Raw genomic sequence first — 57,671 nt, 5'->3', positions numbered from 1 at the left:
TCAGCGCCGCCCGCCGCCACCCGTCCGAGATCCACAGGACCGGCACCGGCGGGCGGAGCGCATCAGCGCTCCGCCCTTTCTCTTCGTTCCGAGCAGGGAGAAGGACCGATCGTGTACGTCGTGAACAGGCAGGCCGAGCTGGGGGTGCTCCGGATCGTCCTGGAGGAGCAGTACGAGCGGCACAGCATCCAGTTGGCGCTGCTGGACCGGCAGGCCCGACGGATCCGCTCCGCCGGCGCCGATCTCGAGGCGGCCGCCGCGTTGACCGCCGCCACGCGACGGGCCCTGGGTGACATCGCCCGCGCACTGCACTACCTGGAACAGGGCCGCTACGGCACCTGTGGAGGGTGCGACCGCGACATCCCGATCGAGGAGCTGGCGCACCGCCCGTCGACCCGGCTCTGCGCCACCTGCAAGCCGGAGCCCCGTCGGGGTGCGGACAGCGGCCGCAGCGGTTGCGACTGTCGCCGGTAGGGCCGCCACCTGTCGTCGGCGCTCCGTCGAGGGACACGGAAGGCGCGGCGGGTTCCGGCGCCTCGGCGGACAGGACGGCGCCGGCCCGCCGCGAGGGTGGGCCGGCGCCGTGGGACGGGCAGGTCAGCGGATGCGTCGGCGACCGTAGGCGCCGGCGGCGATGGCGACGCCGATCGCGGCGAAGACGACCTGGAGGGCCAGCTCGATCCAGTCGATCCCCCGGGTGTCGTCGACGCCGAGGGCCCCGGCGACGAGAGTGCCGAGGATCGCCGCCACCACACCGATGAGCAGTGTGAGCCAGATCGGGATGTTCTGTTTGCCCGGCACGACCAGGCGGCCCAACGCCCCGATGATCAGGCCGATGATGATGGCAGTGAAGAAACCGGTGACTTCCACGTGGAGCCGTCCTTCCGGAGAGTTGTCGTCGCGCTGGGTGTTGCCCCCGCCGGAAGGGCGGCGAAACCAGTCACGGGCACTTCCACAGCTTCTTCATACAACTGTCATGGAGCCGGGTACGAAACGTCATGGGCGTCATCCGACGTACGCCGCGCCGGCCCGCTCCTCGACCCCGGGCGGACGCCCGTCAGCGCAGCGGGTCGAACGGGCGCAGCTCGACGGGCTGCCCACCGCCGGTGATCTGCTCGGCGAGCAGCTCGCCGGTGAGCGGGCCGAGGGTGATGCCCCACATGCCGTGGCCGCCGGCGGCGAAGACGCGCGGCGACCTGGTCCGGCCGATCAGGGGAAGGCCGTCCGGAGTGCAGGGCCGCGAGCCGACCCACTCGTCGGTGCGGGTGTCCAGGTCGGCGCCCCGCAGCAGCGGTCGGGCGGCCTCGGCGATGGCCGAGACGCGGCGCCGGTCCAGCGGCGCCTCGGCGCTGCGGAACTCCATCATGCCGGCGACGCGCAGCCGGTCGCCCAGCGGCGTGCAGGCCACGCGCTGCGCGGGGAAGTAGACCGGGCCGGCCGGCAGGTGCTCGATGGCGACGCTGAAGCTGTAGCCGCGGCCGGCCTGCACGACGGTGCGGACGCCGAAGCGCCGGGCCAACTGCCCGAGCCAGGTGCCGGTCGCCAGCACCACCGCGTCGTAGCGCTCGTCGGTGCCGGCGGAGGTCACCACCCGGACACCGGTCGCCTCGTCGCGGACGTCCAGGACGTCCACGCCGGCCCTGACCGCGCCGCCCCGCGTGCGGACCGAGTCGGCCAGGGCGTGCACGTACTGGCCCGGGTTGACGTAGCGCTGGTCGTGCAGGCGGATGGCGGCGCCGACCGTGTCCGACAGCGATGGCTCCACCTCGCGGGCCTCGGCACCGGTGAGGACGTCGAACTCGATCCCCTGGCCCGCGGCGTGGATGTGCGCCAGTTCGTCGAGCAGGACCGACCGCTCGGCCTCGGTCCGGTACGCGGCGAGGAACGACTTCGCCTCGTGCGTCGGCGCCGCGACCCCACCGGCGGTCAGCGCGTCGAACGCGTCCAGCGCCCGCCGGTTCATCGGGATGAGGGCCCGCATCGCGCTCTGCCACTTCGACGCCGTGCTGTGCCGCGCGAAGCCGGCCAGGAACCGCAGCAACCGGGCGTCCGCGCGCGGCGGCACGTAGACCGGCGAGGACGGGCTCAGCACGGCGCGTACCCCGTACCGCAGCACCGCCGGCTCCGGCAGGGGAGTGGTGATACCGGGGGTGAGCCAGCCCGCGTTGCCCCACGACGCGCCCGCCGCGACCCCCGTACGGTCGAGCACGGTGACCCGGACACCCCGCTCCTGCAGGAACCAGGCGGTGGCCAGCCCGACCATCCCCGCGCCGACGACGGCGACGTGCTGGGGGGCGGGCACTGACTCGACGGGGGACATGGCGTCTTCTCCTTCGGGCGCGACAGGGATCGCGGCCAATCCTGTCCCCACCGGGCCGGGAGGTCATTGTCCGTTCCGGCCAAGGATCGCCCAGGTCATTGGCCCTGCCGGACAAGATCGGGGCACAATCGCGGCATGCTCACCGTGGCTGGCGTGGTGGACGCGGCCGGCGCCGCGTTGCTCAAGGTCGTCGTCCCCGCCGACGAGGCGGAGGTACGCGACGTGACCCTCGCCGACGACGCCACGACCGGCCAGAGCGGTGACCTCGTCCTCGGCGCGGGCGTCGCGACCCCGGAACAGGCCCTCGCCGTCGTCGCGCGCTGCCAGGAGGCCGGGGCGGCCGGCCTGGTGCTCAAGCCTCCGCTGGCCGCGCACCCCGACGTGACGTCGGCCGCCGCCGAACGACGCCTCACCCTGGTCGAGCTTCAACGTCACGGCTCCTGGGCCCAGCTCGTCTGGCTGCTGCGCGGGATGATCGACCGGGCCGTCGCGCCCGGCTCGCCGGAGGCCGGGGAGCCCGGCGTCTACGACGAGCTGTTCGCCCTCGCCGACGCGACCGCCGCCGTCGTCGACGCCCCGGTGACGATCGAGGACGCCCAGTCCCGGGTGCTGGCCTACTCGTCGCGCCAGGACCGCACCGACCCGGCGCGCGTGTCGACGATCGTCGGCCGTCGCGCCCCCGGCAACGTGATCGCCCACTTCCGTTCCCGTGGCGTCTTCCGCAAGCTCGCGACGGGCAGCGAGCTGATCTTCGTACCGCAGGGCCCGGACGGGACGTTGCCCCGCCTCGTCGTCCCGATCCGCGCCGGCGGCGAGCTGCTCGGCTCGATCTGGGCCGTCGTCGAGGGCCCGGTGCCGCAGGGGCGGCTGCGCGACCTCCAGGGCACGGCGTCCGTGCTGGCCCTGCACCTGCTCCGCCTGCGCGTGCAGGCCGACGTCGCGCGCCGGGTGTCGGCCGACCGCCTGCGGGCGGCCCTGCGGGCCACCGGGGGGACGGGCCGGGAGGAGCTGGCCCTGCCCGAGGGACCGTGGCGGGTCGTCGCCCTCGGCGGGACTGGGGAGATGGTCGACAACCTCGCGCTGTGGGAGTCGATCACCCGCCGGCACGGCTGGCGCCAGCCGCTGCTCGCGGACGTCGGGGACGTCCTGTTCGCCGTCCTCGTGGACGAGGGCGCCGCGCCCGGTTCGCGGCGGTGGATGGAGAAGCTGATCCACGACGTCGCCGTGCAGGACCCGGGTCTGTACGCCGCGTCCGGCGGCGTCGCCCGGAACCTGGCGGACCTGCCGCGCTCGCGCGCCGAGGCGGCGGAGCTGCTCGCGTTGCGCGGTCCGACCGGGCAGCGGGGCCCGGTGCTGCGGTTCGAGGACCACTGGGCGGAGCTGGTCGTGCACCGGGTGGTCGGCGCCGTGCCGGGCGTCGACCTGCTGCTGGGCGGCCCCCTGCCCGGTCTCGTGGCCCACGACCGGGAGCACGGCACCGACTACGTCGCCACCGTCGCCGCCTGGCTCGACCAGCAGGGCGACCCGCAGCGAGCCGCCCGGCAACTGCACGTGCACCCCAACACGCTCCGCTACCGGTTGCGTCGCCTCACCGAGGTCGTCGCCGTGGATCTCGACTCGCCGCGCACGCGACTGGCGTTGCAGATCCAGCTGGCGGCGCTGCGCCCCACACCGACCGCGCCCCGCCCGGTCGCGTAGAGGGCCGCCCGGCGGGGGCCGGCCCCGGGCTGGCGTGCGGCAGCAGCGCGGTGCTCAGGCGAGGCGGTGGTCGAGGGCGGTGTGGCGACGCCCGGCCCCGACGGTACGGACGGCGGCGGCGAGCGCGCGGCGGGAACCGACCAGGACGACGAGCTTCTTGGCGCGGGTGACGGCGGTGTAGAGCAGGTTGCGTTGCAGCATCATCCAGGCGCTGGTGGTCAGCGGGATGACCACGGCGGGATACTCGGAGCCCTGCGAGCGGTGGATCGTCATGGCGTACGCGTGGGCCAGCTCGTCGAGTTCGTCAAAGTCGTAGTCGATGCTCTCGTCCTCGTCGGTGCGTACCGTCAGGACCTGCTCGTCGGTGCTGAGAGCGGTGACGATGCCGACGGTGCCGTTGAAGACGCCGGCCTGGCCCTTGTCGTAGTTGTTGCGGATCTGGGTGACCTTGTCGCCGACGCGGAACACCCGTCCGCCCAGGCGGCGCTCGGGTTGCCCCTCGCGTGCCGGGGTGAGCCGCTGCTGGAGCAGCGTGTTCAGGGCCGCCGCGCCGGCCGGGCCGCGGTGCATGGGGGTGAGGACCTGGACGTCGCGGCGCGGGTCGAGGCCGAAGCGGGCGGGGATCCGGGTGCAGGCGACGTCGACGGTCAGGGCGGCGGTGGCCTCGGTGTCGTCGTTGGCGAACAGGAAGAAGTCGCTGAGGCCCTGGAGCAGCGGCGGCTTGCCGGCGTTGATGCGGTGGGCGTTGGTGACGACCCCGGACTCCGCGGCCTGGCGGAAGACCTGCGTCAGCCGGACCCGGGGGACGGCCGGGGCGGCGAGCAGGTCCCGCAGGACCTCGCCGGCGCCGACGGAGGGGAGCTGGTCGACGTCGCCGACGAGCAGCAGGTGCGCGCCGGGCGGGACGGCCTTGACGAGCTTGTTGGCCAGGATCAGGTCGAGCATGGAGGCCTCGTCGACGACGAGGAGGTCGACGTCGAGGGGATTGTCCCGGTCGTGGCTGGCATCCCCGCCGGGGCGCAGCTGCAACAGCCGGTGCACGGTGGCCGCCGGGTGCCCGGTCAGCTCCGACAGCCGCTTGGCGGCGCGGCCCGTCGGCGCGACGAGGATGACCTTGGCCTGCTTCGCGGCGGCGAGTTCGACGATCGAGCGTACGGTGAAGCTCTTGCCGCAGCCGGGGCCACCGGTCAGCACGGCGACCCTGGAGGTGAGGGCGAGGCGGACGGCCTGTTCCTGCTCGGGGGCGAGGTCGGTGCCGGTGCGGGCCTTCAACCAGGCCAGCGCCCGGCCCCAGTCGACGCCGGTGAAGTGGGGCAGCCGGTCGGCGCGGTCGCGCAGCAGCCGCAGCAGGGATCCGGCTAGGGACTGCTCGGCGCGGTGGAACGGCACCAGGTAGACCGCCGACGTCGGCTCGCCGTCCGGTCCGGGCAGCGTCTCGCGGACCACCCCCTCCTCGTCGACGAGCCCGTCCAGGCAGGTGGTGACAAGGTCGGCGGGCACGTCGAGGATCCTGGTGGCGTCGGCGACCAGCTGACCGTCGGGCAGGTAGCAGTGCCCGTTGTCGGTGGCCTCGGAGAGCGTGTACTGCAGGCCGGCCTTGACCCGCTGGGGGCTGTCGTGCGGGATCCCGACGGCCTGGGCGATGGTGTCGGCGGTCCTGAAGCCGATGCCCCACACATCGGCCGCCAGCCGGTACGGCTCGTTCCTGACCACCGTGATGGAGGCGTCGCCGTACTGCTTGAAGATCCGCACGGCCAGGGAGGTGGACACGCCGACGCCCTGGAGGAAGACCATCACCTCCTTGATGGCCTTCTGCTCCTCCCACGCCGCGGTGATCTTCGCGGTGCGCTTCGGCCCCAGGCCGGGCACCTCGACCAGCCGGGCGGGCTCCTCCTCGATCACGCGGAGGGTGTCGAGGCCGAAATGGGCGACGATCCGCTCGGCGAACACCGGACCGATGCCCTTGACCAACCCGGAACCCAGGTAACGGCGGATGCCCTGGATCGTGGCCGGCAGGACGGTGGTGTACGAGTGCACCTCGAACTGCCGGCCGTACTGCGGGTGCGACGACCACCGACCGGACAGGCGCAGGCTCTCCCCCGGCTGGGCCCCCAGCAGCGCGCCGACCACCGTGAGCAGGTCGCTGCCGTGGCCGGTGGCCACCCGGGCGACGGTGTAGCCGGTCTCCTCGTTGACGTAGGTCAACCGTTCGAGCACCGCGTCCAGAACGGCCGACGGCGGGCGGGTGGGGGCAGTCACCCGCCCATCCTGCCTCCCGCCGACGCGACGGCGCCCTCGGCCCGGCCCCACGCACGTGGCGGGTCACCGGATCCTGGTGCCGGAAACCTTACTGTCGGGTCTGCGGGCTGGCGCCGTGGCGGCACGATGGCATCGTGACCGAGCCGCAGAACGTCGCCGCCGATCTGGTCGTGGGCGCTGCCCACGCGGCGGTCCGTCGCATCGCCCCCGAGGAACTACCGGTCTTCGACGAGGTCGCCGCCGACTGGCGACGGCAGCTGTCAAAGGGCCGCGTGAGCTGGTCCGTCCCGCAGGGTGGGGTCGGCTTCGGCATCGACGTCACCCTGGTCACCGAGCTCGCGCTCCAGGTGGTGGCCGCCGCCGTGGGCGAGGTGCTGGTGATAGGCGCCGCGACCGTCCGGGCCGGCCTGCTGCGTCGCCGCCGCCGCGAACTGCCCGCCCCGCCCGACGCCCGACCGGGGCTGGACCCCGAACAGGTGCGTCGACTGCGGGAGGCGTGCCACCGGCACGCGGTGGCGCTGGGCCTGGACGCCGGCCGGGCGGAACTGCTCGCCGACGCCGCGGTCGGCGCGATGGTCGATCCGCCGGACGCATGACGGGGCCCGGTGCCGGCGGGGCCAACCACGAGGGTGGTACGGCCCCGGACCGCACGGCCGGCGGCGACCGTGGCCCCGGAGCCGGCCCACCCGTCCCGCCGGACCGGCTCGGCTGGCTCTACGCACTCGTGCTGGCGTCCCTGGTCAGCGTCGGGATCAGCGCCGGCGGCCTCTACTTCCTCGCCGACCGCTCGCTCTCCCGACCCTGGGCGGCCACCGTGGACGTCTGCACCCGCGCCCATCCGACGGAGGCCGCGGAACAGTCGGCCGCCCGCGACCGCTGCCTGGCCGGGCAGTTCGGCCGACGTGGACTGGTCATGCTCGCCGGGGCGGGGATCGCGCTGGGCGCGGCGGGGGCGCTCGTCCTGGTGCTGCCGCTGGCCGACCGGCGTCGGCTTCGCCGCCGGCTCACCGTGCCGGGCGCGCAGGAACGCTTCGTCGACCTCTGCGACCGCAGCGGGCTGGCGGCGCGTCACCGGCCCCGGCTGGTCGTGGCCGCCCCGCCCGTACGGCAGGCGTACACCACCGGCGGTGTGGTCGGCCGGCCGACGGTGGTGCTCCCGGCGGCCGTCGCGGTGGCCCACGCCGACCCGGCGCGGTTCGACCCCGTGGTGGCGCACGAACTCGCGCACGTCCTCGCCCGGGACGTGGCCTGGGCGTCGGCCGTCCGTGGCCTGATCTGGCTGCCGGTGCCCGCGGTGCTCGCCGCCGGCCTGCTCGAGGTGGCCCTCTTCGGGCCGAACCCGACCTACCTGACGGCGCTCGGCCGGGCGACGGTCGTCGCGGTGTCGACCGCGCTGCTGGCGGCCGGACTGTTGCGGCGACGTGAGCGGGAAGCCGACCGGTACGCCGCCGACGCCGGCCACGCCGGGCACCTGGCCGCGTTGCTCCGCGCCAGGACCGTGGGCCCCACGCGACGGCGCCGGCTGCTCGCCCGGCATCCGGATCCGGCGACCCGGGCGGCGGCCCTGGGCCGGCCGGCGGACCCGCCGGGCGGCCTGACCCACGGGCTGGCGGTCGGCGCGGTCGCGGCGCTGGCGATGGGCTCCGCCGACGCCCTCGTACGCGACCTCTTCCTGACCGCGTACGCGACCGTCGGCCCGCCCGTCGCGGTCTGTGTCGGCGCCGTCCTGCTGAGCCTCGGGCTGCTGCCCGTGCTGGTCCGCCGGGCTGCCGCGGGGGCGGGCGGCTGGTGGCGGCCCGTCGTCGGCGTGGCCGTCGGGTTCGCGGCGACGGCGTTCGTCGCCACCGTGCTGCCGGTTCCGGGCAGCTCGGGCGTGCCGGCCCGGGCGGACGTGCCGGTCGCGATGATCGTCGCCGCGCTGGCGGGGCCCCTGGCCGCGTCGGTGGCCGGGCTCTGCGTGCTGTTGGCGCGACTGGTCGTCGCCTCCCGGCCCGGGTCGGTCGGTTGGCGCTCGGCCACGTACCTGGTCGCGGCGGCAGCCGGTGTCGCGGTCCTCTGGCCGTTGCCGGCGGTGGCGTCCGTGGCGACCGACGGCCACGCGGCCCGCGCCTGGCTGGTCTTCGCGCTGCCCCGCAGCGGTTGGCCGCTGCTCGCGCTGCTGGTCCCGGCGCTGGTCGGCCTGCTGCTGCGCGGGGCCGGGGAGGGGCGCCGGCGCCCGCCGCGCCGGTGGGACCGGGGGGTCGTGGCGGCGGTGCTGACCGCCGTGCTGGTCGGTGCGGGGACCGCCGTGTCACGGACCGAACTGTCCCCGCCGGACACCCTGGCCGAGGCGGGCCGGCAGGCCCAGCAGCGCTGGCTGCTCTGCGCGCTCACCGGCTGGGCGGTCCTGGTGGTGCTCGCGGTGGCCCGTCGTGCCGGCGTCGGCCGGGCGCTGACCGCGGGCTGGGTGGCCGGCACGGCGGCGGCGCTGTTGCAGTACCTGCACGCCCTGGTGACCGGACGGGCGGACGGGTGGGACACCGTCGAGGCGCACCTGCTGGCCCCGCTGGTGTGGCTGGGCTACCTCGTCGCGTTCACCCTGCCGTTCCTGCTGTCCCGGCCGGCCGTGGCCGGGCCGAACCCGTCCTGGCCGGCCCGCGCCAGGGCGCCCGTCGCGGCGGTCGCGGTGCTGGTGGCCCTGCTCGCGGTGGCGGTACTCGGCCCGGGGATCCCCGGGGCGTACGCCCCGCTTCCGGCGGCGGAGCCGTCCCGCGCCACGGCGCCGTCGACCCCTCCGGGCGTCCCGCCGGTGCCCGACGCCACCCCGGGGCCCACGCGGTCCGTCGCGGGGCACGACCCCGGTCGGCCGCTCACCCGCCCGGAGGCCCGCCGGGCGGCGGGCGCGGTCCGGGCGGTGCTGCCGCGGGGCTGGCAGGTCCGGCCCGACCAGGGTGCGGGCGGCGGCTCCCGGATCGACCCGCCGGCCTGCCGGCCCCTGGCCGAGGACTCCTACCTGGACCGGCTCGGCGAGGTCGAACGGGTCCGGGAGCGGGCCCGCTACGCCACGGTGCGCGGGCCCACCGCCACCGCGTCGACCGAGCTGGTGATCGAGGTCAGGTCGCACGCCGATCCGGTGCCCGCCTCGGTGCTCGCCGAGGCGGAGTCGGCGCGCCGGGCCTGCCCCCGCTTCACGGCCGGGGGCACGGGCGGCTCGGCGGTGCGGTTCGCGGTCGGCGCGCAGCCGCCACCCGCGCTGGGCGAGCAGTCCTGGCGGGTGGACTACCGGCTCAGCGCGGGCAGCGGGCGGGCCCGGATCAGCGGGCGGTCGGCCTTCGTGATCGTCCGGGCGGGGCACAACCTGGTGACCGTCTACGCCAACGCCATCGCGGAGCCCTTGGACGAGCGGCTGCTCGACGCGGCGGTCGGGGCCGCGGTGGCGGGACTGGACGGCTGACCGACCTGGGCGCCGGCTCGCCGTCCGGTCCTCACGGCGCCCAGGGCGCGGCGACGTTCCAGGTGCTGTCCGCGCTCCAGAGGGTGGGCGTGTCGTACGCCGCGCCGCCGGCGCCGTTGCTGAGCCACACCTCCGAGTTGAAGTGGCGCAGGAACGAGCCCCGGAAGTTGTACGACTCCAGGGAGACCCCGCCGCCGGTCAGTCCGGTGCGGGCGCACCAGGTCGCGTCGGCGCGCATCAGCGCCGAGCCGTCGTTCGGCGAGTTACGGACCCGGGACGCGGCGTGCCGGAGGTACTGCCCCGGGAAGTTGACCGACTCGAAGGAGTAGCAGGTGGCGTCGGCCAGCCCCGCCCGGATCGTGTAGGTGGCGTCGTTCTTGAGCAGCGCCGTGCTGCCCGGGTCGACGACCTCGGTGTAGGCGAGGCTGTCCCGGTGCCGCAGGTACCGCTGCGTGTGTCCGGGCGTGGTCACCTGCAACGACCGGCGCGTGTTCAGCGGCAGTGCGACCGGCTGGTTGTCGCCGAGCGACCTGGACGCGTCGATGAGCGCCTGGTTGGCCGCCCGGACCCGGGACTCGACCATCTTGACGATCCGGCGGTCGTAGGTGAGGAAGCCGTTCAGCTCGCCTTCGACGTCGGTGATCTCGGTGTAGACCGAGGCGCTGAGGCCCTTGCCGAGCATCAGGTTCCGGGTGCCCTGCACCAGCCCCACGTACCGGTCGGTGAGGGCGGTGGAGTTCGGCTGCCACTCGTAGGCGAAGAAGCTGCCGTTGGGGCTGTACTCGTGCCCCGGCGTCCGCAGGCCCAGGCCGCCGAACTCACCGAGTACGGCGACCCGGGAGGCCGACGGGCTCGGCGAGGCGGGGCCGAGGTACATGTGCCAGTCGTCGATGTCGCCGTTGCCCGGATCGCCGAGGGACTGGCAGCAGTTGTGGCCGCTGTGCACGTTCACCAGCCGGGTCGGGTCCTGGTTCTTCACGTTCTGGCCGACCCGCCGGGTGTCGGCGAGCGCGCGTTCGCCCCACCCCTCGTTGTAGACGGTGTAGGCGACCACCGAGGGGGAGCTGCGGTGTTCGTCGACGATCTCCCTCGCCTCGGCCTCGAACTGGGCCTGCTGGGCGTTGTCGGCGTTGATGTCCTGCGCGGTCATCGAGGGGACGTCCTGCCACACCAGCAGGCCGAGGCGGTCGGCGTGGTAGAACCACCGCTGCGGCTCGACCTTGATGTGCTTGCGGACCATGTTGAACCCGAGGTCCTTGTGTTTCTGCAGGTCGAAGGCGAGTGCCGCGTCGGTGGGGGCGGTGTGCAGCCCGTCCGGCCAGTACCCCTGGTCGAGGGTGCCGGCCTGGAACACGAACTGGCCGTTGAGCTTCGGGCGCAGCACCCCGCCGACCATCCCGGTGGTGATCTCCCGCATGCCGAAGTAGTGCGTCGTCCGGTCCGCCTGGGCGCCGCCCGGGTCGCGCAGCGTCACCCGTAGGCCGTAGAGGAACGGATCGTCCGGGGACCACCGGCGGGCGTTCGGCACCGGCACGCTGAAGTCGGTGAAGCCACCGGTGGCCGAGCCGACCAGCGTGGTCCCGTTCAGCGCCTCGGCCAGCACGCTGTGTCCGGTGACGTTCCCCCTGGTGGACACCCGCACCCGTAGCGTGTTGGTGGACAGGTTCGGATGGACGTCGACGTTGCCGATCGACGCGGTCGGCACCGGCTCCAACCAGACGGTCTGCCAGATGCCGGAGCTGGGGGTGTAGAAGATCCCACCCGGGGTCCTGGTCTGCTTGCCGATCGGGGGGAGGCTGCCGTTCTGCCGGCTGTCCGTCGGATCCCACACCTTCACCACGATCTCGTTCGTGCCGCCGTTGAGATGTGGCGTGACGTCGAACGTGAAGGCGTCGTAGCCCCCGGTGTGCCCGCCGACCTGCGCGCCGTTGACCCACACGGTGCTCTGCCAGTCGACCGCCCCGAAGTGCAGCAGGGTCCGGCGGCCGGACCAGTCGGCCGGCACGGTGAAGGTGCGTCGGTAGAACAGGTAGTGGCGGTTGTCGTTCGCGGCGCGCCCCACGCCGGACAGGGCGCTCTCCACCGGGAAGGGCACGTTCACCCGCTCGGGGAGGTTCGCGCCGAACTGCGGGGCGTCGTCGGTGGCGGACTGGCGCAGCTGCCACTCGCCGTTGAGGTTGAGCCAGTCGGGCCGGGTCATCTGCGGTCGGGGGTACTCCGGCAGGGGCGTGCCCGTGAGGGCCTGGCTGGTCCACGGCGTGGTCAGCGGGGGCGTCTTCGCGGGCGCCGCCCGGGCCGGGGACACCGGCGTGAGCAGGGCGGCCAGCAGGGTGAGGGCGGCCGCCAGCGGCAGGGTGCGGATGCGGGCGCGACGTGTCATGCCGTCTCCGATGTGGACGGGTCGGCGCGGGCGCGGGGCCCGTGCGACGGACGGGGGTTCTTCAGGCCTGCGCGGGGTGAGGGCCGGGGCGGGGCGACCCGCGCGGGTCGCCCCGCCCCGGGCGTACGGTCAGCTCGTCGGCTCGACCCAGATGTTGCGGTAGTGGACGTTGAGGCCCGGGTCGCCGTGGTCCTGCAGCCGGATCGGCCCCACCGAGGGTCCCTCCGGGGCGCCGTTGCCGGTGGGCCCGTTGATCACCGCGTTGTCGTGGACGGTGACGCCGTTCCACACGACCGTGACCCGGGCGTTCTCCGTCTTGACCCCGGCGCTGTCGAAGCGGGCCGCCCGGAAGGTGACGTCGTAGGTCTGCCACGTCTCCGGCGCGCTGGCCGCGTTGACCGACGGCGCGATCTTTCCGTAGATGGCGCCGCCCTCGTCGTTGGCCGGGGTGGTGTCGCCGTAGGAGTCCAGGACCTGGAGCTCGTAGCGGTCCTGGAGGTAGATCCCGCTGTTGGCGCGGGCCTGGCCGGTGACGTCCGGCGGGAGGTTGGGCAGCCAGAACTCGACGTGCAACCGGAAGTCACCGAACGCGCGCCGGCTGCGGATGTCGCCGCCGAGGACCTCCACGCCGCCCTTGGCCAGCGGCCACGTGGCCGGGGTGCCGTTGGTGCTCTCGAAGTTGTCGAGGTGGGACCCGTCGAGGAGCGTGACGCGGCCGGTGTCGCCTGCGGGGCCGTGGGCCTCGAACTCGTAGATCCTGGCCGCGTTGTCCGTGGTGCTGGTGGCCTTGGTGACGTTGAGTCGGACGTATCTGGCCTGGGTGGGGGCGATGTCGTGGGTGGTGGTGTTGGCGGTGTTGGCGGTGACGTTCGTCGTGGTCGTCCACGAGGTGCCGTTGGTGCTGGTCTGGATGGTGAAGTCGCGGGTGTTCCAGGCGGTGTTCTCGCCGCCGGCGCCGGCGTGGCGTACGACGAAGCGGTTCACGCTGCGGGTGGTGCCCAGGTCGACCTGGAGCCACTTGGTGGTGCCCGTCGAACACCACTTGTCACTGTTCCCGCCGGAGACGCTGCCGTTCACGGCCCTGGCCGGGCCCTCGGTGGCCGAGCAGGAACTGTCGGCCGTCGCCGCCCTGCCCAGCGCGAGGTTCCCGGTCGCGGTCTGCCCGCCGTAGGCCTCGAACTCGTAGATCCGGGCCGCGTTGTCGGCGGTGTTGGTGGCCTTGATGACGTTGAGTCGGACGTATCTGGCCTGGGTGGGGGAGATGTCGTGGGTGGTGGTGTTGGCGGTGTTGGCGGTGACGTTCGTCGTGGTCGTCCACGAGGTGCCGTTGGTGCTGGTCTGGATGGTGAAGTCGCGGGTGTTCCAGGCGGTGTTCTCGCCGCCGGCGCCGGCGTGGCGTACGACGAAGCGGTTCAGGCTCTGGGTGGTACCCAGGTCGACCTGCAGCCACTTGGTCGCGCCCGTCGAACACCACTTGTCGAGGTTGCCGCTGGTGGTCGTCCCGTTGACGGCCCTGGCCGGGCCCTCGGTGGGCGAGCACGAGCTGTCGGCGGTCGCCGCCCTGCCGAGCGCGAGGTTGACGGGCGGCTGCTGACCGGGGATGGCGTTGAGCGTGTACCAGACCTCGGTGCTCCAGAGCGACTGCCCGTTGCTGGCCGAGAACGGCCGGGGCGAGCGGACGTGCACGACCCGGCCGGGCTTGAGGCCGTTGATCGCCAACGTGACGGTCTTGCCGTCGGCCGACAGGGTGGCCGAGGTGACCGACAGCGTCTCCTCGTCGATCTTCGGCCCGCCGTACGCGGCCGTCGCCACGTAGCGCCACTGCTTGACCCGGTACTTGCTGGCCAGCGCGGTGGCGGTCGTCGCCGACAGGGGCTGGGTGTACTCGATCTGGAAGCCGTTGGGGGTGGCCCGCATCGCCAGCATGTCGAAGTTGTTGCCGCCGTTGGGGCTGATCTTCTGCAGGCCGTAGCTGAGCTTGCCCTCCTGCCCCCAGTTGCCGCCGCCGTGCAGGCCGCCGGTGTAGATGGCGCCGTCGGGCCCGACGGACACCTCGGACACCCCCGCCTCCAGGCCCTGGGTCATCCGGAACAGCGCGCCCTGGTACTCGCCGTTGACCTTCTCCAGGTAGGCGCGCTGGAGCCCGCCGTAGGTGACGTCGCCGATGACCATCTGCCCGGCGAACGGGCCCTGGTTGAGCATGACCGGGGTGCTCGGCGAGTTGCCGATCTCGTTCTGCGGCAGCCAGAGGACCGGCGGGGTGACCGGGTTGTTGTCGAACGGGCCGGCCGGGTTCATGTAGTGGTTGAAGAAGCGCCCCTGCTTGACGTGCACGAGCTTCGACGACGGCAGCCAGCCGCCCTGGTTGTCGGTGACGAAGATGTCGCCCTCCGGGCCCCAGCCGATGCCGTGCGGGGTGCGCAGGCCGCCGGCCACGTAGTCGATCGCGCCGGTGCTCCGGTTCACCCGGATGGTGGTGCCCCGGTTCGGGGCGGGCTGCGGGTCGGTCGTGGCCCCGCCGTAGTTGATGGAGACCGAGAGGTTCAGGTAGAAGTAGCCGTCCCGGTAGAGCAGGCCGAACCCGAACTCGTGGAAGTTGCTGCCGAACGGCCAGGTGGCGACCGTACGGTACTGGTCGGTCACCCCGTCGCCGTTGGTGTCGTTGAGTTCGGTGAGCTTCGCCTTCTCCGAGACGTAGATCTTCCCGTCGACGATCTTGAGCCCCATCGGCTCCTGGAGCCCGGTCGCGACCCGCTGCCGGGTCACCTGGCCGGGGCCGGTGCTGCCGGTGACGTTGCCGAGGATCCACACCTCGCCCACGGTGGTCAGGGAACCGCCCCAGGTGGCCACGGCCAGCCGGCCGTCGGGGAACCAGTCGAACCCGGTGACCTGCGGCTGGAAGCCACTCGGTCGCAGGTCGGTCAGGGTGTAGTTCGGGTGCACCGAGGTCAGCGGCAGCCCGTCGCCGGGGGAGTCGCCGCTGGCCTCGCACTCCTTGCGGCCGGGCGCGGTCACCCGGACGACGCCGGCGTCGGTGCTCAGCGCCGAGTTGGGGACGGTCACGAACGTGCTGGAGCCCGGCGTACGCCACTGCAACGTGAGCTGCTGGCCGCCCGTACGCTCGAAGTGCTCGATGCGCAGGGAGTGGTATCCGGTGGGCAGGTCGACGGCGCCGTCCTTCGGTTCCGGGCCGTGCGCGCCGTCGTGGTCGACGATCAGCGTGTCGTCGATCAGCAGGCGGGAGCCGTCGTCGCTGATGAGCCGGAAGGTGTAGCTGCCGGCCTGGGTGATGTTGACGTTGCCGAGGACGTGGACCAGGAAGTGGTCCTCGATGCCGAAGTCGGCCGCGCTCGTCCAGTCGACCGTCGGCATGAGCTTGTCGACGTTCGGTGTCTGGCCGGCCTTCAGGGTGCAGAGGTTGTTGAGCGGCACCTGCAGGTCGAAGACACGCAGGGTGACACCGGGCTCCTGCGGCGGCGGAGCCGCACCCGCGCTCGGCGGGGACAGCCACAGGCCGGCGAGGGCGACGACAGCGGTGAGGGCGCTTGCGAGGGGCACGCGTGCTCGTCGGGACGATCCGAGCATTCTCTCCTCCAGGGGAGCGGGACAACGACGTACGTCGTCGCGCGGCGCTCGGGCTCAGCGGCGGGCCCGGACATCGAACGGACATCGTTGTCATGTCCTGATGGTTGGCCTGGCACGCCGCTGCCTGGTGAGGGCAACACTATGATTCTTAAATCTAAATGTCTAGATGTTTGTGCGAGATCGTCTGAACTTTCGTCCGGACGGCCAAAAGTCGGCAACGCCGTGCGGCGCCACCGGGGCCCGGCCCGGTGGCGCCGCAGGACGGGCCCCGCCCGCTTCCGCCCGCTTACCGGCGGGCGGCCTCGACGCCGTGCGGGGCGACGAAGACCTTGTCGGCCTGGCCGACGGCCTGGGCCTCGAGCGCCTGCGAGACCTTCTCCAGCGGGAAGAACGCCGGCCGCAGCCGGTCCAGACCGAGCGTCGGCAGCATGCCCACGGCGCGGTGGTGGGTGTACGGGTTGATGACCGCCCCCACGATGGTCAGCTCGCGCGCGAAGACCTCGTTGGGGCGTACCCGGGCCTCCTCGTCCGGCCGGGCGACACCGAAGACCAGGATCCGGCCGCCGCGGCTGGCCATGCCGATCGCGGACTCCAGCAGGCGCGCCGAGCCGACGGCGTCGACCACGTACGGGAAGCCCAGGCCGTCGGTCATGTCCCGGGCCGCCGCCTCGCTGGCCGGGTCGGTCGGATCGAGGGCGGCGTCGGCTCCCATCCGCAGCGCGAGGTCGCGGCGGTCCGGGCGGGGGTCCATGACGACGACGGGGGCGAGCCCCCGGGAGCGGGCCAGCGCCACCATCATCGCCCCCGCCGGGCCCGCGCCGTAGACGAGCACGGGCAGGCCGGAGCGGGGCGCGAGCTGGTCCATGCCGTGGATGCAGCACGCGAGCGGCTCGGTGAGGGCGCCGATCCACGGTGGGGTGTCCGGGGGCAGCCGGTAGGCGATCCGTGCCGGCACGACCATGCGCTCGGTCATCCCGCCGTCGAGCCGTACGCCGTAGCCCCGCTTGGCGTCGCAGAGGTGCTCCTGCCCCAGCCGGCAGTACGCGCAGGCGGTGCAGTAGTCGTGGGGCTCGACGGTCACGAGGTCGCCGGGCGCGAGCCGGTCAACGCCGGGGCCGACCTCCCGCACCCGTCCGCAGACCTCGTGGCCCAGCACGACCGGGCGGGCCGCCGGGAAGCTGCCGCCGACGATGTGGCCGTCGGTGCCGCAGACCCCGACGGCCAGGGGCTCGATGGCCACCTCGCCGGGGCCCGGGGCACGCGCGGGCAGCTGCTCGACGCGTACGTCGCCCGGACCGTGGCACCGGACGGCGGCGATCGTGCGGGCTTCAGTAAGCGGCACGGAGCAGCTCCTTGAGTCGGCGGATGTGCGCCCGGGCGGCCTCACCCGCGGCGTCGGGATCACCCGAGCAGAGCGCCTCGAAGATGGCCTGGTGGTCGGCGACGGCCTGGGCCATGCCGCCGGTGAGGCTGGTCGAGCGCATCGCGATCAGGACCCGACTCTGGACGCCGTCGAGCATCCGGGTCAGCACCGGACTCTGCGCGGCCTGCCGGATCTCCCGGTGGAACGCGGCGTCGAGCTCGATGTGGCGGGCGAAGTCGCCGTCCGCCGCGACCTGCCGGTGCTCGGTGAGCAGGGCGAGCAGGCGGCGGCGCAGCGCCGGGCTGTAGCGCTGCGCCGCCAGCCGGGCCACCGCCCACTCCAGAGCCTCGCGAGCCTCGTAGAGGCTGACCAGCTCCTCGCCCTCGATGCGGGCGACGACCGCGCCGCGGTTGAGGGTCTCGCGCGCCAGCTCGTCCTGCACCAGGCGGATCACCGCGTCGCGTACGGGGCTGCGGCTCACCCGGAACTCCTCGGCCAACGCCGGGACGCTCAGCCGGGTGCCGGGCCGCAGCTCGCCGGAGATGATCCGGTCGCGCAGCGTCCGGTAGAGCAGCTCGCCGACCCGCTCACCGGTGTGCGGGTCCGCCTCCTGCACGGGCGCGGACGCGGGCGCCGGCAGCGTCGCGGCGGGGGGCCGGGGCGGGGAAGGTGGCGTCACTGGTGTCCTCACTCGTGCGGCTCGGGCCCGACCGGCACCGCGGCGAGGAACGCGGCGGCGAATCCGCGATAGTTCGCGGCGACCGCCGCCACCGCCTGAGGGCGGGCCAGGTCCCCGGCGAGCAGCCCGCGCAGCGCGTCCCACCAGATGCTACGCCCGATGGCGAAGCCGGTGAATCCGGCGGCGGCGGCGTCGGCGAGCCACCCCTCGACCCGCGCCGCCGGCGCGTTGGCGCCGAGCAGGATGCACTCGCCGCCGGCCCCGGCCGCGATCCGGACCGCGGTGCGGTAGTGCTCCTGCCGGTCGAGGTGCTCCAGCTTCCAGACGTCCACCGGCACCTCGTCGAGCAGCTCGGTCATCGCGCGGTGCACCAGCGCGGGACGCAGTTCCCGCTCGAACCGTCCCAGGTCGCCCCCGACGGCGTCGAGCTGGGCGGGCGTGGGCGGCACGAGCAGCTCGAACAGGAAACGGCCACCGGTGTCGCGGACCGTCGCGGACACCTCGGCCAGCCGGGCGCGCTGGACGCGGTTGCCGTCGACGTCGCCCTCGACGTTGTAGCGGACCAGGACCTTGGGCAGCTCGGGCCCGTGGTGCTCCAGGTGGGACCTGAGGTCGGCCGGCTCGGTCTCGTAGATCTCGCAACCGCCGCGTTCGAGCGGCATGCTCACGGTCACCCCGTTGGCGTGCGCCCGCTCGGCCACACCGGGGCCGAGCGTCGCGTCGACGAGGATGCCGGCGTGCGCGGCGAGCCTCGGCTCGTCGGCGAGCGCCGCGAGGAGACCCTCCACCACCATGTGCTTGCCGTCGGCGATCGCCGCACGCTGGCTCCGCGTGGCGGTACCGGTGTGGCCGTAGAGCGCCTGGGTGAGCCAGGGACGCTGGTCGACCGCGAGGATGAGCAGGTGCTGCGGCTGGTTCATGAGGCGTCCTCCGACACGATGCAGGGTTTGAAGTAGTCGCCGGCGACGAAGCGGGCGAAGGCGTCCGGCAGTTCGGCGAGGGTCACCGGCACCGTCAGCCGGTCCCGCAGCGCGGCGCCGTGGCCGCGCAGCAGGTCCCAGTTCGCCTCGACCTCGCTGGTGGGGAAGTAGAAGGAACGCACCGTGTAGCAGTCGGTGCGCCGCCAGCGGGGCGTCGCGGGCATCGTGTAGGGCTCGTCGGACTCGCCGAGGGCGATCACCGCGCCGCCGGGCGCGACCACCCGCTGCGCGGTCTCCCGGGCCGCCGCGGCGCCACTGACCTCGACCACGAGGTCGTACTGGTTCTCCGCCGCCAGGTCGCCGGCGGCCCGGGCGCCCAGCTCGACGGCCGTGGCCAGGCGACCCTCGTGCGGGTCGAAGGCGTCCACCTCGCCGACGCCGAAGGCGCCCGCCACGGCGACGACCCCGAGGCCCAACGGGCCGGCGCCGATGACCAGCGCCCGGTCGACGCCGTCGGGCTGGGTGCGCTGCCACAGGCGCAGGGCGTGCGCGGCGGTGCCCACGGTGTCCAGACCCAGCACCGCCGTGTCCAGCGGCACGTCGTCGGGCACCGGCAGCAGGCAGCGGGCCGGCACGTCGACGTGCTCGGCGAACCCGCCGTCGCGCTGCCAGCCGATCAGCTCCCGCAGGTGCAGGCACTGGTTGGTGCGGCCGGCGGCGCAGCGCCGGCACGTACCGCAGAAGACCGGGATGTAGACGATGCCGCGGGTCCCGACGGGCACGGTGACGTCCGCGCCGACGTCGACCACGGTGCCGGCGATCTCGTGCCCCGGCACCACGGGCGAGCCCGACCGCAGCAGCCGCTTGTCCGAGCCGCAGAGGGCGCAGACGTCGACGCGTACGCGTACCTGCCCGTTCGCGACCGGGCCGAGCGTGGCCCGTTCGAAGTCGATCCGTCCGTCGCCCAGGAAGCGGGCACGGACACTGGTGGTCGTCACTTGACGGCACCTCCGGTGATTCCACGCACCAGCCACCGCTGCGCGAAGATCGTCAGCAGGAGGGCCGGCGCTGAGATGAGCGTGCTGGCGGCCATCAGACCGCCGAAGTCGTTCGATCCCTGGCCGATGAAGTTGAAGGCGATGACCGTCAGCGGCAGCGTCTGGTCGTTGGCGAGCGCCAGGGCGAACAGGAAGTAGTTCCAGGAGAAGACGAAGCTGAGCGTGAGCGCCACCGAGACGCCGGGCATGGCGAGCGGCAGCACCACCATGCGGAACCGCTGCCAGGTGGAGGCGCCGTCGATGAGCGTCGACTCCTCGATGCTGATCGGGATCTCCTCGAAGAACGGGATCAGCAGCCAGATGCACAGCGGCAGCGTGACGATCAGGTGCGCCACGATGAGCAGGGCGTAGTTGAGCCCCGTGTTCGACGGGGCGTCGATGCGGATGGAGAGCACGAACAGCGGCAGCACGAACAGCACGCCGGGTGCCATCCGGGCGAGCAGCGTCACGAAGCCCAGCGTGTTCAGCTGCCGCCGGACGATCACGTACGCGGCCGGCGCGCCCAGGACCAGGCCGAGCAGGGTGGAGCCGCCGGCCACGATGAAGCTGTTGACGATGTAGCGGCCGAACTCGAACCGCTCGAACAGGTTGGTGAAGTTCTCCAGCGTCAGTGGCGAGGCCACGTCGAACAGGGAGCCGGTGATGTCGACGTTGCGCCGCAGCGACGACCAGAGCATGAACAGCACCGGGCCGAAGAAGACCACGGCGAACAGGACGTACGCGGTGTAGACGCCGACCAGCCGCTTGCCCGCGCTCATTTCGCGGCCCTCCTTCGGACCAGGGTGAAGACGGTGGCGATCAGCACGACGAGCACCAGCAGGGCGATCTGCAGGGCGGCGGCGTAGCTGGGCGCCTGGTTGATGAACGCCTCGTTGTAGCCGTACACGTTGAGGGTGTTCGTCGAGTCGACCGGCCCGCCCTGGGTCATGATGTAGATGGTGTCGAAGAAGCGGACCAGGTCGACGGTGCGCAGCAGCATCGCGACGATGAGCACCGGCCGCAGCAGGGGCAGACCGATGTTCCACGCGGTACGCCAGCCGCTCGCCCCGTCGATGGCCGCCGCCTCGAACGGCTCCTCCGGCAACGACCGGATGCCGGCGGAGATGATCAGCGCCATGAACGGCGTCCACTGCCAGATGTCCACGAGCGCGATGGACCAGGGCGCGATGGACGGGTCACCGAGCCAGACCACGGGGTCGATCCCGATGACGGCCAGCAGCTCGTTGGCCGCCCCCAGCGACGGATCCATGATCAGCAGCCAGAGCAGGCCGACCGCCACCGACGCGGTGATCGCCGGGATGAGCATCATGCCCTGGAAGACGCGCCGACCCGGCACGTCCAGGCTCATCACGTAGCCGAGCGCGAGGCCCAGCACGGTCTCCACGGCGAGGCACACCACGAAGAGGAAGAGCGTGACCTTCAGGGAGTTGTAGAACGCCGGGTTGGCGAACATCTGGGCGTAGTTGTCGAACCCGAGGAAGCCCGTGTTCGTGCCGTCGGACTGCCGGTCGGTCACCGACAACCAGACGGTGTACGCGATCGGCAGCAGGACCAGCAGGGCGGTGACCACGGCGGCCGGCACCACGAAGGGCCAGATCCCCCGGGCGGTCGGATGCACCGTCCTTCTCGGCCGGCGCCCCGCCCCCCGCCCCGCCGTGCTGGCGGGGCGGGGGCCGGTCGGGCGTGTCGTCGTCGTGTCGGTGCTCATCAAGAGGCTCCTACTCGCTGTTCTTCGCCAGCAGCGGGGTGAGGCCGTCCTGGATCTGCTTGGCCGCTTCCTCGGCGCTCGCCCGGCCGAGGATCACGGTGCCGACCGCGTCGCCGATGACCTTGCGCATCTCGGGGGCCGCGACACCCACCGGCCCGACCTCGGTGTCACCGTCGGTCTGCGCCTTCGTCAGCGCCGCGTTCCACTGCTTGAGCGTCTCGGTGTTGAGGGTGGCGGTGTAGGCCGGGTCCTGGCTGACCGAGGTGCGCGGCGGGGCGATGCCGGACTTGGTGAGCTCCAGCTGCGTCTTCGCGCTGGTGGCCCACTGCACGAACTTCCACGCCGCGTCCTTGTTCTTCGAGAACGAGGAGACCGACAGGCCCCAGGACAGCACGGTGGTCTTGGAGCCGGCGGCGCCGGCCGGGAAGTCGAGCACGCCGATCTTGTCCGCGATCTTGGAGGTCTTGGGGTCGACGATGCTGCTGACCTCGTTGCTCGACTCCAGCTCCATGGCGGCGTTGCCGGCGGCGAACAGGGCCGAGGACTGGGTGAAGGTGTTGTTCACGACGCCGGGCGGGCCGTACTCGCGGGCCAGGGTGGCGTAGCGGTCGATCGCCTCGATGGCCTTCGGGTCGTCGAAGTTGGGCGTGCCGTCGGGCTTGGTCCAGCTCACGCCCTGCGAGTGCAGGAACGGGCCGAAGGTGAACGGCAGCGCCGCGGACTGCCCGCGCAACGCGATCGGGGTGACGCTGCCGCCGGACTTCTGCTTGATCGTCTCGGCGGCGGTGGTCAGCTCGTCGAGCGTCTTCGGCGGCGTGACGCCGTACTTGTCGAACAGGTCGGTGCGGTAGTACAGCACCACGCCCTCGACGTTGATCGGCGCGGCGATCAGCTTGTCGTTGACGGTCATGCCGGCCCGTACGGCGGCCGGGAAGTCGTCGACGTCGTAGTCCGCCCCCGCCTTGGCGACGTGGTCGTCCAGCGGCTCGTAGTAGTTGGACTTGGCGAACTGGGGGCCCTCGCGGGAGGGCAGGGTCATGAACACGTCCATCGAGGCACTGCGCGACTGGAGGTTGAGCTGCACCTTGTCGCGCATCTGCTGCTCGGCGAACGTCTGGACCTTCACCGTGACGCCCGACTCCTTCTCGAAGTCGTCGATCAACGGCTCGATCGCCCGCTGCCAGGGGTGGTTCGACATGATCAGGTTGATCTCGTTGGCGGAGCCGGCGGAGTCCGAGCCGCAGCCGGCGGTGAGTCCGCCGACCAGGGCCAGGGCGAGCGCCGCGCTCAGGTACCTGTGCCGCATGTGCCTGCCTTTCGATGGAGGGGTCACTCAGGCGATGAGAGGGGTCAGCCAGTCGTGGAAGTCGCCGAGGTCGGCGGGGTCGGTCGTGCGCCACGGCGCGGGTACCGGTCGGGTGCGGCCGGCCACCTCGGCCAGTGGCACCGGGTCGTACCCGGCGGCGTAGGGGTCGGTGCCGACGCGGTGCAGGCCGACCATGAGCCCGCTGCGCCCGTGCGCGAGCAGCCGCGCGGCGTGCCGTCCGGCCTCGGTCGCCTCCCGGCGGTCGACGTCGCCGGCCAGGGCGCCGGCCGAGCGCTGCACCATGCCGAGGACCTCGCCGCGGGCGGCGACCCCGAGTTCGGCGGTGACCAGCGCGGCGAGCCGGCGGGACACCCCGCCCAGCAGGATCCGGGTGTGGTTGGCCGCCTCGAAGGGCTCGTCGGTCAGCTCGCGGGCGGCGCCCTCGCTGGTCACCACGAACGCGCGGCCGTGCGCGTGCAGGGCGTCGTCGACCTGGCGCAGGAAGTCGGCCCGGTCGAACGGCACCTCCGGCAGCAGGACGAGGTGCGGTGCGTGCGCCGGGTCCTCCCGGTGCCACGTCGCGGCCAGCGCCAGCCAGCCCACCGACCGGCCCAGGGTCTCCACGATGCGTACCGGCTCGATCGACCGCATGGCCGAGTGGTCGCGGGCGAGGTCGGGCACGACCCGGGTCAGGTAGCGCGCGGCGGAGCCGAATCCCGGGCAGTGGTCGACGCCGACCAGGTCGTTGTCGACGGTCTTGGGGATGCCCGCGGTGTACAGCGGCAACCCGGCCTGCTCGGCGCGTTCGGTGAGGGCCCGCAGCAGCGCCATCGTGCCGTTGCCGCCGATCAGCGCGACTCCGTCGACGCGGTGCTCGGCGAGCGTCGCGACCGCCGCGTCGAGGTCGCCGCCGGTGACCGCCCGGCGGCCGGCGCCGAGCCAGGACCCGCCGCGGTGGGTCCAGGCGGGCGGGACGTCGGCGAGGGTGACCGGGGTGAGCCGGCCGTCGACGAGACCGTCGGGGCCCCCGCGCAGGGCGAGGACCTCATGGCCCTCGGCGCCCTCCAGGAAGCCGCGCAGGCTCGCGTTGACGACGGCGGTCGGCGCGCCGGTCTGGCCGATGAGCAGGCGCATGACGCTCAGGCCCCCACCGGGCGGGAGGCGACGCTGAGGTGGGTCTGGAACGCCTCCAGGCCCGGCCGGCCGCCCTCGTAGCCGACGCCCGAGTCACCGAGCCCGCCGAACGGCACCCACGGCGTGTTCGGCGTGCCCGTGTTGATCCCGACGATGCCGGCGCGCAGCCGGTCGGCGACCGCCCGCGCGGCGTCCAGGTCGGTGCCGCACACGTAGCCGGCGAGCCCGTAGCCCGTGGCGTGGTGCACCGCCAACGCCGCGTCGAGATCGTCGTAGACGTGCACCGGCGCGACCGGTCCGAAGATCTCACCGGTCATGGCGAGGCTGTCCACGGGCGCGTCGAGCAGCACCGTCGGGGCGGCATAGTGCCCGGCGGACGGTGCCGGGCCGTGCGGCGCGACGGCACGGGCGCCCCGGGCGACGGCCTCGTCGACCAGAGCGGCCATGCGCGCCGGGTCGCCGGCCGGGGCGAGCGGACCGATGTCGGTGCCGGGGTCCCGGGGATCGCCGACGCGCAGGGCGCGGGTGGCCTCGACGAACGCCTCGACGAACTCCCCGGCCACCTCCCGGGCGACCAGGATCTGGTTGGCCGCGATGCAGGACTGGCCGTTGTTGCGGTACTTGGCGACCATCAGGGTCTGCGCCGCGGCCTGCGGGTCGGCGTCCGGGAGGACGACGAACGGCGCGCAGCCGCCCAACTCCATCACCGTACGCAGGAACCGCGGCGCCGCCTCGGTGGCCACCAGGCGACCGACCCGGGTCGACCCGGTGAACGAGACCGCCCGCACCGCCGGCGCCGCGAGCCACGGGGAGACCACGTCGGCCGGGGTGCCGAGGACGGTGCCGAGCACCCCGTCGGGCAGGTGCCGCTCGCACACCGCGGCGAGCACCATCGACGACAGCGGTGCCAGTTCCGAGGGCTTGAACAGCACCGGGCAGCCGGCGGCGAGCGCGGGTGCGATCTTCCGGGCGGGGATGGAGACCGGGAAGTTCCACGGGGTGAGTACGGCCGCGACCCCGACCGGCCGGGCGGCGACCCGGTGCTCGTGCTGCGGCACCACCGTCAGCCGCTGCTCCTCCTGCCGCTCGACGAGGTCGGCCATGACCCGGAAGTAGGTCACGGTCAGCCCCAGCTCGGCGGTGGACTCGGCGAGCCGCTTGCCGGTCTCCCGGGTGATCAGCCCGGCCCAGTCCGGGCGGGTCGCCAGGGCCTCGATGTCGTCGGCGATGGCCCGCAGGGCCGCGGCGCGCTCCGCCACCGGGGTGGCCGCCCAGGTCGGCAGCGCGGCGGTGGCGGCGGCGAGCGCGCGGGCGGCGTCGGCCGAGCCGCCGGTGCCGACCTCGGCGAAGGCCGTCCCGGTGGACGGGTCGACGACGGGCAGGGTGGGCGCCCCCGTGACGGCGCCCGGGACCGCCCGGCCGCCGATGCGCACCGCGCTCGGGGTTGCCAGGACCTCGTCGACGATCGGGGAATCGGTCACGATAGCTGCTCCTCGTACGGGTCGAGCTGGTCCGGATCGAGGTCGATACCGAGACCGGGGCGGTGGGGCACGGTGACCGTGCCGTGGGCGGTCAGGAACTCGTCGGCGGCCTGCCGCAGCGGGTTGGACCGGACGTCCCACTCGACGAGGGACGTCGCCGGACTGCTGGCGGCCACCTGCACGGTCGCGGCGGTCGCGATCGCGCCGTTGTACAGATGCGGGTTGACGGTCTTGCCGGCGGCCTCGGCGGCCCGGAGCACCGTCAGGTACTCGCTGATCCCACCGACCTTGGTGAGGTCCGGTTGCACGATGGTGACCCCGCTGCCCCGCAGGTACGGGGTGAAGGCCGCGGCGCCGTAGAGGTTCTCGCCGGTGGCCAGGGGCATGCCGGTGCGGGCGCCGAGTTCGTCGAGTTCCTCCGGGCGGTCGCCGGCGAGCGGCTCCTCGACCCAGGCGACACCCAGGTCGGCCAGCGCCGGCAGCATCCGCAGCGCCTCGGGCAACGACCACGCCTGGTTGGCGTCGGCGAAGATCTGCGCGCCGTCGCCGAGGACGCGCCGGGTGGTGCGGACGTTGTCCAGGTCCCGGTCCCGGCCGAAGCCGACCTTGACCTTCACGGCGGTCAGCCCGAGCGCCCCGCAGTGCGCCGCGGTCTCGGCGACCCCGGCGGGGCCGAGGCTGGAGCCGTAGACGGGCAGTTCGGTGCGGGGGTGCGTGGTGAGCAGCGACGCCAGGCTCCGCCCGGCGTGCCGGGCGGCCAGGTCCCACAGCGCGATGTCGACCGCGCTCACCGCCTGGTGGATCGGGCCGGGCGCACCCCACTGGCGGCCCAGCGGACCCAGCTTCGCCATCAGCGCCCGCTGCGCGTCGGCGGGCCCGGCCGGCCGCGTGCCGCGCAGCAGCGGCGCCACGCCCTCCCTGATCGTGGCGACGCGCTCGCGCCAGGCCCACGACGGGTAGTTGGCCCAGCTCTCGCCGACGCCGACCGAACCGTCGGCCAGCTCGACCTCGACCAGCACCATCACCCGGTGGGTCAGGGGGGCGAAGGACATCGCGATCTGCTCGGCGGGCCGGGCGCGGAACACCCGGCACCGCACGTCGGCGACGGGGACGTCGGGCAGCCGCACGGCGCCCACCGGGGCGCCGGCCTTCCCGGCCGGCGGGCCGGCCTGCTCGGCCGCGTCCGGGGCGTGCCGCAGATCTCCGCTGAGTCCCATGAGGCCTCTCTCACATCTGTGAAGAACTGCATGCAGTTCTAGCCGGCGTTCATCAGCCCGTCAAGGGCTGGAAACAAACTGGGTCGTCCCGGTGACCGGCGGTGGCGGGCGAAAAAGGACGACGCGCCCCGCAACGGGACGCGTCGCCGCGCGGCGTTGCTGGTGGGCTGCCTGGACCGCTGGGCCCGCCGGTCCGGCGGCCGGTGGCGGGGGCGGGCCGGGAGGTCAGGCGGTGATGACGCGGATGCCGTTGCGCCGCACAGTCGTCGCGACCGCCTCGGGCAGGGGTGCGTCGACGACCACGGTGTCGATCCGGTCGAGCCCGCAGACCTGCACCGGGGCGGTGGCGGTCAGCTTGCTCGCGTCGACCACCAGGACGATCTCGTCGGCGATCTCCATCAGGGCGTGCTTGGCGCTGAGCTCGATCTCCGAGCGCACGTAGACCCCGCGCTCGTCGACGGCGCCGGCGCCGAGGAAGAGCATCCGGATCCGCAGGCGGCGGGTCAGGTCCAGGGCCGCGAAGCCGACCAGCGCCTGGTTGTCGTGCAGCAGCTCGCCGCCGATCCCGATGACGCGGGCGCGCGGACGCGACAGCATGTGCCCCAGCACCGGCACCGAGTGGGTGACCACGCATCCCTCGAACTCGGCGGGCAGGGCGTGGGCCACCTCTGCGGCGGTGGTCCCGCTGTCGATGCCGATGGTGTCGCCGGGCTGCACCAGGGCGGCGGCGGCCGCCCCGATCGCGAGTTTGGCCTGCGTGTGGGTCTGCGCCCGGGAGGCGAAGCCGGGGCCGGCCACGCCGCCCGGCGGCAGGCTGACCCCGCCGTGCACGAGGGTCACCTCGTGGGACTCGGCGAGCTGGCGCAGGTCGCGGCGCACGGTCATCTGCGAGACGCCGAGCTGGGCGCTGAGTTCCGCCACGGAGAGGAAGCCCGCCCGCCGCAGCGCGGCCATGATCTGCGTGCGGCGCCGGGGGGCGCTCTCGTAACGGGACGTCTGCACGCTCACGCCGGGCCCTCCTGCCGGATGTCACCCCACGGGGCTCGGTGGAGAGTTTAGAGCAACCGAGGGATGTTATTTTTCCACCATCCGATGGTACGTTGCCAACGTCCTTTGGTAATCCTGGGAGGTACCCCATGACCGTCGCCACCGTGTCGCCCACCGTCCTGGCCCGCCCCTCCGGCGGCTACGCCATGCTCGCCGTCGACCAGCGGGAGGCCCTGCGGGCGATGTTCGCCGCCCACCAGAGCCAGCCGGTGACCGACGAGCAGATCACCGAGTTCAAGGTCGCGGCGGCCCGCGCGCTGAGCCCGTACGCCTCGGCGATCCTCGTCGACAAGCAGTTCGGCTGGGACGCCGTCATCGCCCAGGAGGCCGTCGCCGCCGAGTGCGCCCTGATCGCCGCCGCCGACCGCTTCACCGCCAGCCCCACCGAGTTCGTCGCCGACGTCGCCATCGACGACGACGTCGACCCCGCCGCCGTACGCGCCCAGGGCGCCAAGGCGCTCAAGCTGCTCGTGCTCTGGCGCCCCGACGAGGACCCCGCCCCCCGGATCGCCCTGGTGACGGACTTCGTGCGGCGGTGCCGCGACAACGGACTCGTCAGCATCATCGAGCCGGTGTCCCGCGCCCCCCGCCAGGGCGGCGCCTTCGACCACGACGCCGGCATCCTCGCCGCCGCCAGGGAACTCGGCTCGCTCGGTGCCGACCTCTACAAGGCCGAGGTCCCCACCGCCGGGCAGGGCACCCCGGCGGAGATCGTCGCCGGCTGCTCCCGGCTGAGCGAGTCCATCGCCGGTCCCTGGGTGGTGCTGTCGTCGGGCGTACCCGCCGAACTCTTCCCCGACGCCGTCCGCCTCGCCTGCCAGGCCGGGGCGTCGGGCTTCCTGGCGGGCCGGGCGATCTGGGCGTCGGTCGTCGGCAGCCCGACGATGGCCGACGACCTGCGGACCATCTCCGTGGACCGGCTGCGCCGCCTCTGCGACGTGGTTGACGACGCCGTGTCCCGCTGACGGTGGCCCTCCTCGGCGCCGCCCTCGCGGTGGTGGCGGTCGCCCTGGGGGCGGCCATGCAGCGGGTCACCGGGCTCGGCTTCGCGCTGGTCGCGGCGCCGTTCCTGGTCATCATCCTCGGCCCGTTCACCGGTGTCGTGCTGGCGAACCTGCTCTCCGCCGCGATCAACCTCGTCGTGCTGGCCGCGACCTTCCGGGCGCTGCACCGCAGGTTGGCCGTGGAGATGATCGTCGGCGTCGTGGTCGCCGTCCCCCTCGGCGCCTGGGTGGTGGCGTCCCTGCCCGGTCCGCTGCTGCTCATCGGCGTCGGCTCGATCACGGCGATCTCCGTCGCCTGGGTCGCCCGGGGCAACCCGCTGCGCTTCCTGCGCGGCCGGGCCGGGCCGGTACTGTCGGGCTTCACCTCGGGCTTCTTCAACACCACCGCGGGCACCGGGGGGCCGCCCCTGGCCGTCTACGCGGTCAGCACCGAGTGGGGCCAGCGCAGCTTCGTGCCGACCGTGCAGGTCGTCGGCCTGGTCACCAACGTGCTGTCGCTGGCAGCAAAGGGCACGCCGGCGCTGTCCTGGCCCCTGCTGCTGGCCTGCGCCGTGGCGATGACCGTCGGCATCGCCGGAGGTCAGGTCCTGTCCCGCTGGCTGCCAGAGGAGCGGGCCCGAGGGTCGGTCATCGGGCTGGCCTTGATCGGCAGCGTCATCGCCGTCGGAAAGGGAGTGAGCGCCCTGTGGTAGTCGACACGGACGACGGGACCTCCGCGCGGACGCCCGGGCGACGCCGGTGGCCCGGCCGGGTCTTCGACCGGGGCGTCGATCCCGACCCCCGGTTCAGCCTTGCCAACGAGCGCACCTTCCTGGCCTGGATCCGCACGTCGCTGGCGCTCTTCGCGGCCGGGATCGCCCTGGAGGCGCTGGCCCTGCCCATCGCGCCCGGGCTGCGCCGCGCCGCGGCCGTCGTGCTGATCGTGCTCGGCGCCGCGGCCCCGGTGCAGGCGTGGATCGGCTGGCTGCGTACGGAGGCGGCGCTGCGCCTCGGTCGGAGCCTGCCGCCACCGACGCTGGCGCTGCCGCTCGGCCTGGGCCTGGTCCTGGCGGCCGGACTGATCCTGGTCGGCCTCGTCCGGTGAGCCGGTCCGCCGCACCCCGCGACGGGGACCGCCCGGCGTCGGCGGGTCCACCCGGGACACCCCCTCGCCTGGACGGCGACCCCGGCCTGCAACTGGAGCGGACCATGCTGGCCTGGCGGCGCACGGCGGCGGCGTTCCTGGTGGCGGGTGCCGTCGGCGCGCGACTGCTCACCCCGCTGCTCGGCGGCTGGGCCTATCCGGCCGTGGCGGCACCGGCGCTGTGCGTGGGCGCGCTCGCCCTCGCCAGGTGCGTCCCGCCGCACCGCATGACGTCGCCCCCGGTGCCGGCGACCGTCGTGCCGCGGGCCGGCCGGATGGCCGGCGTCGCGGGGCTCACGTGCCTCCTCGGGCTCGCCGCGGCGGCGGCCGTGCTGACCACCGAGACGCCGTCGTCGATCCCGTGAGCGCGGGGCCGGTGACGGCGCGGTCGCGTCTCCGGCACGTTCGGTCGCCGCAACCTCGCCTCGGCGGCGGGGCGGGGGAGCGGTAGGCTGTCCGAAGCGGGTATGCGACGGCCCATCACGCGCCCCGACCACCCGCGTTCCCGCCCGGCCCGCAGCTGCCACCGAAGACGTTGCGCGCCGCCCTGTGAAATCTTGGAGTACGTCTTGGCAGACCTGACGCCGCCCGCCCTGAATCCCTTCGAATCAGAGGGAGACAGGGACACCGACCGCGAACGCGGGCTAGCGGTGGACGTGAGCGCGGCCGCGATGACCCGCATGCGCACCCCGTTCGACTCGGCAGACGGCGACTCCGGCACCGCCGACGAGAGGCGGGCGTCGCGTTCCTGACGCGCCGCTCCGGAGCATTCGAGGGCGACGACCCGGCCTGATCCGCCACGGCCTCGGCGCCCGGCCCTCGGCCGACCGTCCACTCACGGTCCAACCGGTTCGCCAGGTGGGGCCCGACTGGGCAGACTGGGGCGATGCCCGCCGCTGAGTCGCCCGCCCGCCGCCGTCGTACCCAGGCATCCGTCGCGGTGGTCGCCGCGCTCGCCGTGGCGGCCGCGCTCGGCGCCTGGTCGCTGCGGGACCGGGTCGACGGCGGACGCGCGGTGTCGGAGCAGGGCGCCGTGACCCCCTTCGGGGGCGCCCCGGCGGATCGCACCCCCGCCTGCGCCGGCCGACCGACCGAGGCGCCCCGCGAGTTGCGGGGCATGTGGATCACGACGGTCAACAACATCGACTGGCCGAGCCGGCGGGGGCTGTCGGCCGAGGCGGCGCGGGCGGAGTTCCGGGGCTGGCTGGACCTGGCGGTGCGCCACCACCACAACGCGGTCTTCGTGCACGTGCGCCCGAGCGGGGACGCGCTCTGGCCGTCGGCGTACGCGCCGTGGTCGGAGTGGCTGACCGGGCGCCGCGACGGCCGCGATCCGGGCTGGGACCCGATGGAGTTCATGGTCGCCGAGGCGCACGCCCGCAACCTGGAGTTCCACGCCTGGTTCAACCCGTACCGGGGCGGGCAGCCGGCCACGGTGGGCGGGCCGGGCCCGAGGCTGGACCGGCTCGCGCCGACGCACCCGCTGCGGCGGCACCGCGACTGGGTGGTGACCTATCCCAGCGCCGACCGGCCCGGCAGCCGCCTCTACTTCAACCCCGGCATCCCCGAGGCACGCACGTTCGTCGAGGACTCGATGCTGGAGGCGGTCCAGCGGTACGACGTCGACGGGGTGCACTTCGACGACTTCTTCTATCCGTACCCGGAGGCCGGGCAGGACTTCCCGGACGACGCGACGTTCGCCCGCTACGGCCGGGGGTTCGCCGACAAGCACGCCTGGCGCCGGGACAACGTGAACACGCTGGTCCGCGAGATGAGCGAACGGATCAAGGCGATCAAGCCCTGGGTCAAGTTCGGCATCAGCCCGTTCGGCATCTGGCGCAACGAGCGCACCGACCCGGCCGGCTCGGCGACCGCGGGGTTGCAGAGCTACGACGACATCTACGCCGACACCCGACTCTGGGTACGGCGGCAGTGGCTGGACTACGTCGTGCCGCAGCTGTACTGGCACATCGGTTTCGGCAAGGCCGACTACGCCAAGCTGCTGCCGTGGTGGGCGGCCACGGTGCGGGGCACCCGGGTGCAGCTCTACATCGGCCAGGCCGACTACCGGGTGGGCGAGCGCGGCGCCTGGCGCGACCCGGCCGAACTGGACCGCCAGCTCGCCCTCAACCGCCGGCACGGCGCGAGCGGAAGCGTGCACTTCAGCGCCAGGCAGGTACGCGCCGACAAGCTCGGCGCGGTCAGCCGGTACCGCGCGGCCCACTACGCCGGGCCGGCGCTGGTGCCCGCGATGGCACAGCTACCGGCGACGCCGCCGGCCGCCCCCACGGTCACCGACGCGCGGCGGGCGGGCGCCGGCGGGGTGACGCTGACCTGGCGCGGGGACGGCGCCACGAGCTTCGCCGTCTACCGCGTCGACGGCGGCACGGCCCGGCTCGTCGGCACCACCCGGGGCGCAGGCTGGGTCGACCGCACCGCCCCGGCCGGCCGTCCGCTGTCCTACTGCGTCTCCGGCCTGGACCGCAGCGGCAACGAGGGCCGCCTGAGCGCGCCGGTGGCCGTCGCGGCGCCGTAGGAGGGGGGTTGCCGGAACGTCCGGTGGCGCCGGTTACCCTGCGGCGGTGGTGGTCGGCGAGGACGGGGAGCGGCTGGCGGCGTCGCTGGCCGACCGGCTCGACGCGGTCACCTTCACCGACCTGACCACGGACCAGGTCACCGCCCGGCTGATCGACGCGGTGGTCGGCTGGGCGGGGGAGCGTGGCTGGCGGGTCTACCGGCGGGCGTCCAGCGTGTTGCCGCTGCCGCCGCCGATGTCCGCGCAGCAGTCGGTGCTCGACGTGGCCTGCGCCCGCCCGCACGGGCCGCCGGTCGTCGTCGAGGTCGATCACGGTACGCGCCGCCGCACCTGGGAGAAGCTGCTCGCCGAGGCCGACGCGGGGCGCATCCCGCTCTGGGTGCGCTGGGGCGCCGGCCGGTTCACCGCGCCGCCCGCCCCGATCCTGATGGTGGCCTGCGAGGTGAGCGGGCGGCCGGATCCGACCGGCCGGGGCCGGCTGCACAGTCGTTCGCCGCGGGCCGACAAGCTGCCGCCGGCGCATTCGGCCGTGCGGGTCGCGACAGTGGACGCCGTCGAGCTGCCGCTGCCGCCGCCCGGGTCGCCCGGCCCCGGGGCCTGAGCCGCTCGGCGACGGCCGCCGCCCGCCTCGCGAGGGACCGCCCCGGCGCGTGGGTGCCGGCGGGCGGTCGACGGCGCGACGCCCGGCAGGGGCACCACAGAGTGGCCGAGCCGTGCCAGACTGCGATCATGGACGAGACGCCGAGCTTCCTCCGTCCCTTCGTGCTGACGCCGACGGCACGTCAGCCCGAGCGGGAGGCGAACCTCGACTGGTACGTGCCGGCCGGCGCCGGCCCGCACCCCGCCGTGGTCCTCGTCCACGGTGGACCGCTGCCACCCGACCTGCCATCGGGTCCCCGCGACTGGCCGGTCTTCCGCGGCTACGGCTGCCTTCTCGCCGACCTCGGTCTCCTGGCCGTCACCGTCGCGCACCGGATGGGCGTCGTCGCCGGTCCGCAGGGCCCCGTCACCGACTGCGCGACGGCCGCCCTCGACGTCGCCTCGGCCGTGGAGCGGGTCCGCGCCGACCCGCGCGTCGACGGCGGGCGGATCGCCCTCTGGTTCTTCTCCGGCGGGGGACTGCTGAGCACGGACTGGCTGCGGAACCGGCCTTCCTGGCTGCGGGCGGTGGCGCTGACGTACCCGCTCCTCGCGCCGCTGCCGGGTTGGGGCGTCGACCCGCGCTTCGCGCCGGGCGCGGCGATCGGCGAGCCGGCTGGGCCCGTACCGCCGCTGCTGCTCACCCGGGTCGGCCGGGAACGGGAGGAGATCGCCGGGACGGTCGCGGCGTTCCTCGACGCGGCGGGCGACGCCGGCGCACGGGTGGAGGTGATCGACGTACCGGGCGGGCAGCACGGGTTCGACATGCTGGACCACACCGACGAGTCCCGGCGGGCGGTAGAGCAGGCAGCCGACTGGATCTCGCAGCGCCTGGCCCCGTGACCGGCTCCCCGTCCCGCCCCTGACCGGCGACGCTCAGCGGCGCGACGGCGGGCCGGGCGACCGAGAGAAGCCCGCGATTGCACGTCAGCATGGCGACCAGCGCCGGTAGGCCCGGCCGGCCGAACGAGGACTTCGTCGGCGCGGTCCCCGGCGCCGCCGTGCTGCTGGACGGCGCCGGCATCCCGGGCACGGAGTCGATCTGCTCCCACGGTGTCGCCTGGTACACGCACCGTCTCGGCGGCGCGCTGCTCGGCTGGCTGTCGCGCGACGACGGGCGGGACCTCACGGCGATCCTCGCCAGCGCGATCGACGAGACAGCCGCCGACCACCGCGCCACCTGCGACCTCACGGACCCCGGCAGCCCGCAGGCGACCGTGGTGATCGTCCGCGCTCACCGGGGTCGCCTGGACCATCTCCTGCTCGCGGACTCCTTCCTCCTCCTCGACCAGGTCCGCGGTGGCCCGCAGGTCCGCACCGACGAGCGCGAGGTCACCGCCAGGCGGGTCTGCTCGGCACCTCTGGACGGCGTCCCCAGGGGAACCCGGGAGTACGACCGCATTCGGGACTCCTGCGTGGCGGCGCTGCGGGCCCGCCGGAACCAGCCGGGCGGCTACTGGATCGCCAAGGACGATCCGCGCGCGGCGGAGGAGGCGGTGACCGGCAGCCGGCCCCTCGACGACCTCAACGGTGTCGCGCTGCTCAGCAACGGCGCCAGCCGCATCGTCAGCCCGTACGGCCTGACCGGCTGGTCCGGCGTGGCGGACCTGCTCGGCGCGCACGGACCGGCCGAGATCATCCGCCGCGTCCGGCAGGCCGAGGCCCGTGCCCGCGGCGGCCCCGATGCGCCGGTCCCGGACGACGCCACGGTCGCGCACTGCACCCACCTCGGGTAGGGGCCGGCGCCCGGATCGAGCTGGGTGCGGGTACTCAGCGTCGACCGGTGCGACAGCTCAGGCGTCCTCGGTCGGCGGCGCCGAGGATTCTGACATGGCCGAGACGCTGCATCGATACGCTGATCCGTCCCTTCTCACGGCACCACGTCTGACGGCCGGCGAGCGCTGGCGACGGGCACGTCTGACGATCTCCGGTCGGTTGCTCGGGGCGGCGGTGCGGCTCGCCGGCAGCCATCCCGCCTCGTGGCGGTGGTCGGCCCGGCGGCACCACCGGGCACTGGACCTGCTCGCGGCGGCGAACGCGCGCGCCGGTTGCGCGCTCGCCGCGCTGGACGTCCCGGCGTACCGCGCCTTCCTGCGCGCCCGGCCGGCCGGGGCCCGCCGCCGGCTGCGGGACTTCCCGGAGACCGACAAGGTGAGCTACGTCGTCCCCTTCGACGCCGCCCGGCGCTGCCGGGGCGGCCACCTGCCGGCCCGGGGCGTGGTGGTCGACGAGTCGGCCGGCTCGTCGGGCCGGCCCTTCAACTGGCCCCGGGGCGAGCGCGAGCTGCGCGCGGTGCACCGCGACATCGTCGGCTACACCAGCCTGGTCTTCCCGATGCGTCGCCCGTTCGTCATCAACGCCTACTCGATGGGCGCGTGGGCGACCGGGACGACGACCGGCGCCGCGATGGCCCGGATCGCGGTGGTCAAGAACACCGGCCCGGACCTCGGCAAGATCGTCGACACGCTGCGCGAGTTCGGCCCGGACTTCGACTACCTGGTGACCGCGTACCCGCCGTTCCTCAAGCACCTGCGCGACCGGCTCGACGCCGAGGGCTTCGACTGGTCGCGCCACCGCATCTTCGCCAGCTGCGGGGGAGAGGCGATGACGGAGGCGCTGCGCGCCTACCTGGAGGAGCGGTTCCTGCGGGTCCGGTCGGCGTACGGCGCCTCGGACCTCACCATCGGCATCGGCGCGGAGACCCGGTTCACCGTGTGGCTGCGGCGACGCCTGCGTGACGACCCCGAGCTGCGGGCGGCACTGCTCGGCGCCGACGAGCAGCGGTTGCCCATGGCGTTCCAGTACAACCCGCTGGCCACCTACCTGGAGACCAACGAGCGCCGGGAACTGCTCTGCACGATCACCGGTCCCGACGTCCTGCAACCACGGCTGCGGTACAACGTCGGCGACGAGGCACTGCTCGTCGGGTACCGACGGATCCTCGACCTGGTCCGCGGCGACCCGCGGCGCTGGGCCGACTGCCGCCCGGCGCTGGCCAGCGAGCGGATGACCCTGCCGGTGCTGCTGCTGTTCGGCCGGCGCGACTCGACGGTGTCGTACCTGGGCGCCAACCTCTATCCCCAGGACGTGGAGTACGGCCTCTACGCCGACAACCCGTACGCGGCCGAGATCAGCCGGTTCTGCCTGTCGCTGGCCGAGGACGCCGCGCTGGAGACCCGGCCCGTGGTCCACCTGGAACTGCGCCGCCCGCTGTCCGGGTCGGACCGCGAGGCTCTCGCCGCCGCCTGCCGCAGCGGGGTACGCCGGCACCTGGCGGCCGTCTCCCGCGACTTCGCGCAGTCGCTGACCGAGGACCCGACCGCCGGTGATCTCCGCATCGAACTGCACGAACCGGGCGCCGGCCCGTTCACCGGACAGCAGAAGATCAAGAACGTCTACCTGAAGGGCTGAGCGATGCGTACCCGTGACTTCTCCCGCGCCCCCGCGCGGGCCCAGGCCGGCGCCATGTTCTTCGGCGCCACGCGCTACCGGGGGCCGCTGGCGATCCTGCGGCTCTTCCCGGCCTGGCGCCGGATGGTCCGCGACATGCGCCGCATGTCCGGATACCGCTGGCACCGGGTGTACTGGGAGTTCCCGTTCACCCTCGGCACCGTCGCGTTCTTCACCGACCGCGAGGCACTGATGCGCTTCGCCCGCTCCCGCCACCACCGCAAGCTGATGGTCTGGCTCACCGACGGCGACCGCAACGCCACCGCGGGCTTCATCCGGCTCTTCACCGCCGAACCCGACGGCTACTCCAACGGCCTGTGGCGGGCCGAGTCCACCGAGCTGGGGCACATCGAGACGTTCACGCCGCTGGGCTCGGAGACGGTGGGACCGGCGGTGCGGCGATGACCGCCCCGGGCAGCCTTGAGCGGGTCGTCGACCGGCGCGGCCTGCGCGAGTTCCTGGCGCTCACCGACCGGGTGTACGCCGGCGAGCCGCGCTTCGTGCCGCCGACGCGCCAGCAGGTGCGGCGGTGGTGGCGCGACGGCGTGCCGATGTACGTGCTGCGCGACGACGGAACCGGTGCGGTCGTCGGGCGCACCACCCTGCACACCGACGCCGCCCTCGACGCCAAGCTCGGCCGCCGGTGTCAGCTCTTCGGGCTCACCGAGTTCACCGAGGCGGCGGCGCGACCGCTGTTCGAGGCGATCGTCGCCGCCGCCCGCGCCGCCGGCGACCGGGACGCGCTCTTCGGGCCGGTGGCGTTGCTGCCCAACCAGGCGGGCGGCGTCATCACCTCCGGCTACGCCGACCGGGGCTTCATCGACAGCGCCTGGAACCCGCCCCGGTACGTGACCGCCTACGAGACGTACGGGTTCCGCCGGCGGTTCCAGTCGGACACCTGGATCTGCCCGGTCCCCGCCGGCGCCGACGCCCCGCCCGGCACCGACGAGCCCGGCACCGACCCCGACGGCGCGGAGCTGCGGGTGCACCGGGGCGACGTCCGGCGCCTCGCCGAGCAGCTCGAGCTGCTGCGCGGGATGCTCAACGCGTCCTTCGCCCAGCTCGGCTACTACACCGAGATCTCCGCCGCGCAGCTGCGCCGGCAGACCGACGGGCTCGCGTACCTGCTGGACGAGTCGCTGCTGCTCTACCTGACCAGGGCGGGGCAACCGGTGGCGTTCGTGCTCTGCGTGCCGGACATCAGCGAGTTCGTCGTCCGGGTCCGGGGCGACCTCAACCTGTTCCACCAGCTCCGGCTGCTGGCGGTCCGCCGCCGGTACCGGCGGGAGGCGGTGCTGATCGTCAAGGGCGTGCTGCCCGAGTACCAGGGGCGCGGATACCAGCGGCTGCTCTCCGGCGCGCTGGGCCGCAACCTGCACGCTGGCGGGTACACCACGCTGCGCAGCACCTACGTCGGCCGGGACAACCCGGCCTCGGCCGCGCAGTACCGGGCGTCGGGCGGCCGGCCGCTGCACGGGTACACCTTCTACGAGAAGGCGCTGTAGACATGGACCTGGCGGCGTTCCGCGCCCTGGCGCCGCTCTGCTGGCGGGCGCCGAGCGCGCACAACACCCAGCCGTGGCGCCTCGACCATCAGCCCGATGCGGTCCGGGTCGGCTGGGAGCCGGCGCACACCCTGCCGGCGGCCGATCCGTCCGGCCGGGACCTGCGGCTGTCCCTGGGCGCCTTCGTCGAGACCTGCCTGGTCGTCGCCGCCGACGCCGGGCTCCGGCTGCGCTTCGTCGCCGACCACTGTGCGGCCGACCGTCGGGCGGGCTGGCTGCGGGCGTCCCCGCACCGCTACGACACCCCGTTCGACGCGGCGCAGGTGCTCACCCGTCGCACCCACCGGGGCCGGTTCTCAGCCGGCCCGGACGCCGAGGTGCTGGCCGCCGCCGACGCCGTCGCGCGGGCGTCGGGCGGGACCGTCCGGGCCGTACCGGACGCCGGCCGGCTGGCCCGCCTGCTGAGGGCCGCCGACCGGCAGACGTACGCGGATCCCAGCGTGGTCGCCGAGCTGCGGTCGTGGCTGCGGCTCACGCCGGCGCACCCGGACTACCACGCCGACGGGCTCACCGACCGGTGCCTGGGCCTGTCCGGGCACGAGGCGACCGCGTTGCGGGCGGCGCTGACGGCGTACCCGGTCCTGCGCCCGCTGGGCCTGCCCCGGGTCCTCGCGGCGGCGTCCGGCAACCCGCTCGCACGCGGTGGCGCCGTGATCGTCCTGATCGGACCGGCCGGGGCGGACGACGCGACACATGTCGAATTCGGTCGGGTGGTCGCGCGCGTCTGGCTGACCCTGCACGCTGCCGGGCTGGCGGCGCACCCGCTGAGCCAGCTCATCGACACGGCCGCGACCCGAGACGCCCTCGGCTCGCTGCTGGGCGTGGCGCCGGAGCGCCTGCTGCACGTGGCCCGGGTCGGCCGGCCGGTGGGCCCGGCGGCACCCTCGGCGCGCCGGCTCGGCGGCTCCGGGCAGGGTTTGCGTTGACTCCCGGCGATGGTGGCGGCACGTGCGGGGCGGGGCCCCGGCGTGCGGGTGGGCACATCCCAGGGTCACGACGCCTGGCTGGTCGCGGGCCGCTGGAGCGCCGGCGGGCGGGTCACCGGCTCCGAGCCGGCGCGGCGGATCGGGGTGAACAGCCCGCCGACCGCGACCAGGAGACACCCCGCCCCCGCGACGACGGTGACCGCGGTGACGCCGTAGCGGCCCGCCGCCCAGGTCAGCACGGCGGCGCCGGCCGGCCCGAGCGCGTAGTGCGTGCTCCAGAACGCCGAGGTGACCCGCCCGAGCAGGTGGTCCGGCGTGATCTCCTGGCGCAGCGACATCGAGCAGATCCCGCCCACGCTGACGCCGCACAGGTACACCGCCGTCAGCACGGTGACGCCCCGTACGCTCCCGACGACGCCGATGCCCACGATGGCGAGACCGCACACCGCGTGTGCGCCGATCCAGGTGATGCCGAAGCCACGCCTGCGGCGCAGCGGCGCCACCAGCAGCGCCCCGACGACCGTGCCCAGGGCCGCCAACCCCAGCACCGTGCCGACCGTGCCGTCGGAGCCGCCGAGGTCGTGCTTGACGTGGTAGACGAGGACGTCGGTGAAGCCGTACGTCAGGAAGATGAAGACCGACAGCAGGACGGTCAGCGAGCGGAGCACGGGCTGCCGCCAGAGGAACCGCGCACCGGCGAGGAACTCGGCCAGCCGGCCCTCGCTCGCCGCCGCGCCCCCGGCCGTCGCACCGTCGTCGGACCGCCGCAGCCGCACCAGCCAGAGGCCGAAGGCCGACAGGGCGAAGCTGGCCGCGTTGATGGCGATGGCCGCCGTGGGGCCGAAGCGGGCCGACACCACGCCGGCGAGCAGCGGCCCGAGCACGGCCGCCGCCGCGTACGTCGCCTGTAGGCGACCGTTGGCCTCGGTGATCCTGGGCCGGTCGACGAGGTTGCGTACCGCCGTCACCGCGGCGACCTGGAACACCATGCCCGCGGCCTCGCAGATCGGCAGCACGACGAAGAGCAGCCAGACCTGCGGACCACCGAGCCAGGCCAGGGGGATGAGGCCGTAGAGCACCAGCCGGGCCAGGTCGGCGGTGATCATCAGTTTGCGTCTGTCGTACCGGTCGACCAGGACGCCGCCGAAGATCCCCGCGCCGACGGACGCGGCACCGGCCGCGGCCGTGAGCAGGCCCATCTGGGCGACCGACCCGGTCGCGTGGAGCACGAGCAGCGGCACCGCGATGTAGGCGAACGAGTCGCCGGCGGCGGAGAGCGACTGCGCAGCCCAGTAGGCGCCGAAGTTGCGATCGCGCCACAGGGGACGCCGAACCGGATCGGTGCGTCGGCTCATACCGGCGAGGGTAGTCCGATCCGTCCTGCGAGCGTTGTCCCTGGCGAGCCAGACGGCGTCGGCCGGCCGGGAATCAGGGTGAGGATGGCCGTGGCTGCGCCGTATGATCCTTCCCGCGGTGGGCGGCTCCCCGCGGTGCTTCCTTCTCACCCTGTCCTGGCAACTAGCGTCGCGACTCTCCGCCCACCGCTTCGCACGGGGAGGGCGCGAGCATGGATCCGCTGGCGGTGGTGCTGCTGCGACGCGCCGGCCGGGTCGCGGTGGTGGGCACGGGCGCCGCCCCTGCGGACGGTGTCGCCTGGGTGGCCGCGCTCGAGGCCGACCTGGCCGGTCGTGGCTGGCTGCTCCAGGCGGACCTGCGCACGGCGGCGGCCCGGCTGCCGGCGGCGGTGCGGGTCCGGTGGGCCGACTGGCTGCTGGCGACCCTCGACGAGATGGTCGGCGCGGACCGCCCGATGCTGCCGCTCTACCGTTCGTTCCCCGACACCCCGCGCGACGTCGAGGCGGTCTACGTACGGCGGCTGCTGACCCACCTGTTCGCCGTGCCCGGCGCGCCCTGCGTGCTGTGCGGCCGCGAGGACGGTGGCGCGCCGCTGGACCCGTGCGGCCATCCCGTCTGCCCGGCGTGCTTCCCGCCGGAGCAGGTCACCGCCTGCCCGATCTGCGGTCGCAGGCTGGCGGCGGGCGACACCTACCTTCCCATCGTCGCGCCCTCGGCCCCGGTGCGCCGCCCGCTGCGGCGAGCCGGTGCGTCGGCCGGGGCCGCCGACGAAAACCCCGTCCCGGCCGCGCCGCCGCTGCCGATGCGCCTCGCCGGGCTCGAGGCCGACCCGGTCGGCGCCGCGGTCCGGCTCCGGGACGAACTGGTCGCCCGGCCCGCCGCGCTGAGCGAGTCCGATCGGGCCGACCTCGCGGTGCTGGTGGACGCCACCGCGCCGGGCCGCCTCGACTGGTTGCCCGAGGTGGTGCCCGCCCGGGAGACCCTCGCGCTGGTCGTCGCCCGGGCGCTGCACGCCGCGACGCGCACCCCCGGCTACCGCGACGTGGTCGCCGCGGCCCGGCGGCGGTGGTCGACCGCGACGGACGTGGCGCGGACCCTGTGGGCGTACTCGGGTGGGGACCCGGGGCTGGTCCTGCCGCGGCGCGCCGACGAGTCCACGGCTCCGGGCGTGGCCTGGCGTCCGGCCCACGAGCCCGCCGTCGTCGTGCCGGTCACCCGGGTGCGGGCCCTGCCCCGGCCGCTGCGGCGCGCGGCTCTCGCGCACCTCGACGCCTGCGGTGCCGCGGGCGCGGCCGAGGATCTGCGCCGGCACCCGACCGTCTGGAAGCGCCTCGGCGAGCGGCTGCACCCGTACGAGAACGTGGCCGCGCACCCGGCGGCGGCCGTCGCCTTCGCCGCGCTGCGTGGCACCCGCACGGCCCGCGCTGGTGTCCTCGGCGCGGCCATCGTGGCGGCCTGTGCCCGCGAGCCCCGGCGGCTCGTGCCGACCGGGCACCCCGACGGCACGGTCACGGTCCGCGTGCGGACCCACGCGTCCCTCGTGGAGGAGGCCCTGACCGGCGACGACGCGGCGGAGGCCGCCCGCCTGCTCACCGAACGTCCGGGCGAGCTGTGGCGCCGGCTCGACCATCTGCTGCGGGTCGCCGGGGACGATCCGGCGGCGTACGCGGCCGTCGAGGCGGCCATGCGCCGGACCGTGGCCCGGGTGGCACCCGGCGTGCTCGCCGCGGCGGCGGCTCAACTGACCGGCCGCGACCGGACGGTACGGGCGACGGCCGCCGAGCTGGCGGCGACCGCGCGGGCGCGGGCGGCGGCGCGGGCCCGCCGCTCCGAGCAGGTTGATGCCGCTCCGGCGCTCACCGTCGGCCTGGGCGACGTCCTGCGCGCCGTCGCGCGGGGCGTGCGCGGCGCCGGCCCCGCCTTCCTGCGGGGGGCGCTCCGGTCGGCCCGCGAGGCGGCCCCTCCCGCCGAGGCACCGCCGGGAGGTGGCACCTTCGAGGAGCCCGGCACCGTCGAGGAGTCCGGGATCGTGGAGGAGTCCGGGATCGTCGGTGGCCGTCCCGGTCCCGGTATGCCCCGGCGGGTGTTCCATCCCCGCGGCAGCGTCGTGACCACCTGGACCGAGCCCGAGCGCCGCCCGCCGGTGCCCGCGCCGGCGATCACCGCGGTACGCGGACTCGTCGACGCCGAGTTGACCGCCCGCGCCGCCCGGCTCGGCCGGTTCGACGTGGCCGTCCTCGACGCCGCCCTGGCCGAGGTGCCCGCGCCGACGCGGGAGCGGGCCGCCTCGGCGCAGCTGGCGGGGTGGCCCCGGGGCAGTGTGCGGGCCCTGCCCGGCGCGCAGGTGTTGCGGTTCTTCCTGCACTGGGAGGACCCGGGCGCCACGCGGGTCGACCTCGACCTGTCCTGCGTGTTCTTCGACCGGGACTGGCAGCGGGTGGGCCACTGCGACTTCACCCGGCTGCGTTTTGCCGGCGACGGCGCGGTCCACTCCGGCGACCTCACCTCCGCCCCGGCTCCGCTCGGGGCCACCGAGTTCCTCGACCTCCACCTGGCCCGTCTCGCCGAGCGCGGCGCGCACTACGCCGTGCCGACCGTCCTCAGCTACAACGCCGTGCCGTTCGAGGCCCTCACGGAGGCGCTCGCCGGCGTCATGCTGCCCCTCCCCAGGGGCGGGCAGTTCGACGGGGCCCGGGTCGCGCAGCGGTTCGACCTGCGCGGCAACGCCCGGATGCTGCTGCCGATGGTCGTGGACCTGCGTTCCCGGCGGTTGCTCTGGACCGACCTGACCCTGACCGGCCGTGGCTACGGCCACAGCGTCGACCGCCACGGTGACCAGCTCGCCCGGGCGGCCGCCGACCAGTGGGAGCACTTCCTGGGCGGCCACCACGCCACGGTCCTCGACCTGCTGGCGTGGCACGCGGTCGGGCGCGCCGACCGGATCCTGGTGGGCCACGCGGACCGCACCTACACCGAGGTGCCGGCCGACGTGGCCGCCGTCCGCGCGGCGGCGTCGACGGACACCGGCGGGATCCGCGTAGCGCCCCACCTGGCCGGCCGCACGGTCCTGGCCGGCGCCGCCGACCCCGACGCCCTCGACCGCCTGGTTCCCGCGCCCGCCCTGCTCGCGCCGGGCTCGACGGTGGTGACGGTGACCGGCACGCCCGGTCACCCGTGGACGGTGCTGCGCGCCGGCGACGTGCTCGCCGGGCTGGGCACCGGCTGAGTCGACCGATCCGCGCGGTGCGTGGGGCGGGTATGTAGGCTCGCTTCGATCTTCGCGGGAGGCCAGTCAGTGATCGAACTTCACGTCGAGCCGGAGTTGCTGGAGAAGGCGTCGCGCGTGTGCGACGACCTGCGGGACGACCTGCGGCGCGGTGTGTCCGACGTCGGAGACGAGACGCGGGCTGCGGTCGCCGGCCTGCCCGGCTGGCAGACCCGGGCGGCGCTGGAGCAGCTGCGCTGGTCGTGGTCGGACGACCTGGCCGGGTTGGACCGCTGTCTGTCCCAGGTCGGCGACGCTCTGCAGGGCTGCGCGATGGACTACCGCTACAGCGACGAGGCCAGCGCCGCCCGTTTCGACATCCCCGAGCGGTGACCGCGCGGTGGTGACGTACGCGGACCTGCGCGAGGCGCGCGTCGCCCCGCTGCGGGATGCCGCGCAGGCCTGGACGGAGCTGTCACGGGCCTGCGCGGAGCTGGAGGCGCGGTGCGGGGCCGAGCTGACCGGGCCGCTGCGCTCCTCGGGCTGGCAGGGGCCAGCCGCCAACGCCGCGATGGGCCGGCTCAGCGAGCTCGACGACGAGTTCGAGGTCGCGAGCCTGCAGACGCGGACCGCCGCGAGCGTGTTGCGGGAAGCGGCGGAGGAGTTCGGCGACCTGCAGCGGCGGTTGGAGTCGGCCGTCGGCGCCGCCCGATCCCTCGGACTGACCGTGGACGAGGCCGGGCGGGTGTCCGCGCCGGCGATGGCGGCGGGGGACAGGCACGACCCGGACGCGGAGACGCTGCACCGTCGACATGTCCGGAACGCCGCGATCCATACCGACCTCATCACGCGGATCGTCGCCGAGGCCACCGAGGCCGACAGCCGGATCGCCCGCGCCCTGACCCAGTTGACGGCCGGCGCGCCGGGGCAGTTCGCCTGGGCGTACGACAGGGCCAACGACGGCGCCCTCGCCGCCGCCGCGGCGCTCCAGCTCAGCGAGGACGGCATCCCGGCGCCGGGCAGCAGCCCCGCCGACGTGCACGCCTGGTGGAGCCGCCTGTCCGACGACGAGCGACAGGTCTACCTCACCGCCTACCCGGAGCGGATCGGCGCACTCGACGGGCTGCCCGCCACGGACCGCGACGCGGCGAACCAACTGGCGCTGCGTACGTTCGTCGGTGACGACACCGGCCGGCACCGCGACCGGGACGACCCGAGGCACGCCGCCGCGCTCATGCTGCTGGACAAGCTGGAAGGCGCGGAGAACGCGGCTCCGCACGAACGGCTCTACCTGCTCTCGTTCGATCCGGCGGGTGACGGGAAGGCGGCTGTCGCGATCGGCAACCCGGACACCGCCGCCCACACCGCGGTCCTCGTTCCCGGGGTCGGCACCGAACTCGACGACATCCGTGGCCTGATCGGTCGGGCCGACGACCTGCGGGAGGCCTCGGTCGAGCTTGCTTCCGCCGGCAGCGACGTCTCCGTCGTGGCCTGGCTCGGCTACGACACCCCGTCGGTGGACCTCGACATCGTCAGCGCCGTGTTCGGCGCCAGGTCCGAGGCCGGCGCCCGCGCGCTCGACGGCTTCGTCGACGGGCTCCGCGCCTCCCACGACGACGGCCCGTCCCACCTCACCGCCATCGGGCACAGCTACGGGTCGACCGTCCTCGGCGAGGCCGCCAGCAACGGCGACGGCCTCGCCGTCGACGACATGATCGCCGTCGGAAGTCCCGGCATGCGCGTCGAGAACGCCGGCGAGTTCAACATCGACCCGAGACACGTGTGGGCCGGTGCCGCGGCCGACGACACCGTCGTCGCGCGACCGGAGGAGACGATCGGCTGGCTCGACGGCGTACCCGTCGTCGGGGAATGGTTGGTCGACGGCCTCGTCGGCATCCACGGCCCCGCCCCGCACGACCCGGAGTTCGGCGGCAACGTCCTGCACGTCGACACGTCCGGCCACAGCGGATACTGGGCGCAGAACAGTCAGATGCTGCGCTCCCAGGCGGCCGTCATCGTCGGCGACTACGAGGCGGCCGCCCTCGACCACGGCACGGCCCCATGACCCCGCGTCACCGCCCGCCCCGGTGGCGCGCCGTGGCGGTGGCGGCCGCGCTGGTGCCCGCCACCGCCTGCGCGGGCGGGGGACCCGGCCCCTCGTCAGGAAAGGACGATTCGTTGCAGACCAAGGCAGCCGCCGAGGTGAGCACCCTGGCCGAGGCTCGCGCCCGGGCCGTCGCCACCACCGCCGGCGTCACGCTCGACGCCTGGCGGACCAACACCTCGCCCTGCCAGGGCCAGCGGGGCGAGATCGCCGACGACGGACGGTGGACGTTGAGCGGCTTCGCCGGACTCCCGGTCCCGCCCGCCGACCAGATCGCCACGCTGCGGCGCATCCGGGACATGTGGCGGCAGCAGGGCTACGAGATCACCGAGGACCGCACCTTCGCCGACGGCACCCGGGGCGCCGTGTCGATGCGTGACCCCGACACCGGGATCACGATCAGCCTCACGACCACCGCGAGCCGGGACCGCGTCGCCCTGATCCTGGCGACTGGCTGCTACCGGCCCGTGGCCGGGGAGGACCCGGCCAACGCCTAGGCTGGCTCCCGGCGCCCTCCGCGGGCTGCCCGGGCACGCACGGCCACTGGAGTTCAGTGCGCGGTGACCTTCCAGTAGCCGCCGAAGTACACGCGCTCCTTGGCGATGCCGCGCTCGGCGCACAGGTGCCGCCGGACGGTCGTGACCATGGCGGACTCACCCGCGACGAAGGCGTACGGCGTGCCGGCCGGCAACGCCAGGTCCCGCAGCGTACGGATCACCACGTCACTGCCGCCCGCCGGTGCGCCGCCCCGGTGCAGCCAGGTCAGCGTGACGCCCGGCGGCGTGCGTACCTCGATCTCGTGTTCTGCCGAACCCACCTCGATCAGCGCGATCGCCCGCGCCTGCGGCGGCAGCGCCTCGACGGCCGCGGTGATCGCCGGCATGGCGGTCTCGTCGCCGACGAACAGCTGCCAGTCGGTGTCGGCGGGCGGGGCGTACGCGGCGCCGTCGCTGAGCACGCCGATCCGGTCGCCCGGGGCGGCCCTGAGCGCCCAGGTGGAGGCCGGTCCGCCGTCGCCGTGGAGCACGAAGTCGATGTCCAGTTCGCGTCGGCCGGCGTCCAGGCGCCGGACCGTGTAGTTGCGGACCACCGGTCGTCGCTCCGCCGGCATGGCCTGCAGGGCGGGCCACCACTGTGCGGAGTCCGGCAGGTGCAGGTCGGCGTCGGGCGTGGGGGCGAGGAAGATCCGCGCCAGGTGGTCCGGCCCCTCGTAGCCGAAGCGGTCGATCTCGGCGCCGGTCAGGGTGATGCGCCGCAGATGAGGCGTGAGTGGCCGGCTGGCGACGACCTCGGCGAGCATCGGGCGCCTGATCACCTCGGCCTCGACCAGTGTGCTGCCGACGGTCATGGTGTCGCTCCTTCGAGGATCGTGAGCCACCTTCTGGCTGCGAAGTTAGGTTAGCCTGACCTTGGTCCGGTTGATCTCCCGCCCCTGGCCATCGAAGGCGGAGGATCGACCCGGGTGCGGAGGCCCGCCCCCGGCCCGGAGGTCGTCCCGCACTCCGTCCGGCCGTCGTCGACTCGGTTCGTGTTCCCGGTCGCGCCCGTCCGCCCGGTGCCCGTCGGGCTCGCCGGGCGGCGGGCCCGCGCTCCACGGCGCGGACCGCGTCGCCCCGGTAACCCAGGTGAGGCGGCCTGCGGGTGCGGGTCCCGGCGGCGCTTGCGGTAGATCAAGACCGCCCTGGAGCGTGTGTTAGGTTAGCCTCCCCTTACCTGCATTGAGGTGCACTTTCATGCGTTCAAACCGCTTCCTCACCGGAGTCGTCGCCCTGGCCGCCGCGCTGGCGCTCACCGCGTGCGGCGATTCGTCGAAGGCCGAGGACGCCCCGGCCGACGGCGGCTCCTCGGCATTCCCCATCACGATCACGCACGCGCTCGGCACGACGACGATCAAGGAGAAGCCGAAGCGGGTCGCGACGGTCGCCTGGGCGAACCACGAGGTTCCGCTGGCTCTCGGCATCGTTCCCGTGGGGATGGCGAAGGCCAACTTCGGCGACGACGACAACGACGGCGTCCTGCCGTGGGTCGCCGAGAAGCTCAAGTCGCTGGGCGGGACAGCCCCGGTGCTGTTCGACGAGAACGACGGCATCAACTTCGAGGCGGTCGCGGACACCAGGCCCGACGTCATCCTCGCCGCGTACTCGGGTCTGACCCGGCAGGACTACGACACCCTCAGCAAGATCGCTCCGGTGGTCGCCTACCCGAAGGCGCCCTGGGCCACGGCGTGGCGCGACACGATCAAGCTGGAGAGCCAGGCCCTCGGCCTGGCCAAGGAGGGCGACGCGCTGGTCGCCGACATCGAGAAGCAGATGGCCGACGCCGCCGGGAAGCACCCGCAACTGGCAGGGAAGTCGGCGATGTTCATGACGCACGTCGACCCGACCGACCTCAGCAAGATCGGCTTCTACACGACGCACGACACCCGGGCCCAGTTCTTCGCGGACCTCGGGATGAAGGCTCCGGCGAGCATCGCCGGGCTCTCCGCCGGCACCGACAAGTTCACGCTCGACCAGAGTGCCGAGCAGATCCAGGTCTTCGACGACGTGGACGTCATCGTCGCCTACGGTGACGACAAGCTGCTCGCCGCCGCGCAGGCCGACCCGCTGCTGTCGAAGATCCCCGCCATCAAGCGCGGCTCGGTGGTCATGCTCTCCGGCAGCACGCCGCTGGGCACCGCGGCGAACCCGACCCCGCTGGCCATCCCGTTCGTGCTGGACGACTACGTCGCGATGCTCGCCAAGGCCGCCGACAAGGTGTCATGACCACGCTCGATCCGCGTGCCCTGCCGGACGTCGCCGTGGCGCGGCGTCCGGCCCGGGTACGGCTGCTGTGGTTCCTCGTCGCGGCCGCGGTGCTGCTGGCGTTCATGCTGGCGTCGGTCGCGCTGGGCTCCCGCACCGTCGGATGGTCCGACATCCTCGCCGCGTTGCAGGGCGCGGACGGCACCATGGAGCAGGCCGCCGTCACCAAGCGGATCCCGCGGACCCTGCTCGCCGTGGTCGTCGGCGCGGCCCTCGGCCTGTCCGGTGCGGTCATGCAGGGCGTGACCCGCAACCCGCTGGCCGACCCCGGCATCCTGGGCGTGAACATGGGGGCGTCGCTCGCCGTGGTCACCGCGATGGTCACCTTCGGCCTCTCCTCGGCGACCGGCTACCTCTGGGCGGCGATCCTCGGCGCCGGCCTCGCGGCCGTCTTCGTGTACGCCGTCGGCTCCCTGGGGCGCGGTGGCCCGACGCCACTCAAGCTCGCCCTCGCCGGTGCCGCCACGTCCGCCGCGCTCGCGTCGCTGATCAGCGCCTTCGTGCTGCCCCGCAACGACGTGGCCGGCGGCTTCCGCTCGTGGCAGATCGGCGGGGTCGGCGGTGCGACCTACGACAGCATCCGGCAGGCACTGCCGTTCCTCGCCGTCGGTTTCGCGATCTGCCTCCTGTCGGCCCGGGCCCTGAACTCGCTCGCTCTCGGCGACGAAATCGCGGCGGGGCTCGGCGAACGGGTGGCCGTCGTGCGGGCCGTCGCGGCGATCGGTGCAGTGCTGCTCTGCGGCGCCGCCACGGCCGTCGCCGGACCCATCGGGTTCGTCGGCCTGGTCGTCCCGCACGTGTGCCGCCTGCTGGTCGGGCTCGACCACCGGTGGCTGCTGCCGTACTCCGCGCTCCTCGGCGCGTCGTTGCTGACCGCCGCGGACGTCGTCGGCCGGGTGGTGGCGCGCCCGGCGGAGATCGACGTGGGCATCGTGACGGCGCTGATCGGCGCCCCCTTCTTCATCTACATCGTCCGCCGGCAGAAAGTGCGCGAGCTGTGAGCACCACGACTCTCGAGGCCGTCGCCCACGGCCGCGTCCGCCGTACGCTCCGGCGACGCGGCGTGCTCGTCGTGCTGGCCGTCCTCGTCGTCGCCGCGTTCGCCGTCTCGCTGATGGCGGGGCGCACCTTCTATCCGCCGGCGGACGTGCTGGCGGTGATCGCCGGCGAGGACGTCCCCGGGGCCTCCTTCACGGTGGGCACGCTCCGCCTGCCCCGGGCGGTCCTCGCGATCCTGGCCGGGGCCTGCTTCGGGCTCGGCGGCGTCACCTTCCAGACGATGCTGCGCAACCCGTTGGCCAGCCCCGACATCATCGGCATCAGCTCCGGAGCGAGCGCCGCGGCCGCCTTCGCGATCGTGACGCTGCACCTCGGGGAGGCCGGGGTGTCCGCCTTCGCGATCGTCGTCGGGCTGGCCGTGGCGCTGGTCGTCTACACGCTGTCGTTCAAGGACGGCGTCGCGGGCACCCGCCTCGTCCTGATCGGCATCGGCATCGCCGCGATGCTCGACAGCATCACCGCGTACGTCCTGACCCAGGCCGCCGAATGGGACCTGCAGGAGGCGATGCGCTGGCTGACCGGCAGCCTCAACGGCGCCACCTGGGCGGAGACCGTCCCGGTGGCGGTCGCCGTGGCCGTTCTGGCGCCGGTGCTGCTGGGTCAGGCCCGCAACCTCTCCATGATGCAGCTGGGCGACGACACCGCGGCGGCGCTCGGCGTACGCCTGGAGCGCACCCGGATCCTGGTCATCGTCGCGGCCGTCGGTCTCATCGCCTTCGCCACGGCGGCGACCGGGCCGATCGCCTTCGTCGCCTTCCTCTCCGGGCCGATCGCCGCCCGGATCGTCGGCCCGGCCGGCTCGCTGCTGCTGCCCTCCGCCCTCGTCGGCGCCCTGCTGGTGCTCGTCGCGGACTTCGCCGGTCAGTTCGCCTTCGACACGCGCTTCCCCGTGGGTGTCGTCACCGGCGTGCTCGGCGCCCCCTACCTCATCTACCTGCTCATCCGTACGAACCGCGCGGGAGGCTCGCTGTGACCACCACCCACACGCTCGTGGTCGAGAGCCTGACGCTCGGCTACGCCGACCGCGTCGTCATCGACTCGCTCGACCTCCTCGTGCCGCCCGGGAAGATCACGGCGATCGTCGGCGCGAACGCGTGCGGCAAGTCGACCCTGCTGCGGTCGATGTCACGCCTGCTGGCGCCCCGCGCCGGCCACGTCCTGCTCGACGGCGAGCAGGTGCACCGGCTGCCGGCCAGGCAACTGGCCCGTACCCTCGGCCTGCTTCCCCAGTCGCCGACGGCGCCCGAGGGGATCACCGTGGCCGACCTCGTCGGTCGTGGCCGCAACCCGCACCAGCGTGTGTTCTCGCGCTGGAGCCGGGAGGACGACGCCGCCGTGGCGGCGGCCCTGGACGCGACGCAGACGGCGGACCTCGCCGACCGCCCGGTCGACGAGCTCTCCGGCGGCCAGCGGCAACGGGTCTGGATCGCGATGGCCCTGGCCCAGCAGACGGACCTGTTGCTGCTCGACGAACCGACGACGTTCCTGGACGTCAGCCATCAGGTCGAGGTCCTCGACCTGCTCACCGACCTCAACCTGACGCGCGGCACGACGATCGTCATGGTGCTGCACGACCTCAACCTCGCCGCCCGGTACGCGGACCACCTCATCGCGCTGGCCGCCGGCAGGCTGCACGCCGCGGGGGAGCCGGCGCGGGTCCTGACGCGGGAGTGCGTCCGCGCGGTGTTCGGCCTCGAAAGCCAGGTGATCGTCGATCCGACATCGCAGAAGCCGCTGATGCTGCCGATCGGCCGCCACCACGTGGCGACCAGCCCGGGCCCCGGCGCGCCGGACGGTCGCCGAGCCCCCGTTCACCGGAGCCATTAGGTGAGGCTAACCTGGCCCTCGATCGCTGGGAGGGCGCAGCTCGTGCACACATCGTCGTTTCTCCGGGTCGCCTTCGACCCCGGGGTGCGGACCCTGAACCCCACCCGGGCCGACGTCACCGTGCCGACCGGCTCCGGCGCCCCGTCCGCCGGCCGGCCGGGCGTCCCCGCCGCGCCCGTCGGGGCCTGACGCCCGTGGCAGCCGAGAAGACCAGCGGCGGGACGGTCCTGCGCCGCGCCCTGCGCCGCCAGCGCGGCCGCGTGGTGGCCGGCACCGCACTGCTCTGCACCCACCAGGCCACCGAGGCCCTCGTCCCGGTCGCGATCGGCGTGATCATCGACCGCGCGGTCGCCACCGGGGACGTACGGGCGCTGCTGCTCTCCCTCGCCGGTCTCGCCGTCCTGTTCACCGTCCTCGCCTTCGCCTACCGCACCGGCGCCCGCCTGGGATACGCCGCCCTGGAACAGGAGGCCCACCTCCTGCGCGTCGAGATCGCCCGCAGCGCCCTCGACCCGCGCGGCAACCGCTCCGGCATGCGCGACGGCGAGCTGCTGTCCGTCACCGCCTCCGACGCCGAGTTGACCGCGCTCGTCGTACGGGTCGCGGGGCTCTGCGCCGCCGCGCTCACCGCCATCGCGGTCTCCGCCGCCGCGCTGCTCGTCGTCGACGTCCCCCTCGGGCTGGGCGTGCTCGTCGGCGTGCCGCTGGTGGTCGTCGCCCTGCAACGGATGGCGCCGCTGCTCAGCCGGCGCAGCGCCGCGCAGCAGGAGGCCCTCGCCGCCACGACCTCGCTCGCCGTCGACCTCGTCACCGGCCTGCGCGTGCTGCGCGGCATCGGCGCGCAGGACCACGCCGCCCGCCGGTACGCGGCCGCCAGCCGCCACGCCCTCGACGTCACCCTGCGCGCCGCCACCACCAAGGGCCTGCACCTCGGGCTCACCACCACCGTCAACGGCCTCTTCCTCGCGGCGGTCGCCGGGGTCGCCGGCTGGCTCGCGATCCAGGGCCGGCTCACCGTCGGCGAACTCGTCGCCGTCGTCGGGCTGGCCCAGTTCGTCGCCGAGCCCGTGCAGACGCTGGGCTGGTCCGTGCAGCTGTTCGCCATGGCCCGCGCCAGCGCCGGGCGGGTCGCCCGGGTCCTCGGCGCCGAGCCGCTCACCCGGCCGGGTACCGCCGGAGCACCCGCCCCGGCCCCGGCGCGGCTCACCCTGGACACGGTCGGGTACGCCGGACTCGACGGGCTGTGCCTGCGGGTCGGCGCCGGTGAGGTCCTGGGTGTGCTCGCCCACGACCCGAGCGAGGCCGAGGCGCTGGTGACGCTGCTCTCCGGCCGCGTGCCCCGGGAGGACTACCGGGGCACGCTGTACGTCGACGGCGTGCCCGCCGAGGACCTGCACGTCGACGCCGTACGCGGCATCCTCCTGGTCGAGCAGCACGACGTGGCGTTGTTCGAGGGGACGCTGCGCGCCAACCTCGCCGCCGGCGCCGACGCCGACGAGGCCGTCCTGCGCGCCGCCGTACGCGCCGCGGCGGCCGAGGACGTGCTCGCCGCCCACCCGCACGGCCTCGACCGGCTGCTCACCGAGCGGGGCGCCAACCTCTCCGGCGGGCAGCGGCAGCGGATCGGGCTGGCCAGGGCGCTCGTCGCCGATCCGCCGGTGCTGGTGCTGCACAACCCCACCACGGCGGTCGACGCGGTGACCGAGGCGCTGCTCGCCGAGGGGCTCACCTCGGCCCGCGCGGCGGCGGCCCGCGGCACGGTGCTGATCACCAACAGCCCGGTCCTGCTGCGCAGCACGCACCGGGTGGTCGTGATCGACCGCGGGCGGGTCGTCGCCGAGGGACCGCACGAGCACCTGCTCGCCAGCGACGCCCGCTACCGGGAGGAGGTCCTGCGATGACCGACGAGCCGAGCACGCCCGGCGTGCGGACCAGGCAGCTGCTGCCCACGGCCACCGCGCGGCAGACCTGGACCGCCCTCCGGGTCGAGTTCGCCCGGCTGCCCGGGCTCAGCGCCGCCGCCGGCACGTTGCTGGTCGCCGCGGCGGCGGCCGGGTTGGTCGCCCCCTGGGTGCTCGGCCGCCTCGTCGACGACGTCATCGCCGGATCCGACACGCCCCGCATCGTGGCCTGGGCGGGGGTGATCGCGGGTGCCGCGGTGCTCGCCGGCGTCCTCACCGCGGTCGGCGCCGCGCTCACCGCACGCCTCGGCGAGACCGTGCTGGCGCGGCTGCGGGAGCGGGTCCTCGACCGCGCCCTGCACCTGCCGTCGGCCACGCTGGAGCGGGCCGGGACCGGGGACCTGGTGGCCCGCGCCGGCGACGACGTGGCCGTGGTGACGAACGTGATCGCCACCAGCGGACCCGCCTTCCTCGGCGCGCTGCTGTCCATCGTGCTGACCGCGTTGGGGCTCTTCGCGCTGGACTGGCGCCTCGGCCTCGCCGGGCTGGCAGCGGCCCCCGCGTACGGGTTGGCGCTGCGCTGGTACCTGAGGCGGTCCATCCCGTACTACGCGCGCGAGCGGGTCGCGACGGGCGAGCGGACGCAGGCGATGGCCGGGGCGCTGCGCGGCGCGGCGACCGTGCGCGCCTACCGGCTGGAGGACGCGCACGTCGGCGGGATCGCCGACCGCTCCGCCGCCGCCCGCGACCTTTCGTTGGAGATCTTCAACCTGCACACCCGGTTCGGGCTGCGGATGAACCGGTCGGAGTTCGTCGGCCTCGCCGCCGTCCTGCTCGCCGGCTTCCTGCTGGTGCGCGACGACCTGGCGACCGTGGGGGCGGCGACCACCGCCGCCCTCTACTTCCACCGCCTGTTCAACCCGATCGGCCTGCTGCTCTTCCAGGCCGACGCGGTGCTCCAGGCCGGGGCGAGCCTCGCCCGGCTCGTCGGCGTCACCGCGCTGCCCGACACCGCTGCGCCCGACGACTCCGGGCCCGCCCGTGCGGAACAGCCCGGGACGGGCGCGCCCGGACCCGCGGCGCTGGAGGTGCTCGTCGACCGGCACTGCTACGACGACGGACCCGTCGTGCTGCGGGACGTCGCCCTCCGTCTCGCACCGGGGGAACGCGTCGCCCTCGTCGGCGCGAGCGGCGCGGGCAAGAGCACGCTCGCTGGCGTCGCCGCCGGAATCATCGCGCCCACCAGCGGCGCGGTCCGCTTGCGCGGCGTGCCGCTGACCCGCCTGGACGAGCACCGCGTCCGGCGCGAGATCGCGCTGATCAGCCAGGAGGTGCACGTCTTCGCCGGGACGCTCGGCGACGACCTGCGCCTCGCCGACCCGGACGCCACCGACGCCGAGATCACCGCCGCGCTCGAGCTCGTGGGCGTCGCCGACTGGCTCCGCACCCTGCCCGACGGCCTCGACACGTGCGTGGGGGAGGGCGGGCGGCACGTCACCGCCGCCCAGGCCCAGCAGCTCGCCCTGGCCCGCCTCGTCCTCGCCGACCCCGCCGTCGCGATCCTCGACGAGGCCACCGCGGAGGCCGGCAGCGCGGGCGCGCGTGACCTCGACCGCGCCGCCACGGCGGCCACCGAGGGCCGTACCACGCTGATCGTCGCCCACCGCCTCAGCCAGGCGGCCACCGCGGACCGCGTCGTCGTCCTGGAGCACGGGCGCGTCGTCGAGCACGGCACGCACGAGCAGTTGCTGGCGGCCGGGGGCGGGTACAGCCGTCTGTGGCGGTCCTGGAGCACGCCCGATCTGGCCCTCCCCAGGGGGCGCGAGGGCGAGGAGGCCGCCGCTCACCGTTGACCGGCCGCGCGGGTCGCCGGCGGCGGCCCCGGGGCGGCGGGCCGGGCATGGCCCCGGGCGACGCCGCCCGCCCCCGGCGGGGCAGGATGGGGTACGTGCACATCGAGCCGGTCGACGCCGCGCCCGAGCAGGCGTTCCGGCGGGGGATCCTGCGGCAGCGCTGGGAAGACCTGACGTTCCTGCACTGGGCGGTCGCGCCGGAACTCGTCGCGCCGCTGCTGCCCGAGGGCACCCGCCCCGACACCCTCGACGGGGTCAGCCACGTCGGTCTGATCGGCTTCCGGATGGTGGGGCTGGGTCTCGGCCGAGGGCCGGGGATCCCGTACTTCGGCAGCTTCTGGGAGACCAATGTCCGGCTCTACTCGGTGGACGACACCGGCCGGCGCGCCGTGGTGTTCCGTTCACTCGACGCGTCGCGGCTGGTCCCGGTGCTGGTCGCCCGGGTGACCCTGGGACTGCCGTACATGTGGTCGGCGATGCGGCTGGACCGGGACGGCGACCGCTACACCTACCGGTGCCGGCGCCGCTGGCCCGGCCCGGTGGGCGCGACGAGCCGCATGGTGGTGCGGGTGGGGGAGCCGGTCGCCGAGCCGACCCCGCTGGAGCACTTCGTCACCGCCCGTTGGGGGCTGCACACCCGGGCGTACGGGCGGACGCTGCACCTGCCGAACTGGCATCCCCGCTGGCCGTTGCACCGGGCGGAACTGTTGCACCTGGACGACGACCTGGTGGCCGCCGCCGGGCTGCCGCCGCCCGCCGGGGCGCCGGTGAGCGTGCTGTATTCCCCCGGCGTCCCGGTCCGGTTCGGTCCGCCGGTCGCGCGGGGGCGGGCCCGGGCTGCCCAAGTCAGGCAGTCATCCTGAACCGCTGACCTTCGGCTGCTGATGGTCGGTCAGCCGGAACCCGACGCCGCGCACCGCGTCGATGGCCACCCCGGTGCCGAGTTCGTGGAGCTTGCGGCGCAGCCGCTTGACCAGGGACTGCACGTCCGCCCTGCGTTCCCGGCCCTCGTCACGCCAGACCGAGCGGTGCAGCTCGGCGTAGCTCCACACCCGGATCGGCTCGGTGGTCAGGCAGGCCAGCAGGTCGTGCTCGAGGCGCGTCAGGCCGATCTCGCGGCCCCGGCTGCGGGCGGTCGACCGGGCCGAGTCGATAAGCAGCGCGTCGTCGTCGGCGGTCGACGGGCGCGCGGACGGCGTCGGGGCGGGCCCCGGCGGGGCCGCGATCAGCCGGCGCAGCTCGTCGAGGTCGGCGACCAGCAGCAGCGGCGCGACCCCCTCCAGCCGTTCTGCGAGTCGTATCCGCTCGGCCGCCGACGGCGTCACCGCGATCACCAGCGGAAATGGTTCGTCGGCCGGATCTGGTCCGCCCGGCGCAGTGCTTTCGTCGCGTGCCCCCACAGCACCCACCCGGAAACTATGGACAGCCTCTGCCCATTTTCGTCAGGACCGTGACAATCATTGGCAGGCTCCCCATTCGCCGGCCAACGGCTAGTGACAAATTGCTCACGGCAAGTTCTTGATCGTCCATTCTTGTCGATCATAGTGTCCAGACGGGCAGCCGGCGTGACCCGCGCGGTGCCTTGGGGGGCATGGAGGGGCCGGATCCCGCTCATCCGAACGGAGACGAGCCCCTGCACCCTCCATCATGGCTCGTTCCACTCTGGGTCGTTCTGGAGGAGGCACCACCGAATGTTCACACGTCCACCCACGAGGCGCTGGGCCAGATCACTGGTCAGCGCCGGCGCGGCGATGATCCTCGCCGCGACAAGCCTGGCCGCGACAGGGTCAGGCGCACAGGCCTCCCCGTCCGACAAGATCCGGCCGGAGCTCACGAAGGCACTCCAGGGCAAGACGGAGGGCGACTTCTGGATCCGCTTCAAGGACAAGGCGGACCTCAGCCAGGCCGCCGCCATCAAGGACTGGGCCAAGCGCGGTACCGCCGTCGCCGACGCCCTGAAGAAGACCGCCGCCGACAGCCAGTCCAAGATCCGGGCCGAGCTCGACGGCACGGGCACGAAGTACGAGACCTTCTGGGCGACCAACGCGATCAAGGTCAGCGGCGGTTCCCTGACGATGGCGCAGAGCTTCGCCGCGCACGCCGAGGTCGAGGGCCTGTACGCCCCGGTCGCCTACAAGGTGCCCGAGGTCACCGAGGGCACCGACGAGAAGACGGTGAACGCCCTCGAGTGGGGCATCGCGAACATCAACGCCGACGACGTCTGGTCCCAGTACGGTGCCAAGGGCGCCGGCATCACGGTGGCGAACATCGACACCGGGGTCCAGTTCGACCACCCCGCGCTGGTGAACTCCTACCGGGGCAACAACGGCGACGGCACGTTCGACCACAACTACAACTGGTACCGCGCCACCGGCTCGTGCGCCGCGCCCTGTGACACCAACGGCCACGGCACGCACACGATGGGCACGATGGCCGGCTCCGCCGGCGCGAACCAGATCGGCGTCGCACCCGACGTGAAGTGGATCGCGGCCAACGGCTGCTGCCCGAGCGACGCGGCGCTGGTCACCTCCGGCCAGTGGATGCTCGAGCCGACGGACCTCAACGGCCAGAACCCGGACGCGAGCAAGCGCCCGAACATCATCAACAACTCGTGGGGAACCACGCTGCCCTCCAATGACCCGTTCATGGAGGACGTGACGCTGGCCTGGACCGCGTCGGGCATCTTCGGCGTCTGGTCCAACGGCAACAGCGGATCGGCCTGCCAGACCAGCGG

The 57,671-nt window shown here is 74.1% G+C and carries 48 protein-coding genes (1 of these 48 only partly in view); 29 read left to right on the top strand and 19 right to left on the bottom strand.

Going from position 1 to position 57,671, the window contains the following annotated elements; all coding sequences use genetic code 11:
* The first annotated feature begins 111 nt into the window (after window positions 1-111).
* Window positions 112-474 carry a hypothetical protein gene (locus AC0OO9_RS00415; RefSeq protein ID WP_484514641.1) on the top strand — a complete coding sequence of 121 codons (363 nt, stop codon included), beginning with the start codon at window positions 112-114 and terminating at the stop codon, window positions 472-474.
* 123 nt (window positions 475-597) lie between these two features.
* Here the strand turns inward: AC0OO9_RS00415 and AC0OO9_RS00410 are convergent, their stop codons facing one another.
* On the bottom strand, window positions 598-870 hold the full coding sequence (locus AC0OO9_RS00410) for a GlsB/YeaQ/YmgE family stress response membrane protein (RefSeq protein ID WP_121398573.1): 273 nt from the start codon (window positions 868-870) through the stop codon (window positions 598-600).
* A gap of 187 nt (window positions 871-1,057) precedes the next feature.
* Complete coding sequence (locus tag AC0OO9_RS00405; RefSeq protein WP_484514639.1) at window positions 1,058-2,320, bottom strand: NAD(P)/FAD-dependent oxidoreductase; 1,263 nt, start codon at window positions 2,318-2,320, stop codon at window positions 1,058-1,060.
* A gap of 135 nt (window positions 2,321-2,455) precedes the next feature.
* On the opposite strand from AC0OO9_RS00405, the gene AC0OO9_RS00400 reads away from it, so the two are divergent.
* The gene (locus AC0OO9_RS00400) at window positions 2,456-4,018 is read left to right on the top strand and encodes a helix-turn-helix domain-containing protein (protein WP_484514637.1); all 1,563 of its coding nucleotides are present in this window, start codon (window positions 2,456-2,458) and stop codon (window positions 4,016-4,018) included.
* A gap of 54 nt (window positions 4,019-4,072) precedes the next feature.
* Here AC0OO9_RS00400 and recD2 read toward each other — a convergent pair whose 3' ends face one another.
* Window positions 4,073-6,277: an SF1B family DNA helicase RecD2 gene (recD2, locus tag AC0OO9_RS00395; RefSeq protein ID WP_484514635.1), complete on the bottom strand. Its 2,205-nt coding sequence runs from the start codon at window positions 6,275-6,277 to the stop codon at window positions 4,073-4,075.
* A 134-nt stretch (window positions 6,278-6,411) separates the two neighbouring features.
* On the opposite strand from recD2, the gene AC0OO9_RS00390 reads away from it, so the two are divergent.
* Window positions 6,412-6,873, top strand: coding sequence for a hypothetical protein (locus AC0OO9_RS00390; RefSeq protein ID WP_132239805.1), 462 nt, complete (start codon window positions 6,412-6,414; stop codon window positions 6,871-6,873).
* A complete protein-coding gene (locus AC0OO9_RS00385) occupies window positions 6,870-9,710 on the top strand; it encodes a M48 family metalloprotease (RefSeq protein ID WP_484514633.1) in 2,841 nt (946 codons plus the stop codon). The genes AC0OO9_RS00390 and AC0OO9_RS00385 overlap by 4 nt, the downstream gene beginning before the upstream one ends.
* Before the next feature lie 31 nt (window positions 9,711-9,741).
* On the opposite strand, the gene AC0OO9_RS00380 is transcribed toward AC0OO9_RS00385, so the two are convergent.
* The 13 genes from AC0OO9_RS00380 to AC0OO9_RS00320 form a co-directional block, all read right to left on the bottom strand.
* Complete coding sequence (locus AC0OO9_RS00380) at window positions 9,742-12,090, bottom strand: AbfB domain-containing protein (RefSeq protein ID WP_484514632.1); 2,349 nt, start codon at window positions 12,088-12,090, stop codon at window positions 9,742-9,744.
* 129 nt (window positions 12,091-12,219) lie between these two features.
* Entirely contained in the window at window positions 12,220-15,675 is a 3,456-nt protein-coding gene (locus AC0OO9_RS00375) for a discoidin domain-containing protein (RefSeq protein WP_484514631.1), read from the bottom strand.
* 286 nt (window positions 15,676-15,961) lie between these two features.
* Window positions 15,962-17,017, bottom strand: a complete 1,056-nt coding sequence (locus tag AC0OO9_RS00370; RefSeq protein WP_484514629.1) for an alcohol dehydrogenase catalytic domain-containing protein — start codon at window positions 17,015-17,017, stop codon at window positions 15,962-15,964.
* Window positions 17,004-17,717 carry a GntR family transcriptional regulator gene (locus AC0OO9_RS00365; protein ID WP_484514627.1) on the bottom strand — a complete coding sequence of 238 codons (714 nt, stop codon included), beginning with the start codon at window positions 17,715-17,717 and terminating at the stop codon, window positions 17,004-17,006. Before AC0OO9_RS00365 ends, AC0OO9_RS00370 begins: the two co-directional genes overlap by 14 nt.
* An 8-nt stretch (window positions 17,718-17,725) precedes the next feature.
* Window positions 17,726-18,637, bottom strand: a complete 912-nt coding sequence (locus AC0OO9_RS00360; protein WP_484514626.1) for a 2-deoxy-5-keto-D-gluconate 6-phosphate aldolase domain-containing protein — start codon at window positions 18,635-18,637, stop codon at window positions 17,726-17,728.
* Window positions 18,634-19,635, bottom strand: coding sequence for an alcohol dehydrogenase catalytic domain-containing protein (locus AC0OO9_RS00355; protein WP_192581239.1), 1,002 nt, complete (start codon window positions 19,633-19,635; stop codon window positions 18,634-18,636). The genes AC0OO9_RS00360 and AC0OO9_RS00355 overlap by 4 nt, the downstream gene beginning before the upstream one ends.
* Complete coding sequence (locus tag AC0OO9_RS00350) at window positions 19,632-20,453, bottom strand: carbohydrate ABC transporter permease (RefSeq protein ID WP_132239812.1); 822 nt, start codon at window positions 20,451-20,453, stop codon at window positions 19,632-19,634. The genes AC0OO9_RS00355 and AC0OO9_RS00350 overlap by 4 nt, the downstream gene beginning before the upstream one ends.
* Window positions 20,450-21,403, bottom strand: a complete 954-nt coding sequence (locus AC0OO9_RS00345) for a carbohydrate ABC transporter permease (protein ID WP_484514624.1) — start codon at window positions 21,401-21,403, stop codon at window positions 20,450-20,452. The genes AC0OO9_RS00350 and AC0OO9_RS00345 overlap by 4 nt, the downstream gene beginning before the upstream one ends.
* A 10-nt stretch (window positions 21,404-21,413) precedes the next feature.
* Window positions 21,414-22,709 carry an ABC transporter substrate-binding protein gene (locus tag AC0OO9_RS00340; protein WP_484514622.1) on the bottom strand — a complete coding sequence of 432 codons (1,296 nt, stop codon included), beginning with the start codon at window positions 22,707-22,709 and terminating at the stop codon, window positions 21,414-21,416.
* Window positions 22,710-22,736: 27 nt separating this feature from the next.
* Window positions 22,737-23,843 carry a 6-phosphofructokinase gene (locus AC0OO9_RS00335; protein WP_484514621.1) on the bottom strand — a complete coding sequence of 369 codons (1,107 nt, stop codon included), beginning with the start codon at window positions 23,841-23,843 and terminating at the stop codon, window positions 22,737-22,739.
* Between the two features lie 5 nt (window positions 23,844-23,848).
* Complete coding sequence (locus AC0OO9_RS00330; RefSeq protein WP_484514620.1) at window positions 23,849-25,324, bottom strand: aldehyde dehydrogenase family protein; 1,476 nt, start codon at window positions 25,322-25,324, stop codon at window positions 23,849-23,851.
* The gene (locus tag AC0OO9_RS00325; RefSeq protein ID WP_484514618.1) at window positions 25,321-26,541 is read right to left on the bottom strand and encodes a mandelate racemase/muconate lactonizing enzyme family protein; all 1,221 of its coding nucleotides are present in this window, start codon (window positions 26,539-26,541) and stop codon (window positions 25,321-25,323) included. The genes AC0OO9_RS00330 and AC0OO9_RS00325 overlap by 4 nt, the downstream gene beginning before the upstream one ends.
* 225 nt (window positions 26,542-26,766) lie before the next feature.
* Window positions 26,767-27,549 (bottom strand): DeoR/GlpR family DNA-binding transcription regulator, encoded by a 783-nt coding sequence (locus AC0OO9_RS00320; protein ID WP_311411066.1) that lies wholly within the window; start codon window positions 27,547-27,549, stop codon window positions 26,767-26,769.
* Window positions 27,550-27,677: 128 nt separating this feature from the next.
* On the opposite strand from AC0OO9_RS00320, the gene AC0OO9_RS00315 reads away from it, so the two are divergent.
* From AC0OO9_RS00315 to AC0OO9_RS00260, 12 genes are all read left to right on the top strand, one after another.
* Window positions 27,678-28,553 (top strand): hypothetical protein, encoded by an 876-nt coding sequence (locus AC0OO9_RS00315; RefSeq protein WP_484514616.1) that lies wholly within the window; start codon window positions 27,678-27,680, stop codon window positions 28,551-28,553.
* 2 nt (window positions 28,554-28,555) lie between these two features.
* The gene (locus tag AC0OO9_RS00310; RefSeq protein WP_484514614.1) at window positions 28,556-29,284 is read left to right on the top strand and encodes a TSUP family transporter; all 729 of its coding nucleotides are present in this window, start codon (window positions 28,556-28,558) and stop codon (window positions 29,282-29,284) included.
* A complete protein-coding gene (locus AC0OO9_RS00305) occupies window positions 29,278-29,676 on the top strand; it encodes a YidH family protein (RefSeq protein WP_484514613.1) in 399 nt (132 codons plus the stop codon). The genes AC0OO9_RS00310 and AC0OO9_RS00305 overlap by 7 nt, the downstream gene beginning before the upstream one ends.
* Window positions 29,673-30,080, top strand: coding sequence for a DUF202 domain-containing protein (locus AC0OO9_RS00300; protein WP_484514611.1), 408 nt, complete (start codon window positions 29,673-29,675; stop codon window positions 30,078-30,080). The genes AC0OO9_RS00305 and AC0OO9_RS00300 overlap by 4 nt, the downstream gene beginning before the upstream one ends.
* Window positions 30,081-30,601: 521 nt before the next feature.
* Window positions 30,602-32,251 carry a glycoside hydrolase family 10-like protein gene (locus AC0OO9_RS00295; RefSeq protein WP_484514609.1) on the top strand — a complete coding sequence of 550 codons (1,650 nt, stop codon included), beginning with the start codon at window positions 30,602-30,604 and terminating at the stop codon, window positions 32,249-32,251.
* Window positions 32,252-32,297: 46 nt separating this feature from the next.
* Window positions 32,298-32,852, top strand: a complete 555-nt coding sequence (locus AC0OO9_RS00290; RefSeq protein ID WP_132239824.1) for a hypothetical protein — start codon at window positions 32,298-32,300, stop codon at window positions 32,850-32,852.
* A 128-nt stretch (window positions 32,853-32,980) separates the two neighbouring features.
* The gene (locus tag AC0OO9_RS00285; protein ID WP_484514607.1) at window positions 32,981-33,733 is read left to right on the top strand and encodes an alpha/beta hydrolase; all 753 of its coding nucleotides are present in this window, start codon (window positions 32,981-32,983) and stop codon (window positions 33,731-33,733) included.
* Window positions 33,734-33,822: 89 nt separating this feature from the next.
* The gene (locus AC0OO9_RS00280) at window positions 33,823-34,626 is read left to right on the top strand and encodes a hypothetical protein (RefSeq protein ID WP_484514605.1); all 804 of its coding nucleotides are present in this window, start codon (window positions 33,823-33,825) and stop codon (window positions 34,624-34,626) included.
* 94 nt (window positions 34,627-34,720) lie between these two features.
* Window positions 34,721-36,301 carry a phenylacetate--CoA ligase family protein gene (locus tag AC0OO9_RS00275; protein ID WP_484514603.1) on the top strand — a complete coding sequence of 527 codons (1,581 nt, stop codon included), beginning with the start codon at window positions 34,721-34,723 and terminating at the stop codon, window positions 36,299-36,301.
* Between the two features lie 3 nt (window positions 36,302-36,304).
* Window positions 36,305-36,745, top strand: a complete 441-nt coding sequence (locus AC0OO9_RS00270) for a DUF4188 domain-containing protein (protein WP_132239827.1) — start codon at window positions 36,305-36,307, stop codon at window positions 36,743-36,745.
* Window positions 36,742-37,845: a GNAT family N-acetyltransferase gene (locus tag AC0OO9_RS00265; RefSeq protein WP_484514600.1), complete on the top strand. Its 1,104-nt coding sequence runs from the start codon at window positions 36,742-36,744 to the stop codon at window positions 37,843-37,845. Before AC0OO9_RS00270 ends, AC0OO9_RS00265 begins: the two co-directional genes overlap by 4 nt.
* Window positions 37,846-37,847: 2 nt before the next feature.
* Window positions 37,848-38,831 carry a nitroreductase family protein gene (locus AC0OO9_RS00260; RefSeq protein ID WP_484514598.1) on the top strand — a complete coding sequence of 328 codons (984 nt, stop codon included), beginning with the start codon at window positions 37,848-37,850 and terminating at the stop codon, window positions 38,829-38,831.
* A gap of 65 nt (window positions 38,832-38,896) precedes the next feature.
* Here the strand turns inward: AC0OO9_RS00260 and AC0OO9_RS00255 are convergent, their stop codons facing one another.
* On the bottom strand, window positions 38,897-40,186 hold the full coding sequence (locus tag AC0OO9_RS00255; RefSeq protein ID WP_484514596.1) for an MFS transporter: 1,290 nt from the start codon (window positions 40,184-40,186) through the stop codon (window positions 38,897-38,899).
* Window positions 40,187-40,398: 212 nt separating this feature from the next.
* Here AC0OO9_RS00255 and AC0OO9_RS00250 point away from each other — a divergent pair, with 212 nt between their 5' ends.
* The 4 genes from AC0OO9_RS00250 to AC0OO9_RS00235 all read left to right on the top strand — a co-directional run bounded on the left by AC0OO9_RS00250 (window position 40,399) and on the right by AC0OO9_RS00235 (window position 45,993).
* Window positions 40,399-43,413: an MXAN_6230/SCO0854 family RING domain-containing protein gene (locus tag AC0OO9_RS00250; RefSeq protein WP_484514594.1), complete on the top strand. Its 3,015-nt coding sequence runs from the start codon at window positions 40,399-40,401 to the stop codon at window positions 43,411-43,413.
* Window positions 43,414-43,482: 69 nt separating this feature from the next.
* On the top strand, window positions 43,483-43,785 hold the full coding sequence (locus AC0OO9_RS00245) for a WXG100 family type VII secretion target (protein ID WP_484514593.1): 303 nt from the start codon (window positions 43,483-43,485) through the stop codon (window positions 43,783-43,785).
* A gap of 7 nt (window positions 43,786-43,792) precedes the next feature.
* Window positions 43,793-45,457, top strand: a complete 1,665-nt coding sequence (locus AC0OO9_RS00240; protein ID WP_484514591.1) for an alpha/beta hydrolase — start codon at window positions 43,793-43,795, stop codon at window positions 45,455-45,457.
* 113 nt (window positions 45,458-45,570) lie between these two features.
* Window positions 45,571-45,993 (top strand): hypothetical protein, encoded by a 423-nt coding sequence (locus AC0OO9_RS00235; RefSeq protein ID WP_484514589.1) that lies wholly within the window; start codon window positions 45,571-45,573, stop codon window positions 45,991-45,993.
* A 53-nt stretch (window positions 45,994-46,046) separates the two neighbouring features.
* Here the strand turns inward: AC0OO9_RS00235 and AC0OO9_RS00230 are convergent, their stop codons facing one another.
* The gene (locus AC0OO9_RS00230; RefSeq protein WP_484514587.1) at window positions 46,047-46,844 is read right to left on the bottom strand and encodes a siderophore-interacting protein; all 798 of its coding nucleotides are present in this window, start codon (window positions 46,842-46,844) and stop codon (window positions 46,047-46,049) included.
* A 385-nt stretch (window positions 46,845-47,229) separates the two neighbouring features.
* Between AC0OO9_RS00230 and AC0OO9_RS00225 the strand changes: the two genes are divergently transcribed.
* The 8 genes from AC0OO9_RS00225 to AC0OO9_RS00190 all read left to right on the top strand — a co-directional run bounded on the left by AC0OO9_RS00225 (window position 47,230) and on the right by AC0OO9_RS00190 (window position 55,800).
* Window positions 47,230-48,258, top strand: a complete 1,029-nt coding sequence (locus AC0OO9_RS00225; protein WP_484514585.1) for an iron-siderophore ABC transporter substrate-binding protein — start codon at window positions 47,230-47,232, stop codon at window positions 48,256-48,258.
* Window positions 48,255-49,298, top strand: coding sequence for a FecCD family ABC transporter permease (locus AC0OO9_RS00220; protein ID WP_484514584.1), 1,044 nt, complete (start codon window positions 48,255-48,257; stop codon window positions 49,296-49,298). The genes AC0OO9_RS00225 and AC0OO9_RS00220 overlap by 4 nt, the downstream gene beginning before the upstream one ends.
* Window positions 49,295-50,329, top strand: a complete 1,035-nt coding sequence (locus tag AC0OO9_RS00215; protein ID WP_484514582.1) for a FecCD family ABC transporter permease — start codon at window positions 49,295-49,297, stop codon at window positions 50,327-50,329. The genes AC0OO9_RS00220 and AC0OO9_RS00215 overlap by 4 nt, the downstream gene beginning before the upstream one ends.
* A complete protein-coding gene (locus tag AC0OO9_RS00210; RefSeq protein WP_484514580.1) occupies window positions 50,326-51,183 on the top strand; it encodes an ABC transporter ATP-binding protein in 858 nt (285 codons plus the stop codon). The genes AC0OO9_RS00215 and AC0OO9_RS00210 overlap by 4 nt, the downstream gene beginning before the upstream one ends.
* A gap of 42 nt (window positions 51,184-51,225) precedes the next feature.
* Window positions 51,226-51,372 (top strand): hypothetical protein, encoded by a 147-nt coding sequence (locus AC0OO9_RS00205; RefSeq protein ID WP_484514578.1) that lies wholly within the window; start codon window positions 51,226-51,228, stop codon window positions 51,370-51,372.
* 5 nt (window positions 51,373-51,377) lie between these two features.
* Window positions 51,378-53,084: an ABC transporter transmembrane domain-containing protein gene (locus tag AC0OO9_RS00200; protein WP_484514577.1), complete on the top strand. Its 1,707-nt coding sequence runs from the start codon at window positions 51,378-51,380 to the stop codon at window positions 53,082-53,084.
* Window positions 53,081-54,937, top strand: coding sequence for an ABC transporter ATP-binding protein (locus tag AC0OO9_RS00195; RefSeq protein WP_484514576.1), 1,857 nt, complete (start codon window positions 53,081-53,083; stop codon window positions 54,935-54,937). The genes AC0OO9_RS00200 and AC0OO9_RS00195 overlap by 4 nt, the downstream gene beginning before the upstream one ends.
* A gap of 95 nt (window positions 54,938-55,032) precedes the next feature.
* A complete protein-coding gene (locus AC0OO9_RS00190; protein WP_484514574.1) occupies window positions 55,033-55,800 on the top strand; it encodes a YqjF family protein in 768 nt (255 codons plus the stop codon).
* Here AC0OO9_RS00190 and AC0OO9_RS00185 read toward each other — a convergent pair.
* Window positions 55,792-56,271, bottom strand: a complete 480-nt coding sequence (locus AC0OO9_RS00185; RefSeq protein ID WP_484514573.1) for a winged helix-turn-helix domain-containing protein — start codon at window positions 56,269-56,271, stop codon at window positions 55,792-55,794. The two genes, AC0OO9_RS00190 and AC0OO9_RS00185, sit on opposite strands and share 9 nt — an antisense overlap.
* Window positions 56,272-56,628: 357 nt before the next feature.
* On the opposite strand from AC0OO9_RS00185, the gene AC0OO9_RS00180 reads away from it, so the two are divergent.
* A protein-coding gene (locus tag AC0OO9_RS00180; RefSeq protein ID WP_484514571.1) for a S8 family serine peptidase crosses the window boundary here: on the top strand, window positions 56,629-57,671 show its beginning. It continues 3,340 nt past the right edge of the window; only the first 1,043 of its 4,383 coding nucleotides appear in the window; the start codon lies at window positions 56,629-56,631; its stop codon lies beyond the right edge, outside the window.

This window comes from Micromonospora sp. USAFONa4, assembly GCF_057197825.1.
The sequence above is the reverse complement of the archived record's forward strand: the minus strand, read 5'-3'. Positions and strand labels throughout refer to the sequence as shown.

Bases quoted from the DNA above. Each gene is read 5' to 3' on its own strand.
- AC0OO9_RS00315 (WP_484514616.1), top strand. From the start codon at position 27,678: ATGACCGTCGCCACCGTGTCGCCCACCGTCCTGGCCCGCCCCTCCGGC.
- AC0OO9_RS00265 (WP_484514600.1), top strand. From the start codon at position 36,742: ATGACCGCCCCGGGCAGCCTTGAGCGGGTCGTCGACCGGCGCGGCCTG.
- AC0OO9_RS00270 (WP_132239827.1), top strand. From the start codon at position 36,305: ATGCGTACCCGTGACTTCTCCCGCGCCCCCGCGCGGGCCCAGGCCGGC.
- AC0OO9_RS00260 (WP_484514598.1), top strand. From the start codon at position 37,848: ATGGACCTGGCGGCGTTCCGCGCCCTGGCGCCGCTCTGCTGGCGGGCG.
- AC0OO9_RS00350 (WP_132239812.1), bottom strand. From the start codon at position 20,453: ATGAGCGCGGGCAAGCGGCTGGTCGGCGTCTACACCGCGTACGTCCTG.
- AC0OO9_RS00380 (WP_484514632.1), bottom strand. From the start codon at position 12,090: ATGACACGTCGCGCCCGCATCCGCACCCTGCCGCTGGCGGCCGCCCTC.
- AC0OO9_RS00295 (WP_484514609.1), top strand. From the start codon at position 30,602: ATGCCCGCCGCTGAGTCGCCCGCCCGCCGCCGTCGTACCCAGGCATCC.
- AC0OO9_RS00325 (WP_484514618.1), bottom strand. From the start codon at position 26,541: ATGGGACTCAGCGGAGATCTGCGGCACGCCCCGGACGCGGCCGAGCAG.
- AC0OO9_RS00285 (WP_484514607.1), top strand. From the start codon at position 32,981: ATGGACGAGACGCCGAGCTTCCTCCGTCCCTTCGTGCTGACGCCGACG.
- AC0OO9_RS00220 (WP_484514584.1), top strand. From the start codon at position 48,255: ATGACCACGCTCGATCCGCGTGCCCTGCCGGACGTCGCCGTGGCGCGG.
- AC0OO9_RS00230 (WP_484514587.1), bottom strand. From the start codon at position 46,844: ATGACCGTCGGCAGCACACTGGTCGAGGCCGAGGTGATCAGGCGCCCG.
- AC0OO9_RS00385 (WP_484514633.1), top strand. From the start codon at position 6,870: ATGACGGGGCCCGGTGCCGGCGGGGCCAACCACGAGGGTGGTACGGCC.
- AC0OO9_RS00400 (WP_484514637.1), top strand. From the start codon at position 2,456: ATGCTCACCGTGGCTGGCGTGGTGGACGCGGCCGGCGCCGCGTTGCTC.
- AC0OO9_RS00195 (WP_484514576.1), top strand. From the start codon at position 53,081: ATGACCGACGAGCCGAGCACGCCCGGCGTGCGGACCAGGCAGCTGCTG.
- AC0OO9_RS00405 (WP_484514639.1), bottom strand. From the start codon at position 2,320: ATGTCCCCCGTCGAGTCAGTGCCCGCCCCCCAGCACGTCGCCGTCGTC.
- AC0OO9_RS00225 (WP_484514585.1), top strand. From the start codon at position 47,230: ATGCGTTCAAACCGCTTCCTCACCGGAGTCGTCGCCCTGGCCGCCGCG.
- AC0OO9_RS00360 (WP_484514626.1), bottom strand. From the start codon at position 18,637: ATGAACCAGCCGCAGCACCTGCTCATCCTCGCGGTCGACCAGCGTCCC.
- AC0OO9_RS00375 (WP_484514631.1), bottom strand. From the start codon at position 15,675: ATGCTCGGATCGTCCCGACGAGCACGCGTGCCCCTCGCAAGCGCCCTC.
- AC0OO9_RS00340 (WP_484514622.1), bottom strand. From the start codon at position 22,709: ATGCGGCACAGGTACCTGAGCGCGGCGCTCGCCCTGGCCCTGGTCGGC.
- AC0OO9_RS00255 (WP_484514596.1), bottom strand. From the start codon at position 40,186: ATGAGCCGACGCACCGATCCGGTTCGGCGTCCCCTGTGGCGCGATCGC.
- AC0OO9_RS00335 (WP_484514621.1), bottom strand. From the start codon at position 23,843: ATGCGCCTGCTCATCGGCCAGACCGGCGCGCCGACCGCCGTCGTCAAC.
- AC0OO9_RS00275 (WP_484514603.1), top strand. From the start codon at position 34,721: ATGGCCGAGACGCTGCATCGATACGCTGATCCGTCCCTTCTCACGGCA.
- AC0OO9_RS00280 (WP_484514605.1), top strand. From the start codon at position 33,823: ATGGCGACCAGCGCCGGTAGGCCCGGCCGGCCGAACGAGGACTTCGTC.
- AC0OO9_RS00345 (WP_484514624.1), bottom strand. From the start codon at position 21,403: ATGAGCACCGACACGACGACGACACGCCCGACCGGCCCCCGCCCCGCC.
- AC0OO9_RS00250 (WP_484514594.1), top strand. From the start codon at position 40,399: ATGGATCCGCTGGCGGTGGTGCTGCTGCGACGCGCCGGCCGGGTCGCG.